Source organism: Soonwooa buanensis (assembly GCF_900167905.1).
Taxonomy (GTDB): Bacteria; Bacteroidota; Bacteroidia; order Flavobacteriales; family Weeksellaceae; genus Soonwooa; species Soonwooa buanensis.
On the sequence record NZ_FUYZ01000014.1, the window covers coordinates 1 to 49,369 of the forward strand.

40 protein-coding genes and 1 riboswitch are annotated in these 49,369 nt (G+C 35.7%); of the genes, 18 read left to right on the forward strand and 22 right to left on the reverse strand.

Translation table 11 applies throughout. The features are described from left to right. Positions 1-157 precede the first annotated feature (157 nt). Positions 158-844: a T9SS type A sorting domain-containing protein gene (locus B5X62_RS14525; RefSeq protein ID WP_079668209.1), complete on the reverse strand. Its 687-nt coding sequence runs from the start codon at positions 842-844 to the stop codon at positions 158-160. A 141-nt stretch (positions 845-985) separates the two neighbouring features. Here B5X62_RS14525 and B5X62_RS14530 point away from each other — a divergent pair, with 141 nt between their 5' ends. Beyond that, the gene (locus tag B5X62_RS14530) at positions 986-2,971 is read left to right on the forward strand and encodes a urocanate hydratase (protein WP_079668244.1); all 1,986 of its coding nucleotides are present in this window, start codon (positions 986-988) and stop codon (positions 2,969-2,971) included. Between the two features lie 146 nt (positions 2,972-3,117). Here the strand turns inward: B5X62_RS14530 and B5X62_RS14535 are convergent, their stop codons facing one another. Then, positions 3,118-3,894 carry a LuxR C-terminal-related transcriptional regulator gene (locus tag B5X62_RS14535; RefSeq protein ID WP_245797208.1) on the reverse strand — a complete coding sequence of 259 codons (777 nt, stop codon included), beginning with the start codon at positions 3,892-3,894 and terminating at the stop codon, positions 3,118-3,120. 148 nt (positions 3,895-4,042) lie between these two features. Here B5X62_RS14535 and B5X62_RS14540 point away from each other — a divergent pair, with 148 nt between their 5' ends. Beyond that, positions 4,043-4,669: a hypothetical protein gene (locus B5X62_RS14540; RefSeq protein ID WP_144038400.1), complete on the forward strand. Its 627-nt coding sequence runs from the start codon at positions 4,043-4,045 to the stop codon at positions 4,667-4,669. A gap of 86 nt (positions 4,670-4,755) precedes the next feature. Here the strand turns inward: B5X62_RS14540 and B5X62_RS14545 are convergent, their stop codons facing one another. The 5 genes from B5X62_RS14545 to cls all read right to left on the reverse strand — a co-directional run bounded on the left by B5X62_RS14545 (position 4,756) and on the right by cls (position 11,972). Then, a complete protein-coding gene (locus tag B5X62_RS14545) occupies positions 4,756-5,412 on the reverse strand; it encodes a rhomboid family intramembrane serine protease (RefSeq protein WP_079668211.1) in 657 nt (218 codons plus the stop codon). After that, complete coding sequence (locus tag B5X62_RS14550; protein ID WP_079668212.1) at positions 5,412-8,027, reverse strand: DNA gyrase/topoisomerase IV subunit A; 2,616 nt, start codon at positions 8,025-8,027, stop codon at positions 5,412-5,414. The genes B5X62_RS14545 and B5X62_RS14550 overlap by 1 nt, the downstream gene beginning before the upstream one ends. After that, entirely contained in the window at positions 8,027-8,521 is a 495-nt protein-coding gene (locus B5X62_RS14555; RefSeq protein WP_079668213.1) for a hypothetical protein, read from the reverse strand. Before B5X62_RS14555 ends, B5X62_RS14550 begins: the two co-directional genes overlap by 1 nt. Positions 8,522-8,544: 23 nt before the next feature. Next, complete coding sequence (locus B5X62_RS14560) at positions 8,545-10,404, reverse strand: DNA topoisomerase IV subunit B (RefSeq protein WP_079668214.1); 1,860 nt, start codon at positions 10,402-10,404, stop codon at positions 8,545-8,547. Positions 10,405-10,508: 104 nt separating this feature from the next. Further along, positions 10,509-11,972, reverse strand: a complete 1,464-nt coding sequence (gene cls, locus B5X62_RS14565) for a cardiolipin synthase (protein WP_079668215.1) — start codon at positions 11,970-11,972, stop codon at positions 10,509-10,511. 233 nt (positions 11,973-12,205) lie between these two features. On the opposite strand from cls, the gene B5X62_RS14570 reads away from it, so the two are divergent. From B5X62_RS14570 to B5X62_RS14605, 8 genes are all read left to right on the forward strand, one after another. Then, entirely contained in the window at positions 12,206-12,583 is a 378-nt protein-coding gene (locus B5X62_RS14570; protein WP_144038401.1) for a hypothetical protein, read from the forward strand. 128 nt (positions 12,584-12,711) lie between these two features. Continuing rightward, complete coding sequence (locus tag B5X62_RS14575) at positions 12,712-13,794, forward strand: efflux RND transporter periplasmic adaptor subunit (RefSeq protein ID WP_079668217.1); 1,083 nt, start codon at positions 12,712-12,714, stop codon at positions 13,792-13,794. A 97-nt stretch (positions 13,795-13,891) separates the two neighbouring features. After that, the gene (locus B5X62_RS14580) at positions 13,892-17,095 is read left to right on the forward strand and encodes an efflux RND transporter permease subunit (RefSeq protein ID WP_079668218.1); all 3,204 of its coding nucleotides are present in this window, start codon (positions 13,892-13,894) and stop codon (positions 17,093-17,095) included. Further along, positions 17,073-18,524, forward strand: coding sequence for a TolC family protein (locus tag B5X62_RS14585; RefSeq protein ID WP_079668246.1), 1,452 nt, complete (start codon positions 17,073-17,075; stop codon positions 18,522-18,524). The genes B5X62_RS14580 and B5X62_RS14585 overlap by 23 nt, the downstream gene beginning before the upstream one ends. Before the next feature lie 219 nt (positions 18,525-18,743). After that, positions 18,744-19,844, forward strand: coding sequence for a hypothetical protein (locus B5X62_RS14590; RefSeq protein ID WP_079668219.1), 1,101 nt, complete (start codon positions 18,744-18,746; stop codon positions 19,842-19,844). A 23-nt stretch (positions 19,845-19,867) separates the two neighbouring features. After that, positions 19,868-22,537 (forward strand): T9SS type A sorting domain-containing protein, encoded by a 2,670-nt coding sequence (locus tag B5X62_RS14595; protein ID WP_079668220.1) that lies wholly within the window; start codon positions 19,868-19,870, stop codon positions 22,535-22,537. Between the two features lie 225 nt (positions 22,538-22,762). Further along, on the forward strand, positions 22,763-24,076 hold the full coding sequence (gene ahcY, locus B5X62_RS14600) for an adenosylhomocysteinase (RefSeq protein ID WP_079668221.1): 1,314 nt from the start codon (positions 22,763-22,765) through the stop codon (positions 24,074-24,076). Between the two features lie 139 nt (positions 24,077-24,215). Continuing rightward, positions 24,216-24,785 (forward strand): TMEM175 family protein, encoded by a 570-nt coding sequence (locus tag B5X62_RS14605; RefSeq protein WP_079668222.1) that lies wholly within the window; start codon positions 24,216-24,218, stop codon positions 24,783-24,785. Between the two features lie 47 nt (positions 24,786-24,832). On the opposite strand, the gene B5X62_RS14610 is transcribed toward B5X62_RS14605, so the two are convergent. Further along, entirely contained in the window at positions 24,833-25,609 is a 777-nt protein-coding gene (locus B5X62_RS14610) for a T9SS-dependent choice-of-anchor J family protein (protein ID WP_159447658.1), read from the reverse strand. 186 nt (positions 25,610-25,795) lie between these two features. On the opposite strand from B5X62_RS14610, the gene B5X62_RS14615 reads away from it, so the two are divergent. Next, the gene (locus B5X62_RS14615) at positions 25,796-27,238 is read left to right on the forward strand and encodes an aminoacyl-histidine dipeptidase (RefSeq protein ID WP_079668224.1); all 1,443 of its coding nucleotides are present in this window, start codon (positions 25,796-25,798) and stop codon (positions 27,236-27,238) included. Between the two features lie 62 nt (positions 27,239-27,300). On the opposite strand, the gene B5X62_RS14620 is transcribed toward B5X62_RS14615, so the two are convergent. Beyond that, positions 27,301-27,732 carry a DUF3060 domain-containing protein gene (locus B5X62_RS14620; RefSeq protein WP_245797209.1) on the reverse strand — a complete coding sequence of 144 codons (432 nt, stop codon included), beginning with the start codon at positions 27,730-27,732 and terminating at the stop codon, positions 27,301-27,303. Positions 27,733-28,027: 295 nt separating this feature from the next. Here B5X62_RS14620 and B5X62_RS14625 point away from each other — a divergent pair, with 295 nt between their 5' ends. Continuing rightward, positions 28,028-30,784, forward strand: coding sequence for a M4 family metallopeptidase (locus B5X62_RS14625; RefSeq protein ID WP_079668225.1), 2,757 nt, complete (start codon positions 28,028-28,030; stop codon positions 30,782-30,784). A gap of 305 nt (positions 30,785-31,089) precedes the next feature. Further along, complete coding sequence (gene radA / locus B5X62_RS14635; protein ID WP_079668227.1) at positions 31,090-32,439, forward strand: DNA repair protein RadA; 1,350 nt, start codon at positions 31,090-31,092, stop codon at positions 32,437-32,439. Positions 32,440-32,515: 76 nt separating this feature from the next. On the opposite strand, the gene B5X62_RS14640 is transcribed toward radA, so the two are convergent. From B5X62_RS14640 to B5X62_RS14655, 4 genes are read right to left on the reverse strand one after another with little or no spacing between them, the layout of a single operon-like run. Next, positions 32,516-34,783, reverse strand: a complete 2,268-nt coding sequence (locus B5X62_RS14640; RefSeq protein WP_079668228.1) for a T9SS type A sorting domain-containing protein — start codon at positions 34,781-34,783, stop codon at positions 32,516-32,518. Positions 34,784-34,814: 31 nt separating this feature from the next. Continuing rightward, on the reverse strand, positions 34,815-36,068 hold the full coding sequence (locus tag B5X62_RS14645) for a cell surface protein (protein ID WP_144038402.1): 1,254 nt from the start codon (positions 36,066-36,068) through the stop codon (positions 34,815-34,817). A 13-nt stretch (positions 36,069-36,081) separates the two neighbouring features. After that, the gene (locus B5X62_RS14650; RefSeq protein ID WP_079668229.1) at positions 36,082-37,218 is read right to left on the reverse strand and encodes a YncE family protein; all 1,137 of its coding nucleotides are present in this window, start codon (positions 37,216-37,218) and stop codon (positions 36,082-36,084) included. Then, positions 37,215-39,239 carry a TonB-dependent receptor plug domain-containing protein gene (locus B5X62_RS14655; RefSeq protein ID WP_079668230.1) on the reverse strand — a complete coding sequence of 675 codons (2,025 nt, stop codon included), beginning with the start codon at positions 39,237-39,239 and terminating at the stop codon, positions 37,215-37,217. The genes B5X62_RS14650 and B5X62_RS14655 overlap by 4 nt, the downstream gene beginning before the upstream one ends. Before the next feature lie 109 nt (positions 39,240-39,348). Then, a riboswitch (cobalamin riboswitch) is annotated at positions 39,349-39,532 on the reverse strand. 192 nt (positions 39,533-39,724) lie between these two features. On the opposite strand from B5X62_RS14655, the gene B5X62_RS14660 reads away from it, so the two are divergent. Then, positions 39,725-40,291, forward strand: coding sequence for an acyl carrier protein phosphodiesterase (locus B5X62_RS14660; RefSeq protein ID WP_079668231.1), 567 nt, complete (start codon positions 39,725-39,727; stop codon positions 40,289-40,291). Between the two features lie 71 nt (positions 40,292-40,362). Here B5X62_RS14660 and B5X62_RS14665 read toward each other — a convergent pair whose 3' ends face one another. The 8 genes from B5X62_RS14665 to B5X62_RS14700 form a co-directional block, all read right to left on the reverse strand. Further along, the gene (locus tag B5X62_RS14665; RefSeq protein ID WP_079668232.1) at positions 40,363-40,695 is read right to left on the reverse strand and encodes a hypothetical protein; all 333 of its coding nucleotides are present in this window, start codon (positions 40,693-40,695) and stop codon (positions 40,363-40,365) included. Between the two features lie 189 nt (positions 40,696-40,884). Further along, entirely contained in the window at positions 40,885-41,394 is a 510-nt protein-coding gene (locus tag B5X62_RS14670) for a DinB family protein (RefSeq protein WP_079668233.1), read from the reverse strand. Positions 41,395-41,429: 35 nt separating this feature from the next. Next, positions 41,430-41,870, reverse strand: a complete 441-nt coding sequence (locus B5X62_RS14675; RefSeq protein ID WP_079668234.1) for a GNAT family N-acetyltransferase — start codon at positions 41,868-41,870, stop codon at positions 41,430-41,432. A 1-nt stretch (position 41,871) separates the two neighbouring features. Beyond that, positions 41,872-42,192 carry a barstar family protein gene (locus tag B5X62_RS14680; protein WP_079668235.1) on the reverse strand — a complete coding sequence of 107 codons (321 nt, stop codon included), beginning with the start codon at positions 42,190-42,192 and terminating at the stop codon, positions 41,872-41,874. Between the two features lie 4 nt (positions 42,193-42,196). Further along, on the reverse strand, positions 42,197-42,787 hold the full coding sequence (locus B5X62_RS14685; RefSeq protein WP_079668236.1) for a matrixin family metalloprotease: 591 nt from the start codon (positions 42,785-42,787) through the stop codon (positions 42,197-42,199). Beyond that, positions 42,787-43,338 carry a ribonuclease domain-containing protein gene (locus B5X62_RS14690; protein ID WP_079668237.1) on the reverse strand — a complete coding sequence of 184 codons (552 nt, stop codon included), beginning with the start codon at positions 43,336-43,338 and terminating at the stop codon, positions 42,787-42,789. Before B5X62_RS14690 ends, B5X62_RS14685 begins: the two co-directional genes overlap by 1 nt. Positions 43,339-43,347: 9 nt before the next feature. Beyond that, complete coding sequence (nadE, locus tag B5X62_RS14695) at positions 43,348-44,139, reverse strand: NAD(+) synthase (protein ID WP_079668238.1); 792 nt, start codon at positions 44,137-44,139, stop codon at positions 43,348-43,350. Between the two features lie 21 nt (positions 44,140-44,160). Next, entirely contained in the window at positions 44,161-44,691 is a 531-nt protein-coding gene (locus B5X62_RS14700) for a GNAT family N-acetyltransferase (RefSeq protein WP_079668239.1), read from the reverse strand. 113 nt (positions 44,692-44,804) lie between these two features. On the opposite strand from B5X62_RS14700, the gene gldB reads away from it, so the two are divergent. Beyond that, positions 44,805-45,800: a gliding motility lipoprotein GldB gene (gene gldB, locus B5X62_RS14705; RefSeq protein WP_079668240.1), complete on the forward strand. Its 996-nt coding sequence runs from the start codon at positions 44,805-44,807 to the stop codon at positions 45,798-45,800. A 10-nt stretch (positions 45,801-45,810) separates the two neighbouring features. Then, the gene (gene gldC, locus B5X62_RS14710; protein ID WP_079668241.1) at positions 45,811-46,137 is read left to right on the forward strand and encodes a gliding motility protein GldC; all 327 of its coding nucleotides are present in this window, start codon (positions 45,811-45,813) and stop codon (positions 46,135-46,137) included. Between the two features lie 64 nt (positions 46,138-46,201). On the opposite strand, the gene B5X62_RS14715 is transcribed toward gldC, so the two are convergent. Next, the gene (locus tag B5X62_RS14715) at positions 46,202-47,668 is read right to left on the reverse strand and encodes a T9SS type A sorting domain-containing protein (RefSeq protein ID WP_079668242.1); all 1,467 of its coding nucleotides are present in this window, start codon (positions 47,666-47,668) and stop codon (positions 46,202-46,204) included. Positions 47,669-47,815: 147 nt separating this feature from the next. Between B5X62_RS14715 and B5X62_RS14720 the strand changes: the two genes are divergently transcribed. After that, entirely contained in the window at positions 47,816-48,958 is a 1,143-nt protein-coding gene (locus B5X62_RS14720) for a cystathionine gamma-synthase (protein WP_079668243.1), read from the forward strand. 202 nt (positions 48,959-49,160) lie between these two features. Then, positions 49,161-49,369 (forward strand): IS1/IS1595 family N-terminal zinc-binding domain-containing protein (locus B5X62_RS15790; protein ID WP_449441362.1); only part of this gene is annotated, 209 nt, incomplete at its 3' end.

Genomic DNA, 49,369 nt, shown 5'->3' on the forward strand with positions numbered 1-49,369 from the left:
TTCTTGTTACAAATCTAAAGGAGTAAAAATCTGAAAGATTTTGTATCGAGAAGTTTTAATGATAAGAAAATTAACTTGTTTTCGATACAGTTTTCTGCGAAAACCACTCAAACTGACGTTAATCTTCTTATCCCGAACTCAGGTTATTTTAATAAAACTAGTCTTTAATAATTTTAAATGACTTATTATCATTGATCTTAACAAGGTAAGTTCCAGACTTATATTTAGACATATCAATGTTTAAACTTTTGGAGTTTTGATTATTAAGTTCAAAGATTAATTTCCCAGACAAATCAAAAATCTGAATCGTTGATATATTCGTTTGATTTTGAATATTTAAAACATTTTTCACAGGATTTGGACCAAAAGAATACTTCGATAGATCTTTATCGTTTGTCGACAATTTAGCTTCTTTAAAATGAATTTCTTCAAATGTTGGCGAGCCAATTGTTAGTGTTTTCTCAGTTCCATTATTTTGGACATAATAGTTGTAATTAGTACCAGCTTTAAAAAAACTACATAACAAATTAAAAAATTGGTCGACTTGTCCATTATCATATGGGTAACTCATAAGCGTACAACTTTTGTTATTTGTCGTAAAAACATTCTGTCCACTAAAGGTTACATCAACATAAACAGAATTAAAAAAAGTTATCACAAAGTTTTGTGAATTTTCATCAAAATGAGAGCTATTTTGACCAGTCATTGGTGGCGAGAGTAACTGTGGAAAGAATTCACTTTTGTATTCTGTAATTTCCCAGTTGGTATTTAATAAATCTTGATTTTGTGCTAAAGAAAAAGCACCAATCATTAGCGCTAACGGAAAAAATAGTTTTGTTTTCATAATATTTCGTTTTATTTTTTATTGTTAAAATTAATGATAAAAAACTAACATATTACAGATTATTGTTTTACTTGCTTTGTATTTTCAATTTTGAATATCTTTAAAACTTTAAACATTGAACTTTATAACGATAAAACTTTGATGACATTTCAAGAACAAATAAAACAAGGGATTCCATCCGAACTTCCTCAACCAAAAGCTTACGAACCCAATATCAATCACGCTCCGAAGCGTAAAGAAATCTTGACCGACGAAGAAAAGAAATTGGCTTTACAAAATGCGTTGCGTTATTTCGAACCTCAGTTTCATGCTACTTTAATTCCTGAATTCAAGAAAGAATTAGAGGATTTTGGAAGAATTTATATGTATCGTTTTCGTCCCGATTACGAGATGAAAGCCCGTCCGATAACCGATTATCCAGCGAAATCTCAACAAGCTGCGGCGATTATGTTGATGATTCAAAATAATTTGGATTATGCCGTGGCGCAACATCCTCACGAATTGATTACATACGGTGGAAATGGTGCGGTCTTTTCAAATTGGGCGCAATATCTTTTGACAATGCAATATTTGTCGGAAATGACGGACGAGCAAACTTTGGTGATGTATTCTGGACATCCGATGGGACTTTTCCCTTCGCACAAAGATGCGCCGAGAGTTGTGGTAACCAACGGAATGATGATTCCAAATTATTCAAAACCTGATGATTGGGAGAAATTCAATGCGTTAGGTGTTACTCAATACGGCCAGATGACTGCGGGAAGTTATATGTACATTGGTCCGCAAGGAATTGTGCATGGAACGACGATTACGGTTCTGAATGCCTTTAGAAAAATTAATAAATCGCCAAAAGGAGGACTTTTTGTGACTTCTGGATTGGGTGGAATGTCGGGAGCACAGCCAAAAGCTGGAAATATTGCTGGTTGTGTAACCGTTTGTGCTGAGGTTAATCCTAAAATCACGAAAATTCGTCACGACCAAAAATGGGTCAACGAAATCCATGAAAATATGGGTGAATTGATTGAAAGAGTGAGAAAAGCTCAGGAAAATCAAGAAACCGTTTCTTTAGCTTACCTTGGAAATATCGTTGATGTTTGGGATAAATTTGCGGACGCTGGTTTGAAAATCGATATCGGTTCCGACCAAACATCGTTGCACAATCCTTGGGCAGGTGGTTATTATCCAGCTGGAATTTCTTTTGAAGAATCCAATGCGATGATGGCTGAAAATCCAGAATTGTTCAAAGAAAAAGTTCAGGAAACTTTGAGAAGACATGCTGCAGCGATTAACAAACATACTGAGAAAGGAACCTATTTCTTTGATTACGGAAATGCCTTTTTATTGGAAGCTTCGCGTGCAGGAGCGGATGTGATGTCTGCAACTCCAAGTTTGGGAAGAGAGTTTAAATATCCTTCGTATGTTCAAGATATTATGGGACCAATGTGTTTCGATTACGGTTTTGGACCGTTTCGTTGGGTTTGCACAAGCGGAAAACCAGAAGATTTACAGAAAACAGATGATATTGCATGTGCGGTTTTAGAGGAGATGATTCAGAATTCTCCTGCTGAAATTCAGCAACAGATGAAAGATAATATCCAATGGATAAAAGGTGCACAAGAAAATAAATTGGTGGTAGGTTCTCAAGCTCGAATTTTATATGCAGATGCAGAAGGAAGAATGAAAATTGCGGAAGCCTTCAACAAAGCCATCAAAAATGGTGAAATTGGAGCGGTAGTTTTGGGAAGAGACCATCACGATGTTTCGGGAACGGATTCTCCGTATCGTGAAACTTCTAATATTTATGACGGTTCGAGATTTACTGCAGATATGGCGATTCACAACGTGATTGGAGATAGTTTCCGAGGAGCCACTTGGGTTTCTATCCACAACGGCGGTGGCGTTGGCTGGGGCGAAGTGATTAATGGTGGTTTCGGAATGTTATTGGATGGAAGTGATGATGCCGATAGAAGGTTGAAATCTATGCTTTTCTGGGACGTTAACAACGGAATTTCCAGAAGAAGTTGGGCTAGAAACGAAGGCGCTATTTTCGCTATCAAACGTGCTATGGAAGCTGAACCAAATTTAAAAGTAACGCTACCGAATTTGGTGGATGAGAGTTTGCTTTAATTAAAATTTTAAAAATATTATTAAACCAAAAGAGTTCTAAACTTCAATAAAAAAGGCTATCGAATATTGATAGCCTTTTTAGATTTTAGATTTTATCCTATATCTTAAAAGTCATTTTTTATAAAAGTTTAAAAATTAAACTTTAGTCAAATCCAACCTAACTTAATCGATTTACTAACCAACTCTAACGCAGACTTAACCTCCGCTTTTTCCATAATGTTGCGCTTGTGGGCGTTAACCGTGTGGAAACTAATAAACAATTCATCGGCAAGCTTTTGCGTAGATTTCCCTTCAATAATTCCTTTGATAATGTCGCGCTCCCGTCGCGTGAACAAATCGTAAGATTTTTGCAAATTAAGCCCCTTAATATTATAAAAAGAAGGTCGTCCATCGATACCAATTATCGAAAAGCAAGGTTCGCCATCGCGCTTTATATGCGTAATATCCGTATGCAAATGGAAACTATGATAGATGTTTTCTTCATCATAATCTGCCATAATGTATTGCACCAAAATACGTTTGTAATTGTTATCTTTCGTTTTTAGTCGGACATCGTACTGAAATTTATAAAAAGGAAACTCAGAAGCCGTTATCGAATTAAGAAACTTCGTTATTTTGTCTTCGATCCCAAGAAAAATTCCTTTATCGTCAGGATGAATGATACTCAGTAGAAGTCCAGAATCCATTTCTGCAGGTGTGTAGCCCAAAACCGTCTGTACTTCGGCACTTACATTAGCGACATCACCATTTACAAGGTTAAAAATCAAGTAATAATAATCTCCAACCTGAAAAATATTTAACATTTTTTTGTACTGATCGATACGTTCTAGCAAAATTTCGGTACTGTCATTGGCGTGGTTATGGATAAGCGTTTTCCATAACTTCCTTGCAGAAAGCAATAGTTTTTCATCTTTATCGTTCATGGTTTTAGTTTTGTGTTTTGAATAAAATTAAATAAAATCAGTTAATCGGCAATGTATTTTTTACATTTTAATTAGTTTAATAAAAAAAAACAATTAACTGTATTTAACTTTAAAAAAGAATAAAACTCTAAGGTTTAAATATTAAATTATGAAAATCTCCATTCCAAAACCATGTCATGAGAACTGGGATCAAATGACACCCGCCGAAAAGGGAAAATTTTGTGGTATTTGTAGTAAACATGTGACGGATTTAACCACAATGTCTGATGATCAAATTATAACCGAATTACAATCTAACACCGACATCTGCGTTATTGCGAACCACTCTCAAATGAATAGAAATTTAGAATATTCTTTTATAAATTCATTATTTTCAAAATTTGCGCTTGGGGTTATTTTGACCTCTGCTGGAATTGTAAGTATTAATGCTCAACAAAAAGGAAATCAGCAAAATACAAAAGGAGAAGCAACACATATTAGCTCTAACAAAGACACTAACAATGTTCGTGTAATGGGCAAAATGGCTTATATTCCTCCTAAAAAAGATACGATTAGAAAGCCTTTCCGCCTTGGGAAAATTGCGGCTTATCCTGATAAAAACAAAGCTAACCCAATTTATGTTTTGGACGGAATTATCGTTGATGAGAAAAAAGTTAAAGATCTAAAACCTAGTAATATCGAAAAAGTGGAAGTTCTAAAAGGTGAAAAAGCGAAAAATAAATATGGCGAAAAAGCTAAAGATGGTGTCATTGTAATCACCTCGAAAAAGAAATAATTTAAAATAAAAAGGCTACTTCAGATTTGAAATAGCCTTTTTTTATTAATTATAATTCGAAAACTAGCTAGCTTGAATTATTAAAGTTAACCAATTTTTTTCTTTGCAAAAATTTGATAAGCTAAATAAACCAGCGGTAAAGACATTATTCCTAAATACATCGCATTTTCAATGACTAAATCTAAATGGAAAACAATCGCGTACAACAAGCCGAAACCTGCACCACCCAAATGCGCCGCATGACCAAGATTATCCCATTGTTTTGGATTTAACATCATATAAACAGAATAGGCAAAATACAAGGCTCCAAATATGTAACCAGGAATCGGCAACGGAATAAACATAATACCTATGCCAATATGTGGATACGCCGCAATTGCTGCAAACAAAATCCCCGAAACACCGCCACTAGCACCAATTGCCGAATAATAACTTTGATGTTTATAAATATACAAACTGAATAAATTTCCTAATAAAATTGATCCAAAATACACCACCAAAAATCCGATTTCTCCAAATGCTGACATCACAATCGGCGCAAAGAAATACAGCGTAAACATGTTGAAAAACAAGTGCATAAAGTCGCCATGCAAAAAGCCCGCTGACAACAATCGGATATACTCTTTTCGAGATTGGATCGCACCTACATTGAATTTATACTTTTCAAAAAAAGCTTGATTTTGAAATCCGTAAATACTGATTCCGCAAGTGATGACAATTAAAGCTAATAGTAATGGTGGCATTATTCTTCGTTATTTTCTGGTTCTGAGTCTTGATCTCCTTCTGGTTCATCAAAAAGGTCTCCAATGGTTCCACCTTCGTCAAACTCTGCCGAATTGACAGCATTTGCATCAAACTCCTCCTCCACTTCTGGTTCTTCAACCGGCTCAGGAATAATGATATTGATGTTTTTAACTTTATCTTTTATAAACTGATTCCCCATCGCTTTGATGCCTTTAACAGTGATAAATTCGTCAAGGTTGATGCTTTCTGCTTCTTTTTCTTTTCCAGTTTTATCTTTAGCAAAATTAATTTCCGCAATGCAGCCATCGTTAGTCCCAACAAATTCTATAAAAGATTTTGGATGTTCTGACGGCATAAAGGTCTGTACACTTGGCGTATTTTCGAACAAGAAACGTTTGATGAAATAAATTGCTTTTTCTCCATCAAAATAAATACACGTCACAGCTTGCTCAGGTTTCCATTTTTCTAAAATTAAATATTCATCATCAAAACGATTACTCAAATCAAATGACACCAATTTGGCTTCGCCTTGCGTATTAATCGTCAAGATTTTATCTTCACCCTTAAAACTTCCTAGTAAAGTTCCGCGTCCATCTGCATTAAGGCGGCGCACACTTTCATCAAACCAAATTTTTCGCGGTGCTAAAGTAGAAACGCCTTCCTCTTTTAAATCAACTTTTTTAACCGCATATTTTGTCACCAAATTTCCACGAGAATCACGACCTTTAATCGCTAACTCAGAAAAATCAACTTCAATTCTATTTTTACGGATACGTGCATTCGGTTTTAATAATACCGAAACAACTTCTGCTTCACCATTAGGATTTGCTGAAAAATAAAGCACTTCCGAACCTCTTTTATCAGAAGCTAATTTATAATCATTGGCTCTAATAACACCTGTCACCGCAAAACGCTTCATATAATATGGACCTTCTTTACCTTCACGATAAATCATGTTGTAAACGGTACGCTTATCATTCTTTTTCCAAATACCAACGTGCAAAATATTCTTACCAACAAAAGTTTTACTTTCAACTTTAGTGACTTGCATGCCGCCATCTTTTCGGAAAGTGATAATATCGTCAATATCCGAACAATCGAAAACATATTCGTCTTTTTTAAGCGAAGTTCCAATAAAGCCTTCTTCCCAATTGACATAAAATTTTTCGTTGGCTACAGCAACTTTCGTCGCATCTATTGTATCAAAAACTCTTAGTTCTGTACGACGTTCTTTGTTCTTCCCAAATTTCTTTTGGATGTTTAAAAAATAGTCAATCGCATAGGTCACCAAATTTGCAAGATGATGTTTAACTTGCTCGATTTTACCTTCTAAAGAAGCAATATTTTCTAAAGCTTTATCTTGGTCATAACGCGAAATCCTCATGAATGGCAATTCGGTCAATCGAATAATATCCTCGGTTGTTACCGCTCGCATCAAATGTTTAGTAAAAGGTTTTAAAGCTTTATCAATTGCTGCGTACACTTCTTCTTTGGAAGTTCGGTTTTTAATTTCTTGGTAAATTTCGTTTTCGATGAAGATCTTCTCAAGTGATGCGAAATGCCATTTCTCCTCCAATTCGCCAAGCTCAATCTCAAGTTCGAGTTTTAAAAGAGAAACTGTATGATCGGTATTTCGTCTCAAAATTTCTGAAACCGACAAAAACATCGGCTTATCGCCAACAATAACACAGGCATTCGGCGAAATCGCCACTTCACAATCCGTGAAAGCATACAACGCATCAATCATCTTATCTGGCGAAACATCATTCGTCAAATGAATGATAATCTCAACCTTATCCGATGTATTGTCTTCAATTTTTTTAATTTTGATCTTACCTCTTTCATTGGCTTTGATGATGCTATCAATAAGGTCGCCCGTATTTTTAGAAAAAGGAAGTTCTGTAATGCAAAGTGTATTTTTATCTTTTTGAATAATTCTGGCTCTAGCACGCAATTTTCCACCACGATGTCCATCATTATAATTGCTAACATCCAACATTCCACCTGTTAAAAAGTCTGGAAAAATATCGAACTTTTTACCTTTAAGATGTGCTATGGAAGCATTAATTAATTCATTAAAATTATGAGGCATAATCTTCGTCGAAAGACCAACACCAATACCTTCCGCACCTTGTGCCAACAACATCGGAAATTTAACAGGAAGATCAACTGGCTCGTTGTTACGACCGTCATAAGATTTTACCCAATCTGTTGTTTTCGGATTAAAAACAACTTCTAGCGCAAAAGGCGTCAAACGTGCTTCGATATAACGCGCAGCCGCCGCAGAATCTCCAGTAAAGATATTCCCCCAGTTACCTTGTGTATCGATCAATAACTCTTTTTGACCAATCTGCACCATTGCATCTGTAATCGACGCATCGCCGTGCGGGTGATATTTCATCGTATTACCAACGATATTTGCAACCTTATTGTAACGACCATCTTCCAACTCTCGCATCGAGTGTAGAATACGTCTTTGTACCGGTTTGAAACCATCAAAAACCGATGGAATCGCACGATCCAAAATTACATAAGATGCATAATCTAAAAACCAATCTTTATATAATCCCGAAACTTTTTTCAGGCTTTCTTCTTGATAATTATTCTCTTCCATTATACTGTTTCGGTAACCAATTGGTTTTCTTCTTTATTAGTCTTTAAAACCTTTCGTAATGATAGTTTTAAGTCTTTAACTTCTTTATTCCTTAGATAGGAAATGTCGTATTTTAAATGTAAATGATGGTTCTTTTTACTATGTATCGTTATAAGAAGTTTTTTAATAAAAATCAAATTCACAACTTCAAAATTCTGCAATTTATACTTAGGAAATTCATCTTTTTTTTGATCTTTAAAAAAAGGGACAATACTGTAATTGTTTATCGTTAAGGTTTCGCCATCGCTATCATATTCAAAAATATGCTTACCTCGACTCCAATACAAAATCCCTACAAAAACAGGAATTACAATAAGAAGGTAACTTTCCCAGCCTAAAAAATCAATCTTATAACGCTCGACAAAAAATGCTACTATCCCCAAAATAATCCCCACAAAAAGTATAGTTTGGATAAAACTATATATCGGAGTTTTCTTTTTATTACTTAATCTCATGAAAAACAAAGACTTTATTAAACCTATTTTTGATCAATATCATCATTTTCTACAACAAGATTATCCAAAATGAATAACTGTCTTTCGGGCGTGTTTTTTCCCATATAAAATTCTAAAAGTTGCTCAATTGTTTGGTCTTTACCCAAAACAACTGGCTCCAATCGAATGTCTTTTCCTATAAAATGTTTGAACTCGTCAGGTGAAATCTCTCCCAAACCTTTGAATCGTGTGATCTCAGGGTTTTTTCCAAGTTCGTTAAGCGCTCTAACACGCTCTTCTTCTGTATAACAATATCTCGTTTCTTTTTTATTTCTTACCCTAAACAAAGGCGTTTGCAAAATAAATAGATGTCCATTTTTAATAACATCTGGGAAAAATTGCAAGAAAAATGTAATCATCAACAATCTAATGTGCATACCATCGACATCGGCATCGGTTGCGATAATCACGTGATTATAACGCAAATCTTCCATACTTTCTTCGATATTAAGAGCCGCTTGTAACAAGTTGAACTCTTCATTTTCGTATACAATTTTCTTTGTTAAACCATAAGTATTTAGTGGCTTACCTTTTAATGAAAATACCGCTTGAGTTTCTACATCACGAGACTTTGTAATCGATCCCGAAGCCGAATCTCCCTCGGTAATAAAGATCATTGTTTCGGCCTTACGAGCTGCCTTTTGATCATTATAATGATGACGACAATCTCTCAGTTTTTTATTATGGAGTGACACTTTTTTTGCACGCTCTCTCGCTAATTTCTGGATACCAGAAAGCTCTTTTCTTTCACGTTCAGAAATTAAAATTTTTCTCTGGATAGCTTCCGCAAATTCTGGATTCTTATGTAAAAAATTATCTAATTTACTTTTTAAGAAATCAATTATAAAAGTACGAACCGTCGGTCCATTTGGTCCAACATCGTTAGAGCCAAGTTTAGTTTTAGTTTGAGATTCAAATACAGGTTCTTCAACATTAATGGAGATAGCTGCAATAATCGATTTTCTAATATCTGACGCATCAAAGTTTTTATTGAAAAACTCACGAATGGTTTTAACATAAGCTTCTCGAAAAGCATTAAGGTGCGTCCCTCCTTGCGTTGTATTTTGTCCGTTAACAAACGAAAAATAAGTCTCTGTTTGCGACTTGTCAGAATGCGTGATGGCAACTTCTATATCATTATCTTGCAAATGGATAATTGGATAAAGGATTTCGCCTTCTAACTCCTCATCCAAAAGGTCTTTCAATCCATTTTCGGAATAGAAAGTTTCACCATTGAAAAGAATTTTCAGTCCTGGATTAAGATATGCATAATTGCGAAGCATTCTTTCGATATACTCTTTTCTAAATTTAAAATTTAAGAAAATATCTGCATCAGGCACGAAGGAAATTTCGGTACCATTTCTGTCCGAAGTTTCTTTTTCTTCATGGTTTTCAGTAATTATACCACGCGAAAACTCGGCAACTTTCATCTTCCCATCACGGAAAGATCTCACTTTAAAATATCCAGAAAGTGCGTTAACCGCCTTTGTACCAACACCGTTAAGACCAACAGATTTTTTAAAAGCTTTGCTATCGTACTTACCTCCGGTATTCATTTTAGAAACAGCGTCAACCACCTTCCCCAACGGAATTCCACGTCCAAAATCTCGGATAGAAACCTTGCCTTCATCAACTTTGATTTCGATTCTTTTCCCAGATTTCATACGGAATTCATCGATAGAGTTATCGATAATCTCCTTCAGCAAAATATAAATACCATCATCCGCCGATGAGCCATCTCCCAACTTCCCGATGTACATCCCAGGACGCAGTCGAATGTGCTCTTGCCAATCGAGGGTTCTGATATTGTCTTCGGAATAATTAACTGTGTTATTTTCTACCATATTATAAGCTCTCGCGCCACTTTTAGTCTTAATTTCTAAAAAATTTTGACACTCTTTACAAAAATAAAGATTAAGTTTTAGAATTGAAAATTATTGTTAAAAAATCATAATAATGGTGAGAACAAACGCGCCAAATGTTCGAAGAAAGATTTTAGTTTTGGTCGCGCTTTCCAGTCTTTTAAAAATATCTCTTTAGACTGTTTTAAATCTTCAAAATAACTGGCAGCCAATTTTTCTGTAATAATCTTATCATACACCATGGTATTAACTTCAAAATTGAGTTCTTGACTTCTCACATCCATGTTTGCAGTCCCAACAATTGATAAATCATCGTCAACGACAATCGTTTTCGCATGTACAAAACCTTTTTCGTAAAAATATATTTTGACGCCAGACTCTAATAATTCTTCATAATAAGAATAGGCAGCCGCATTAACAATCATCGAATCTCCCTTTGCAGGCACCAGCAATCTGACATCAACACCAGAAAGAGAAACTTGCTTGATAGCCTGCAACACAGGCTCTACAGGAATAAAATATGGTGTGGTAATAAAAACCCTTTTGGTTGCAGAATAAATTGCGGAAACTGTAGACATCATAATTGCTGGTTTGGTGTCTGGTCCACTCGCTGCAACTTGGATAATTTGATCCCCGTCAAAATCTGAATAATTAAAATAAGAGGCATCAATTTCCGGAACTTTTTTAGTCGAAAACAGCCAGTTACTCAAGAATAAAAACTGATAATAAAACGTACCTGTTCCTTTAATATAAAGATGCGTATCGCGCCAAAACAACTTGTCAGGGTTATCATTAACATACTTTTGCGAAACATTGATGCCGCCTGAGAAAACCTCGCGTCCGTCAACAATAATTATCTTACGGTGATCGCGATAATTAACCCGATTAGCAAACAATCGGAACGTAATTTTGTTAACAGGATAAAGCTCAACACCTGCAGCTTTTAATTCATTTTTAAGAGATTTTGATAATTTACCACTACCAAGATCATCGTAAAGCATCCTTACAACGACATTATTTTTAGCTTTTTCGATTAAAATATTACTAAGTTCTCGTCCAATATAATCGTCTTCAAAAATGTAATATTCTAGATGAATATGATGTTTTGCAGATTTTAAAACTTCAAAAACTTTAGGGAATTTTTCTTCACCATTTATTAATAATTCGACAGTATTACTATCTGTAAGCGGAGATTGCGTCGCATTGAACAAAAATGAAAAAGTCGAAAAATACTTTTGCAATTCCTTCTGATGCGATTCCAAAACTTTATGATGAGAGCTTTTGATAAATTTTTTAATATCGTCATAAATCTTCTCATTTCGTTCCACTTTAAAATCATAAAACTTATTCTTGCGATAATTAACACCAAAGAAAAAATAAATTAAAATACCAATAATGGGTAAAAAAATGATTAATAAAAGATAAGCTAAGGTCTTACTCGTGGTTTTGGTATCGGTAATAATCTTTGCAGAAAGTAAGATTATACCTGCGAAATAAAGAGTTTCGAGAATTAATATTAAAATATGATGTTGTTCTAGAAATTCTTTCATAACCAAGATTTGAAATTAAAAGTAAGAAAATTAACTTTAGAAATATAAAAAGATGACTACAAAATTATTTATAAATACTTCAAAATAAGATATCAATATTTAAAAATATTAATATCTGTACCTTTTAATTCATTTAAAAAATTTTATCAAAAACTCTCAATCTTAAAATATCATTAAAATTTTATTATTAGCATTTTTTTAACACTTTGTGAAGTAATTTTGCAATGAGAGAAATGAAAACTTTTTTTGTGTACATATTAACAGCTTTGCTGCTACTTTTCTGTGTAGAAAGCAAATCTTACAAAGTTGATGCTGCCAATTTTGGGCAGACATCGCATACACACACGTCAAAAACTCAACATCTCAACAAAAGCTTAGACAAGTCCGCGAAACATAATCAATCTGAAGATAACTTCTCTATTGTTGATACCGAAACGGATTTCAATCTAGAATTAGATGTTGACAATTTGTTTGTTTTCGCTAATATTCTTGGGATTTCAAGTCTTCTTGCTTTATTTTTCAAATCGATTCGTAAGAAAGAAATCTTTTCACAAGATTTCCATTTTCATCATGTTAAAACATTTATTCTTATTCAGTCTTTAAGAATATAGAATTTCATTTTATGATTATTGATTTTTAAATAAATCTTCAATATCATTATTAAATTATTACTCGACAAATAATAATTTAATAATTCGATTAGACCAAACTTTTTTACCCACAATTTTAATATCAAGTTATGAAGAGAGTCGCATCATGCGTTGCTCTAAGCGCTATCTTGTTGTTAGCAAGTTGCAACAACAAAAAAGAAGAGAAAGAAGAAACTGCAATCTACCCAACAACTACGGCTGTTAAGATGGATACAGTGATTACTAAAGAATTTGTTTCTCAAATCCGCTCCGAAAAAAATATCGAAATACGAGCGCAAGAGAAAGGTTTTTTACAAAATATTTACGTCGACGAAGGTCAATATGTGCATGCTGGACAGACCTTGTTCCGTATCATGCCTCAAATCTACGAAGCTGACGTTATGAAAGCAAAAGCCGAAGTTGCACAAGCCCAAATCGAGCTACAAAACTCCAGCACACTTGCTAATAACAATGTCGTGTCGCCTAACGAAAAAAGAATGGCAAAAGCAAAGCTAGATGCTGCAAACGCAGAACTTAGATTAGCGCAAACGCATCTATCATTCACTACGATTAAAGCGCCTTTTTCTGGAATCATTAATAGACTTCCTCTTAAATTGGGAAGCTTGGTAGACGAAGGCGATTTGCTGACAAGTCTTTCTGATAATGGTGGAATCTACGCCTATTTTAATGTGTCAGAACCTGAATATCTTAATTATCAGATGCATTCTGGCGAGCGTGGTAACGACATCGTATCGCTAACGATGGCGAATGGTGAAACCTATCCTGACAAAGGAATTATCCAAACTATTGTGGGAGAATTTGACAGCGAAACAGGAAATATAGCTTTCCGTGCAAAATTTCCTAACACAAAAAGTATTTTGAGAAACGGACAGACAGGAAAAGTGCAAATGACGCTTCCTTTACACGATGCCTTAATTATTCCGCAAAAAGCAACCTACGAAATCCAAGATCAAATCTACGTTTTCGTGGTGGACAAAAACGGAACGGTAAAATCTAGAAATATAAAAGTTGCCTACGAGCTTCCTGATATCTACGTTGTGGCTTCAGGATTGACAACTAGCGACAAAATCCTTCTAGAAGGTGTACAAAAAGTGAAAGATGACCAAAAAGTAAAAGTGAAATTCGAAGATCCTAAAAAAGTGCTGAGTTCATTAAAACTTCAGGCTAACTAAAAAAGAGTTCCGAAGGAACGATTTAACAAAAAATAGGATGAAGTCCTATTAAAGTGAAAAGTTCAATCGAATTTCAAATCTAAATTTCTATTTAAAAATGTTTAAGAAATTCATACGCAGACCAGTTCTGTCGATAGTCATCTCCTTGATTATCGTTTTTATGGGGATTTTATCACTAATGTCATTACCGGTGACACAATTCCCTTCGATCTCGCCACCCAAAGTTAACATCACGGCCGAGTATCCTGGAGCTAATAACGAATTGTTGATCAAATCTGTAATTATTCCTTTAGAGCGTTCCATTAATGGTGTTCCTGGGATGAAGTACATGGCGTCCGATGCAGGTAACGATGGTGAAGCCTCTATACAAGTAGTCTTTGACCTTGGGACAGATCCTAACGTTGCGGCAGTTAACGTACAAAACCATATTTCTTCCGCTATTAACAAATTACCACCTCTAGTTGTAAGAGAAGGTGTAAAAATCACACGTGAAGAACCCAATATGTTAATGTACATCAACTTGTACAGTGACGATCCGAAGTCCAATCAAAAATTCCTATTCAACTATGCTGATATTAATATTTTATCAGAATTAAAAAGGATAAAAGGTGTTGGCGACGTCGACATCCTTGGGACAAGAGAATACGCCATGCGCGTTTGGTTAAAACCTGACAGGATGACGGCTTACAACATCTCAGCAGATGAAGTAATGCAAGCTTTAGATGAGCAAAGTATCGAAGCTTCGCCTGGTAAAACGGGAGAAAGTTCCGGTAAACGATCTCAATCTTTTGAATATATCCTAAAATATCCAGGTCGTTATAGCAACGAAAAAGATTATGGTAACATCATTCTTAAATCATCATCAAACGGCGAATTTGTAAGATTAAAAGACATCGCAGACATCGAGTTCGGAAGTTCGATGTACGACATCTACTCTACTCTTAATGGGAAACCGTCAGCTGCAATTACTGTTAAACAATCTTATGGATCCAACGCTTCGGAAGTTATCAAAAATGTAAAAACCTTAATGGAAGATTTACAAAAGCACAACTTCCCAAAAGGTATGCATTATGAGTTAAGTTACGATGTGTCGAGATTCTTAGATGCTTCGATCGAAAAAGTAGTACATACACTTTTTGAAGCCTTCATTTTGGTGGCGATTGTCGTGTTTTTATTCTTGGGAGATTGGCGTTCAACTTTAATTCCAACTATTGCCGTACCAGTTTCATTGGTTGGGACATTTGCAGTGATGTCAGCTTTCGGGATTACGTTAAATATGATTTCGCTCTTTGCCCTCGTTATGGCAATTGGGGTCGTCGTCGATGATGCGATTGTCGTCATAGAAGCCGTCCACGCCAAGATGGAAGAAAAAGGACTTTCTCCTCTTAAAGCCACCGAAGAAGCGATGCACGAGATTAGCGGTGCTATTATCGCAATTACTTTAGTTATGGCATCGGTGTTTATTCCAGTTGCTTTTATGAGTGGACCTGTTGGGATTTTTTATCGTCAGTTTTCGATTACGATGGTATCCGCAATTATCCTTTCTGGTACAGTTGCCTTGACTTTAACACCAGCTTTATGTGCTTTAATTCTTAAAAATAATCACGGATACGCAAGAAAGAAAACACCTATTAATAGATTCCTAGACAAGTTTAACAGCCTATTCAACAAAGGTCAAAACAAATACGAAGGCTTATTAAATAAAACAGTTACAAGAAAATTCTTTACACTACCAGTTTTATTATTATTCTGTTTAGGAACTTATTTTTTAAGTAATAGTTTGCCGTCAGGATTTGTACCAACGGAAGACCAAGGGATGATTTATGCGATTGTACAGACGCCTCCTGGATCAACTCTAGAACGTACCAACCAAATTGCATTACAACTGCAAAAAGCATCTGAAGGTATCGACGGCGTACAGTCGGTTTCATCTTTGGCGGGTTACGAAATTTTAACGGAAGGTACTGGTGCTAACTCGGGAACTTGTTTAATTAATTTAAAACCTTGGGACGAACGTAAAGAATCTGCTGCCGAAATTATCGAAAAACTCGAACAAAAAGCTAAAGAAATTCCTGGTGCTAACATCGAATTCTTCCAACCACCTTCAATTCCGGGTTATGGTGCAGCTGGTGGTTTCGAGTTAAGACTTTTGGATAAAGCTGGAAGTGGCGATTATCAAAAGATGGAACAAGTGAGTAAAGATTTTGTGAAAGAATTACAAAAACGTCCAGAGCTTGGTTCGGCTTTCACCTTCTATTCGGCGAGTTTCCCACAATATATGTTAAAAATCGATAATGATTTAGCAGAGCAAAAAGGCGTTTCTATTGAGAAGGCAATGGACAATCTTTCAACCTTAATTGGTTCGAATTACGAAACGAGTTTTATCCGATTTGATAGACCTTACAAAGTTATTGTACAAGCTGGACCGCAATACCGTGCGTTACCATCTGACATTTTGAAACTCTATGTTAAAAATGATAAAGACCAAATGGTACCTTATTCTGACTTTATGCATTTAGAAAAAGTATACGGTTTGTCCGAGATTACACGTCACAACATGTACAACGCCGCGGAAGTAAGTGGAACGCCTGCACCAGGATACAGTTCTGGACAAGCGATTGCAGCCATCCAAGAAGTGGCGGACAAAACACTTCCTCGTGGTTTCGGTATCGACTGGGCGGGGATTTCTAAAGATGAAGTATCGAGAGGAAACGAAGCGATATACATTTTCTTAATTTGTCTTGGATTCGTATATCTCATTTTATCAGCACAATACGAAAGTTTCATCTTGCCATTGCCTGTTATTTTATCCTTACCAACAGGGATTTTTGGAGCCTTTTTATGTTTAAAACTTTTAGGTTTAGAAAACAATATTTATGCGCAGGTGGCGATGGTTATGCTCATCGGTCTTCTCGGTAAAAATGCCGTTTTGATTGTAGAATTTGCAGTCCAGAAGAAAGCTGAAGAAAATATTCCTGTTGCCAAAGCCGCTATTGAAGGTGCAACAATACGTTTTAGACCAATTTTGATGACGTCTTTCGCTTTTATTGCAGGTCTTATCCCGTTGGTAATGGCGACTGGTCCAGGTGCTGTTGGTAACCGAACTATTGGTACTGCTGCTGCAGGTGGTATGTTAATCGGGACAGTTTTCGGTTTAATAATAATTCCTGGATTATATTACATTTTTGGTTTAATATCTGAGAAAACGAAATTGTCTTACTACGAAGAAGAAAATCCGTTGACCGAACAGACCGAACCTTACAAACATGATGAAAAATATGAAGAACATAATAAAAAATAAAATAGTCCTAAGCCTTGGCGCAGCGCTACTTCTTGCAAGTTGTAAAGCGCCAATGGCGACCAAAGTTCAGGATCGTGTTAAAGACACTTTGCCCACGACTTTTGGTGGTGATCAAAATAATGCTAGCGCCGAAAACAATTCGGGAATAACGCCTTGGAAGCAGTTTTTCACAGATCCAAATTTGGTAAGTTTAATAGAAGAAGCTTTAAAAAATAATCAAGAATTAATGATTACGCTTCAACAAATTGAAATTGCAAAATCTGATGTTCTCTACAAAAATGGACGATTGAAACCTACAGTTTCTGCTGGCGTTGGCGCAGGTGTTGAGAAAGTTGGTCGTTACACCTCAACAGGTGCTGGCGACGCTTCTACCGACATTACTGAAGGAAAAGAAGTTCCAGAAAACCTAATGAATTTTGAAGCTGGACTAAGAGCTGATTGGGAAATCGATATTTGGCATAAACTCAGAACCGAAAAAAAAGCAGCTATTGCGCATTATCTATCAACGGTTGAAGGTAAAAATTTTGTGTTATCAAGTTTGATATCTGAAGTTGCGGAAAGCTATTACGAATTATTGTCTTTGGACAACCAACTGGACATGATTCATCAATATATGGAAATTCAGAAAAAAGCTTTAGAAATTTCGAAAATCCAAAAACAAGCGATGGCAGCAACTGAATTAGCGGTGAAGAAATTCGAAGCTGAATTGGCAAAATCTAGCGCGACAGAATATGATTTAAAACAACAAATAACCGAAAAGGAAAACCAAATCAATGCGCTTTTGGGACGTTATCCGCAACCGATTCTTAGAAATAAGGAAAGCTTTATGAACATCGTTCCGCAGAGTATTTACATTGGCGTTCCGTCGCAATTGTTGGCGAATCGTCCCGACATCAAACAAGCTGAACTCGAGCTAGAAGCGGCAAAACTTGACGTTGAAGCGGCTCGTAAAGAGTTCTATCCAAGTTTAAGCATTTCTGCGACTTTGGGTTTAGAAGCTTTTAAACCTTCATATTTGGTGAAACTTCCAGAATCTATTGCTTACAGTCTTGCTGGCGAATTGGCTGGTCCACTCATCAACAAATCAGCAATACAAGCTAACTTTAAAACAGCTGATGCTAAACAAATTCAGGCTTTGTACGAATATGATAAAACAATTTTGAGCGCTTATCTGGATGTTGCTAACCAAATGTCAAAAATTAAAAACATTGACCAATATTATATTTTGAAAAAGCAACAAGCGCAAGCCTTAGATCAATCTAATGATATTGCGAATCAGCTTTTCAAAAATATGAGAGCGGATTATTTGGAAGTTTTAATGAATCAAAGAGATGCACTCGATGCCAAAATGGAATTGATCGAAGCCAAAGAAAAACAACTGAACACTGTCATCGACATCTACAAAAGTCTAGGTGGCGGCTGGAAGTAAACGATACACATTTCTCTCACCTCATCCTTCGGGATGAATTAGCGCGAAACGTCGACTAGCAAAGAAAAACTTCTGAACTAGAAAGCGTTTCCGCTTTTTTTATTTATTATCTAAATTTTAATAAAAAATACCTAGAAATAGGTACATTAAATTAAAAAAACAAATATAGATTTGACATGTCATAAAATATTTTTATTAACAAAAAAAAAACATTTAATCATGAAAAATCTATCCATTTTCAAACAGTTAGCAATAACATCTGCTTTCGTGAGCAGTATTGCTACTAGTGCACAATCTGTTATTATTGTAGATAACAATAGTACCCAACCTGGAGTGCAGAATAATCTACAGACCGCCATTACGAATGCAGCTGCAGGAAGTACGATCTACGTACAGCCATCGTCAACCAGTTATGGTACTGTCGAGATTTCAAAAAAAATAATACTCGTAGGTGCAAAACACAGCGGTGATGATCTTAGCTCTATGATAGATTATATTAATCTAGTTGAAGGCTCTAAAGATACTACAATCAAAGGTTTAAAAATAAACACATTACAAAATGCATCGCCACAACTATTAGAAAACATTAGCGTCAGAGAATGCAAAGTCAGTTCTTTAAATGTCTCAGCATATTCATCATTAAATAACCCCAAAAACTGGACAATTGAAGGTAATTACATTAATGCCATTAATGCTTACTATAATGTTGAAGATTTAGTGATCAAAAATAATATTATCCAGTCATTAAATATTTACAAATCGGCGACAGTACTTATCACTCAGAATATTTTCAATGGAAGTGGTGGCATTAGTTATTACGATCAAGACACTGGTAACAAGCTTGTAATTTCTAATTCGATTTTTATTACTAACTCTGGCTGCTTTGGTAATTATGGCATAAATATCTACGGGCGTATCGATATACAAAATAGCCTTACTTATAATTACGGATCATCTGGTGTCTATAATTTTGAAGAAAACAACAATGATAACTATGCGACACAATATACAGGCATGAAGCTAAACCAAGATCCTAAGTTTGTTAATGTTAATAAGTCGCAATCAATATCAACACAAGCAGATTATTCTATAGCCAATTATTTTGAGCTTAATTTCTTAACGGATAATCTGAGATTGCAGTCTGGCTCACCAGCAAAAGCAGCTGGTATTGCCGGTGAAGATTTAGGCATATATCAAAACTACGATTATCGTAATGTTGGTAATCCGTTCGGTATCCCAACAATAAAGATTGGTTCTTATAGCTCTAGCGTTCCTGCAGGCTCTAACCTAAGCGTTAGCATAACTGCAAAAGCACAGTAATGACTTAAAAAAAAGGAAATATCATGAAAAAATATATGTCAATGGTATTCCTGCTTTTGTACTTTGCTTTCGGAAGATCGCAAAACATTACGGCTGCAGAATACTTTTTTAACACAGACCCTGGCGTAGGAAATGCTACATCGATAGCACTTTCGGGGACAGATGTGACGCAAACTTACAGTATTCCAGTACCAAATGGAATGACTGGTTTTAACAATATGTTTGTTCGTGCAAAAAATGCTAACAACACATGGAGTTTTTATAATCGCGCTTCTTTTTATATTTATCAAGCAACAACACAAAGTAGTATCGCACCAATATCGGCAGCAGAATATTTCTTTGATAATGATCCTGGCCTCGGTAATGGAAATGCTTTGACAGCTAGCGGCACTGATGTTAACCAAACCTATACTGCCGTTATTCCGTCTAATATGCTAGGTTTTCATAACTTATATATTCGTGTGAAAAACTCGAATAATGTTTGGGCTTTTTATCATCGGGCTACATTTTATATTGGTAAACTTGCTGACTTGACAATACCTGCCCTAGATGGTGGAGAATTTTTTGTAGATACTGATCCTGGCGTTGGACAAGGCAAACAAGTCACCTTAACCTCAGCAGGAACGGATACTTACACAGTTGATCTTAGTACTGTAAATATCCCTTGCGGTCTCCATAATTTTTATTTAAGAATAAAAAATAAAAATAACACCTACTCTATTTATCAATTAGCTAAGGATGTTAATGTATATGACAATGCACCACCAACTATTCTTGCAAAAGACATATCAATAGAATTGGATGCAAATGCTAAAGCAAGCTTCAAATTTGCTGATGTTGATTTAGGAACTAAGGACGATTGTCAATTAGCAAGTGTAACACTTAGTAAAACGGATTTTAACTGTTCTAACCTTGGTGCTAATACCGTTAAAATTACTGCTACAGATGCTCTAGGAAAAGTAAGTACTAAAGATATTATTATTACAGTTTTGGATAAAATAAAACCTGTAGCCAAGGCAAAAAATATTTCTGTTTACTTAGACGCAAATGGTAGTGTTTCTATAACTGGCGCGATGCTAAATAATGCTTCGACAGACAATTGCAGCGTTGTTGAAACAACAGTTAGCAAAGCTCAGTTCTCTTGTGCAGACCTAGGAGCCAATCAAGTAACATTAACGGTAAAAGATTCATCTGGCAATTCTGATTCAACGACAGCAACGGTTACAGTTCTAGATAATATTGCACCAACAGCAATTGCTAAAAACTATACTGCAGAATTGGGAAGCAATGGAAGTGTTAGCATTACAGCGCAAAATATCAACAATAACTCTACTGACAATTGTGGTATTTCGGAAATGACTTTAAGCAGAACACAATTCTCATGTGGAGATATCGGAAACCAAAACGTTACGCTAACAGTTAAAGATGCTTCTGGTAATACGAGTACTGCAACGGCTGTTGTAAGCGTTGTTGATCATCAAAAACCAAATGTTTTAACAAAAAACATTACTGTAAAATTAGATGCAAATGCTTCTGCAACCATCACTGCAAATATGATTGATAACGGATCAACTGATAATTGCGGCATTGCAGAAATCAGTGTTAACAAAACGCAATTCTCTTGTGCTAATCTAGGCTCTAATCAAGTGATATTAAGCGTAAAAGACTCTTCTGGCAACATTGCAACAGCAACTGCTACAGTTAGCGTCATAGACGATATTGCCCCAATTGCAATTGCTAAGAATTATACCGCAGAATTGGGAAGCAATGGAAGTGTTAGCATTACAGCGCAAAATATCAACAATAACTCTACTGACAATTGTGGTATTTCGGAAATGACTTTAAGCAGAACACAATTCTCATGTGGAGATATCGGAAACCAAAACGTTACGCTAACAGTTAAAGATGCTTCTGGTAATACGAGTACTGCAACGGCTGTTGTAAGCGTTGTTGACAATCAAAAACCAAATGTTTTAACAAAAAACATTACTATAAAATTAGATGCAAATGCTTCTGCAACCATCACTGCAAATATGATTGATAACGGATCAACTGACAATTGTAGCATTGTAGAAATCAGTGTTAACAAAACGCAATTCTCATGTGCTAATCTAGGCTCTAATCAAGTGACATTAAGCGTAAAAGACTCTTCTGGCAACATTGCAACAGCAACTGCTACAGTTAGCGTCATAGACGATATTGCACCTGTTGCAATAGGAAAAGACGTAAGCGTGGAAATTGCAAACAACGAAACAAGCGTCACCATTGATCCGCAAACAGTTAATAATGGATCATCTGATAATTGTGGAATTGCTAGTTACTCCTTAAGTCAGACGACCTTTACCGAAGCTGGCGTTTACAACGTGGTGTTTACCGTCAAAGACTCTTCTGGTAACCAATCTAGTATCACTGTACAAGTAACTGTAACTAAAGGTAATCTCGCATCATCCGATTTTGGTAATTCAAAAGATGAAATATTATTATATCCAAACCCAACTATGGATATTCTTAACATCGTTTCTCAAAAAGAAATAAAATATCTTACAATTATCGATGCGTCGGGAAAATTAGTTCATGGCTATAAATCTGTTAATAAAGTTGACGTTAAAAAACTACCAAGTGGCACATACTTGCTAATAATTGATACGATTGACGGTATTAGAAGAACTAAAAAATTCATTAAAAAAGATTAATAACATCTATTAAAAAGAGGCTGTCTCAAAATGACAGTCTCTTTTTTTGTTATGATTTTAAAGAATAATTTACAAATTTACCAAGCTGAAGAAAGCAATTTAAAAGGATATTCTATTCCAATAAAACAATTTTTGGCCTAAACTATATTTTAACTTTTCATTAAACCTTAACTTTTTAATATCTAAATTTTTAATCGTATTTTTGCACCAAATTTCATTAAGAATATGAGTACAACAACACAATATGTTCCTTACAAGGTTAAGGATATTTCTCTAGCAGAATGGGGAAGAAAAGAAATTACGTTAGCAGAAGCTGAAATGCCCGGTTTGATGGCGATTCGTGAAGAATACGGACCATCTCAACCATTGAAAGGTGCTAGAATTGCAGGATGTCTTCACATGACAATTCAAACTGCTGTTCTTATCGAAACTTTGGTGGCTCTTGGTGCAGAAGTTACTTGGTCTTCTTGTAATATTTTCTCAACTCAGGATCACGCTGCTGCGGCGATTGCTGCTGCTGGAATTCCAGTTTATGCTTGGAAAGGTCTTAACGAAGAGGAATTCGATTGGTGTATTGAGCAAACTTTGTTCTTCGGCGAAGATAGAAAACCATTAAACATGATTTTGGATGATGGTGGAGATTTAACAAACATGGTTTTTGATAGATATCCAGAATTCACAAAAGATATCAAAGGACTTTCTGAAGAAACAACAACAGGTGTTCACAGATTGTACGAAAGAATGAAAAACGGAACTTTAGTAATGCCTGCAATCAACGTAAACGATTCGGTTACTAAGTCTAAATTTGATAACAAATACGGTTGTAAAGAATCTGCTGTTGATGCGGTAAGAAGAGCAACTGACGTAATGCTTGCTGGTAAAAGAGTGGTTGTTTGTGGCTACGGAGACGTTGGTAAAGGTACTGCAGCATCTTTCAGAGGAGCTGGTTCTATTGTTACAGTTACGGAAATCGACCCAATTTGTGCGCTTCAAGCTGCAATGGACGGTTACGAAGTAAAAAGATTAGATACAGTTGTTGATAACGCAGATATCGTAATTACGACGACTGGTAACTTCAACATCGTAAGACCTGAGCATTTCAAGAAAATGAAAGATAAAACGATCGTTTGTAATATCGGACACTTCGATAACGAAATCGATATGGCTTGGTTAAACGAAAACTACGGTTCAACAAAAACTGAAGTTAAGCCTCAAGTAGACATCTACACTATCGATGGTAAAGAAATCATCATCTTGGCTGAAGGTCGTTTAGTAAACTTAGGTTGTGCAACTGGTCATCCATCTTTTGTAATGTCGAACTCGTTCTCGAACCAAACTTTGGCTCAGATCGAATTATGGACAAATTCTGCAGCTTACGGAAACGAAGTTTACATGTTGCCTAAACATTTAGATGAAAAAGTAGCCGCTTTACACCTTAAGAAATTAAGCGTTGAGCTAGAAACTCTTTCTCCTGCACAAGCTGATTATATCGGTGTTCCAGTTGAAGGACCTTTCAAACCTGAATATTACAGATACTAAGACTTCTTAGTTTTTAAAATATCTAAATCCCGTTTCAAAATTTGGAGCGGGATTTTTGTTTAATATAAAATACCACACTTTAAGAAAAATATTTAAAAACAAAAGTCTCTAATTTTTATATTTGCAAAAAATACAACTGATGACAACGGGACGATTAGAAGCCTTCAGCGATGGTGTTATAGCCATTATTATTACAATCATGGTTTTATCATTGCAAATTCCGACCACTCCCGATTGGTCTGGCATTAGAGCATTGGCTCCAAAATTTGTAAGTTATATCCTGAGTTTTATATACGTTGGAATATATTGGAACAACCATCACCACCTTATTTTTAACACCAACAAAGTAAACGGAAATATCATGTGGAGTAATCTCGCATTTTTGTTTACCCTTTCATTAATGCCGTTTTCTACCGCTTGGATGGGAGAACATCAATTCAAGATGAATACGACCATACTCTATGGTATTGTGTTAATGTCAAACGCTGTAACTTACGGGATATTATCATACTTTATCGCCAAAAATGAAGGTAAAAATTCGGAGTTTGTGAAAGCAATCGGTGGCGGAACCAAAGAAAAACTATCAATTGCAATTTATCTTTTAGGCATTACGGTTTCGTTTTTCGAGCCTTACATTGCTTTAGTTTTCTATTATATTGTAGCACTAATGTGGATTATCCCTGACAAACGATTAACCGAAAAAGAATAACATAGCAAAAGCCTTTTCAGATGAAGAGGCTTTATATTTATTCTTTATTAATCTTTAATAAATTTATGCATTTTAGCACCTTTATCATCTCCGATTCTTAACATATAAGTTCCTTTTGGTAATTTTGAAACATCCAATGATAACTTCTTAGAATCATAAAACTGTTTTTGAATTAATTTTCCAGAAATATCAAATATGCCAATAGATGTTATTTTGATTTCACTATCAATATGTAAAAAATCTTTTGTAGGATTAGGATACATAGATAATTTTGTTTGGTCTATATCCTGTGTAGCTGCAAATGGAATATTAAACCGAACATTGTCTAAACTTAGATAAAACTGATCTGGATCCGAAAAGGCACGAAAAGAAACATAATAAACACCATCTGCAGGCACATTGAAATTAACATATGCAGTTTCATACGGATAATTTGTAATATCTTCATTAACCCACAAACGCGTAGTTTGCGCTTCAACAGTCGGAGCTGTACCTATCAAAACTTCCATTTTTTCTGGAAACCATGCATCGGTACCCATATAATCAAAACTCAATAGTACTGGCTGACCAGCTTTCATATTAATACCTCGAGTAAATAAATAAGAATTGGCTGCGTTTTCATGAAAATAATACATCATGTAATTACTTCCTTCCGATGGAGCCGGCGTTTGTGAAGACGCTTGTGTCACTGCCCAGTTGTTACCTGTCCCTGCATTTATAATCGTCCATCCATCAAGGTCTGCTGTTTCAAAACCATAAGAATATGGTAACTCCGCAGTGTTCTGCCCATATAAAGAAGTAAGTCCAAAACATGAAATACCCAATAGTAATTTTTTTATCATAATTTTTTATTTTTAAGTGTATTACAATATACAATTTATTTTTTTTGAACTTAACATTAAGAACATTCAATTGTTTCCAAATCTTAGATCACGAAAATTGAAAGCCATTTGCATCAAAAAACAATTTTAGATTCCGTAAATTCGCTTATTAATTTTTAAATCTTCATAATGGAATATTCACAATTAGAACCTAAAAATATTTGGAAGAATTTTGCATTGCTAAATGCGGTGCCACGTCCTTCGAAAAAAGAAGAGCGTGTTATTGCTTTCATCAAAAAATTTGGTGAAGACTTAGGCTTAGACACATTGGTTGACGAAGTTGGCAACGTTATCATTCGTAAACCTGCAACTTCTGGTATGGAAAATCGTCAGCCAATCGTTATGCAATCGCACCTTGACATGGTTTGTCAAAAAAACAGCGATGTCGATTTTGACTTTGATACGCAAGGTATCCAAATGTATGTTGATGGCGATTGGGTAAAAGCAAAAGGTACAACTTTAGGTGCAGACAATGGACTAGGCGTCGCGACTATTATGACTATTTTGGAAAGTAATGACATCCCACATCCTGCACTGGAAGCACTTTTCACGATAGACGAAGAAACTGGTATGACGGGGGCTTTAGGCCTTAAAGGCGGACTTTTGCACGGCGATATTTTATTAAATCTTGACACCGAAGAAGATGACGAGATCGATATCGGTTGTGCTGGTGGTGTCGATGTTACAGCGACGGCGACCTTCGGGACTGTTGATGCAAAAGCTGATGTATATACAATCCAGATTAAAGGTTTACAAGGTGGACATTCTGGGATGGACATCCACAAAGGTTTTGGAAACGCTAACAAAATCCTTGGCAGATTTTTATTTGAAGGTTTAAATAATGACATTCAAATTATTAATATCGATGGCGGTGGACTTAGAAATGCAATCCCGAGAGAAGCAAAAGCTATCGTTTCTGTTGCTAATGCTGCGGATTTTGAAAAAGTAACTTCCGATCTCAAAGCAAGTATTCTTGAAGAATTTGCTAGCATAGAAAAAGATATAGTTATCACGATTGAAAAATCATCTTCGAGCGACAAAGCTCTAAGTTTTGAAGATTCAAAAAAAGTGATTTATTCGATAAATGCAGCTCACAATGGTGTTTTCCGTATGAGTCCTGATGTTGAAGGTCTAGTAGAAGCATCTAATAATGTGGCGCGCGTTGAGGTTAAAGATGGCGCTGTTAAGATTTTAAACTTAACAAGATCTTCTGTTGATTCTACTAAAACTGAAGTTGCGCAACAGCTGATTTCTTCGTTTGAAAGCAATGGCATCAAAACCGAATTGACAGGAAGTTACCCAGGTTGGAAGCCAAATCCAGGTGCAGAAATTATCCAGATAATGACTGATCTTTACGAAAAGGATTTCGGTGCAAAACCAATGGTTGTTGCTTGTCACGCGGGATTAGAATGTGGCATTATCGGTACCAATTATCCTAAGATGGAAATGGTAAGTTTTGGGCCAACCATCAAAGGTGCACACTCTCCAGACGAAAGAGCGAGCATTTCTTCGGTTCAGAAATTCTGGAAATATCTACAAGAGATTTTACAAAATATCCCTGAAAAGAAATAATCTCTTTTAATCATAAAAAAACGCCTTTCAAATGTTTGAAAGGCGTTTTTTTAGCATTTTCTTTATCGTTTGATAACACCTGCGCCAGGTCCAGAGACCTTTACATTAGGACGTTTTGACTTATTATCAGTCGTTTTATAATAGACCTTAGAACTCGAACCACCAATGGATACGTTATTCACTTTGTCAACATAAACAGTGTTACCAGCGCCTTCCACAACAATTTTGGATGCAAAACCATTAACGGTAATCACATTGCTTGTGCCTTCAATCAAAAGTGTCCCACCTGTCAGAGAAAAAGTCTTTTTGTGTCCTACACCTTCTACATGTACATTTCCGTTTTCTTCGGTAATATCGCCCGCTGTCCCTGCTTTTCCTCCAGCTTTACTCGCCATATCGACTGCATCATTTAGGATACCGCCAAGACTTTGACTATAAACATTGCTAAAAGCGAAGCCTAAAACTAACATTAATACAAATTTTAATTTTTTCATTTGGTTTTTATTTAGATTATCTATACATATTTAACGATTAAATCAAAATAAAATTCCTTAATAAATATTAAATAATTAATAATTTATTGTGAAAGAAATTATTTTTCAACATAAAATAAAACAAATTAAAAATATTAATCAAACAAAGATTAAAGCAACCAATTATTAAATATTTTATTTAAATAATTTAAAAAATGAAAAAAATATTTAGAAAAAAAGGATTAAACAATGACATTAATCATAATTTTTTATTAATTTGGCGCAACATTAAATCGCATATAATTAAAATTTAGTAATGAGAAAAAATCTACTTAGCTTAGGCTTTATAGGAATCTTGTTTTTGTCAAATAGTTTGACAGCACAAGCGCAGGTAAGTAAAAGAATATTACATGACAATGGCACACCTAGCTTAATAAGCTTTGCGTCTGGCAACAATCTATCGTCTTTAACTGCTCAAAATATCTTTGAACAGTATCTTAACATCTCCTCTAATACGACAATGAAGCTTGCTTCAACAAAAGTTGACAATGTAGGAAAATTCAAAACTGAAAAATATCAAATGTATTTTGATGGTATACCAGTAGAATATGCCATATACAATCTTCATTACAAAAACGGTGCTTTAACTGCAATGAATGGTGAGATTTTCAAAACTGATGCAGTGCAATCTCAGACAACAATCTCAGCAGAACAAGCATTTATAAAAGCTAAAAAATATGTAAACGCTTCTTCCTATATGTGGGAAGACGCTTCTTATACAGAGATCTCTGGCTACAAAAAACCTGTTGGAGAAAAAGTGCTACTTCCGATCTTAGTAAGCGAAGGAAATTACAAACTTATCTCTGCTTACAAATTTGACATTTATGCAGCAGCACCTATCAGTAGAGGTTGGGTATATATTGATGCTAATGACGGGAAAGTTTTGGCTTATGATGCTATTATGAAGCATGCTAAGATGAACAATTTCCCAACAAAAGATGTTACAACTCCAGAACCAATCAGTCTTAAAGAAAGTTTTAAACCAGATGCTTTATTCGTAGCAGGAACTGCAGCAACACGATACAGTGGAGAACGCAGTATTGACACATCTTTGTTGACGTCTGGTACCAATAGTGGCAAATATGCATTAATAGATTCTTCACGTGGAGGAGGTGTTATTACAAAGAATGCTAAAAAATCACAAACTGTATCTGCAACATTGGATTTTATTGATAATGACAATAACTGGACGGCTGCAGAATTTGATAATTCTACATTCGATAATGCAGCTTTAGATGCACATTGGGGTGTTGCAAAAACTTATGATTACTTTAAAGATACATTTAATCGTAACAGTTATGATGATAATGGTACAGCTTTACGTAGTTATATTCATTATGGAAGTAACTACGAAAATGCGGGCTGGACTGGTGCTGAAATGGTGTATGGCGATGGTGCATCTACCTTCAAACCTCTTACGGCATTTGATGTAACTGCCCATGAGCTTGGTCACGGTGTTTGTCAGGAGACCGCAAATTTAGCATATCAAAGAGAATCGGGCGCACTTAACGAAGGTTTCTCCGATATATGGGGAGCAATTATCGAACATAAATATGCGCCAGAAAAACAAGCTTTCTTAATTGGTGAAGATATTGTAAAAGTATCGCCAAACTATTTAAGATCGATGATTACCCCAAAAACAGGACTTAATAAACAACCTGACACTTACCGAGGTACGCATTGGTATCCTGCAACGGTTGAAGAAGGCTGTGCTTCTCCTAATCCACAAACTAATGATAACTGTGGTGTGCATTATAACAGTGGCGTTCTTAACCATTGGTTCTACATCCTTGTTATGGGTAAAGTTGGCACTAACGATTTAGGGAATTCTTACGATGTTACTGGTATCGGCTGGGAAAAAGCTGAAAAACTTGTTTATAAATTAGAAAGTGAATATGTAACAGCAAACTCAAACTATAAAAATACTCGTGACTTCGCCATTGAAGTAGCAAAAGTACTTTATGGTGAAAATTCACAAGAGATGATTGCGGTTCAAAATGCATTTTTTGCTGTAGGTGTAGGTGCTAAATATCTTTCGACGCCAGATACTACGCCTCCAACAGTTCCTACTAACTTAACAGCAAGTAATATCAAAGGTACATCGGCTAAGTTGACTTGGGGCGCATCTACGGACGATAACGCTATGGAAGGCTACATCATATATAAAGACGGCACAGAGATTGGCAGAACAACTAGTGCAGTAACTTATGATGTTAAGAACTTAACAAGACTTACGACTTACGACTTTACAGTTAAAGCACTAGATGCATACGGAAACATTTCTGATGCTAGTAATATTGCTAAAGTAACAACAACTGACGCTCCAGATTATTGCGCATCACAAGGGAATACGACAACTGACGAAAAAATCAACCGTGTACAATTTAATACGATTGACAAAACAAGTACAGGAACTGCTGGTTACGAAGATTTCACAGACGTTTCTACAACTTTGGAAGTTGGAAAAACTTACGAAATCAAAATCACACCGAAATGGGGATCAACACCATATAACGAAGGTTATGCCGTATTTATTGACTGGAACAACGATGGAGACTTTAATGATCCTAACGAAAAAGCTTTCACAAGTGCACCTTCTAGTACAACACCTATTGTTGGCAACATAACAGTTCCTAGCACCGCTGTCCTTGACAAGCCTACAAGAATGAGAGTATCTTTAAAATGGAATGGGATACCTACAGCTTGCGAAACATTCTCTTACGGACAAGTTGAAGATTACACAGTAACAGTTGTACCAAACTTAGCAGTGTCGGATATCAATAAAAATAGTGCTTTCAGCATCTTCCCTAACCCTGTTAAAGATGTGCTTAACATCCAAACAACAAGATCAGGAGAGATCAGCTATCAAGTAATTAACACAGCTGGACAAGCAGTATTATCTGGCAAGACCAAAGGACAAAACATCCAAGTACAGTCTTTACCAGTTGGTAACTACATCATCCAGATGACAAATGGTGAAGAAACTTCTACTCAAAAATTCATCAAAAAGTAGAGACTTTCCATAACCAAAATAATAAACCGCTGCTTCTTGCAGCGGTTTTTTTATTTGGAGCTAATCCCGCTGTCCGCTATATCTTTAGTGCGAGGCTCGGATGGCTCCGCTACGCTCCGCCCCCTCACCTCGCCCCAAAGGATGCCGCTACCATCGGGGCTAGAAGTAAGAAATAATAATTTCATTTTACAAGTAATAGAAAAATTCTCAGTCAAAAACCAAAAAAGTTTAAAATCATCAAACCCCAACATTTATCAGTTTTCAAAAGCTATGGCTTTTTCAAAAAAAATCAAGAAATTAGCAGAATGGCAAAACTAAAAACCGTCTACTTCTGTCAAAACTGTGGCACGCAATTCCCAAAATGGTTAGGACAATGCACCAACTGTGGCGAATGGAATACACTCGTAGAAGAAGTTGTCGAAAAATCATCGACTTCCAAAAACTATTCTGGCGACAAGAAGCAACATATCATCAACATTATCGAAGTTAATGCACAAGAAGAACCGCGCATTGCAACGCCCAGCGAAGAGCTCAACAGAGTTTTGGGCGGCGGAATTGTCTTAGGATCTGTAACACTTATCGGTGGCGAACCAGGCATCGGGAAGTCAACTTTGCTGTTACAATTAGCCTTGAAGATGCGCAAAAAAGTTTTCTATGTTTCTGGAGAAGAAAGTGCGTCGCAAATCAAAATGCGTGCGGACAGATTAACCGATTTACAAAACCCAGAATGTTATCTTTTTACAGAAACTTCAGTTGACAAAATCTTGCACGAAGCCAAAAAATTAAAACCCGATTTCATCATTATCGACTCTATCCAGACTTTGCATTCTAGTTTGATAGAGAGTTCACCAGGGACCGTTTCTCAGATTAGAGAATGCTCCGGCGAGATTATAAAATTCGCGAAAGAGACGAGCACACCGGTATTTTTGGTTGGTCACATTACGAAAGATGGTCAAATTGCAGGACCTAAAGTGCTAGAACACATGGTCGATGTTGTTCTTAATTTTGATGGCGATAGGAATCATCTTTTCCGATTGTTACGCGCCAACAAAAACCGTTTTGGATCCACCGCCGAAATCGGAATCTACGAAATGATTTCTCAAGGTTTAAAAGAAATTAAAAACCCGTCCGAAATTTTAATCACCAAAAAATTCGAAGAACTTTCTGGCAACGCTGTAGCTGTTACTTTAGAAGGCAATCGCCCGATGTTATTAGAAATTCAGGCTTTGGTGAGCACCGCAGTCTATGGTACGCCACAGAGAAGTTCAACAGGATTCGATTCCAAAAGGTTGAATATGCTTCTAGCAGTTTTAGAAAAAAGAGCAGGTTTTCAATTGGGTGCGAAAGACGTTTTCCTCAACATCACAGGCGGAATAAAAACCGACGATCCAGCTTTGGATTTGGCGGTCATCGCTTCTATCCTTTCGTCTAATGAAGATTTTGCGATTTCGGAGAAGTATTGTTTTGCGGGAGAAATTGGATTGAGCGGCGAAATTCGTCCGATTCCACAAGCTGAACAACGTATTTCGGAAGCCGAAAAATTAGGTTACGAAAAGATATTTGTGTCCAATCTTAATAAAATTCCGAAGCGAAAATTCGGTATCAAAATAGAAGAAGTCGGGAAAATAGAAGATTTCCACGAACGATTGTTTTAGGTTTTATTTTAAATTTAAACTAAAAAAGCTGCCCAAATATTGAGCAGCTTTCATTATTTAAAAGAAAAATATCAAATTAGTTTTTAACTAATTTTTTCTGATAGGATGCTTTGTCTGTTGTAATTTTAAGAACATAAACACCTTTTGCAAGACTTCTTACATCCAATTGATTATTCAACAATGGCAATTCTATACGTTTTCCTGATAAGTCATATACTTCAACATTTGTTACTTTATCCGTAGATTTTAAACTAACAAAATCCGTCGCTGGATTTGGATAAATTTGAAGGTCAACTTTAGAAACGTGATCAGTCGCTAAGGTCGAAGAAGAAATCGTCATTGTATGATCTAGAACTTTTCCGTTCGAGTTAAAGCTAAGTGTCAACGTCGCAGTTCCTGATGTAATCGGCGTAATAACCAACTCATCATTTTCATTTATTTCCGCCGAAATAATTGCGTTTTTACTAATAGATTTAACACTTACAACGACGTTTGCTCCGATATTATCCTGATCTGTCACTTTATTTTTAAGATCAACTGTCGTAACAGAATTCACCGTCAAACTACTTGGTAAATTGCTATCTAAAATTGGGTCAAAAACGTCTGGGAATACCGTCACTGCTGGGAACCAATAGTAATCGTTAAGCGTTTGTGTTTTGATTAATGCGCCCGTTGTGTCATAGGTATGAATCCAGTTTTTTTGATAATGCGCACCGTAACCACTTTCTGTAGTATTCAAAATTAATTTATCAGAAACTGGGTCAACTCGTAATGCCGCACCGTAAGGAATTTGTTTGTAAGTCCCCGTCTGTCCTGGGATTGCTGCAAAGTTTTCATTAAAAGTTTTCGTTGTTACATCAAATTTTACAATCTGAGTTCCAGACAACCATTCACTTTTAGAATTAATCCAATACAAAGCATTTTGTTGTGTACTCGCTGTGAAACTTCCTGCATTCCAAGCGCCCCAAGATCCAATATATTTAGTTGTTGGAATCGCGTATTCTGTCGTTGCAAAAGTTGTTGGATTAATATTAACCAACTTTTCATTCTGAATCGCCCAAACACTTCCATCTTTAGCCTGAACAATAGAATGGAAAGACCCTGGAATTGTTGTTTTTAAAGTATGCGTTTTAGGATCGATCACAAAAATTCCTGTAGTTTGTTTAACTGCAAAAACATATTGTGAAGTTCTAATCATATTACCAATTTGTCCAGAATAAGTGGCTCCACCACCAGTTCCTGTAATTACAGCACCCACTTGCATATTTGCAATATCGAAAAGGTAAACACCATTAGAAGCTGCAATATATCCCGTATTTTGGTCAACACCAACGAAAGAACGACCATCGCCACCGCCGATGTTATCGAAACCTGCAATCTTCTCCATAGTTTTTGCATTAGCAACAACTAATCTTCCACCAGGTGTGTATTGGGTATCTCCTCCGTCCGACTCTTGTTTAGAAATAAAATAAAATTTATCACCATAGATAGTACCATATTGTGTTGTAGCACCGAAAGCTTGGTTATTATTTTTTTCGCTGTAGACACGATAATAAACTTGATCATTTTCGCCAACAAAGTTAACCGAACCATTAGTATGCCCAAACCATTCTTCGTTCACCATAAAGAATCCTTTGGTAAAATCTGCTTGTGAAGAATATACAGAAACTGGCGTGAAAGTGCTTGAAATGTCTTGAGGATTCATATCGACATTGTAATTCCATAAATCCCAAGAACCATTTACCAACTGACGACTCGTCGCTCCAAGACCAGAATATCCAAAATCATCCGTCGCCGAATCTTTAACCCAATATGACCAATAACCTTGGTACCAACCAGACTGCCAATGATCATTAGCATCAACAGCTTTGTAGTCGTCAAAATCATAAGCTGTTGTATTAATAATACCATCTAAAGGATAAAGCGGATAAGTTGTATTGTTGTTTTTGTACAAACCTACTGTTCCTTTACCATCTAGGTCAAAGCCAATACCACCAATTGCGGATCCAAATTGAGTCCCCTGATAAAGCAATGTATAAAAACGTTTGTCAACTTTTGCAATGGCTTTTATCATGTCTTCACCAGTTGCGTTACCATCCCAACGGAATCCCCAAACGAGAGCATCAGGATTTTTTTGATCGTTCCACTGGATGGCTAACACCGCTTTGTTCGATCCAGTCCCAACCCAATAGACAACGTCGTCCATTGTAAAATTGCTATTTTTAGCTTGTTTTTTCGACGTTATGTTTTTGACCTCCGATCGAGGAACGCCTTGCACTGTTACTTGAGCATTAGTTGAGAATGCAAAAAGAAACAGCAAAAAGAAAAGATACATCTTTCTCATAAGTACTGATTTTTATTGTTTGTTTTTAATTTTATTTAAAATGTAAGTTATAGGCTCCAGCTACTTCTGTCGAAACTTCGCCTAGCCAACCTGCTTCTTGATTGATACCTGTATAAACTTTCACGAAATCGATACCCGGAAGTTTAACATAGTTTCCGTATTTATCAATCGCCCAAGAAATATCAATGTTTGAGGCATCATCATTGTTTGGTGCGTTGTCAGCATAACCATACGCATAAGATTTGCCTACCCAATAGGTGCCCGTGCCACTTTGATCATAGAAGTTATCCTTGAGACGAGTTCCTTTTAAAGAATAAGACATTTCTGAAAACCACAAAGGATAATAGCTTTGCGCATGGAACGTATTTCGAGTTTTAAAACCAGAAACACCTTGGTTATCTTGCCATTTGATATACTGTGTGTCGGTCTGCCAGAACTCAGCGCCAGGAACTGGTTCTTTATTCTCATCCGGTTTGAAGTAAGTAATTTCGTAGTTTCTAATAGTAGTATCTTTAAAATACTCGCTACCTGCAATCTCGTACCACTCGTCTTCATCGGGTTTTCCATTTTTGTTTCGGTCGTAGGCCACCATGATAATGCCAGGTTCGCAAGAGCCAGCTCTTTCTTCAATAGCTTCATTTCCCCAGAACGCATTTCCTAGAATTTTGAAATCGCGACCATCATAATTCGGGATGGTATGATCAAAACCAAAAACCACATATCCTCCAAAGCCACCCAAAGTCACCATGGTCGAATTACCACCAACCAAAGATTCTTTCGCTTTTTTAATCATTTTATCTTGAGTATCTCCAGTGGCGTACTCAGGAATTTCATTTATAAATTGACCAACCGCAGGACGATAATCAAAAACATCAGCAATATATTTACTATAGGCTTTCACTTCCTTGTTGACGATAATTTGGGAAGTATATTTTTTAGAAACACCATTCGTTTCGGCAGTTAAAGTCAATGCATAATTCTTGGCATATCGAGAAATAAACTCGAGTTTGGGTACATCTTTAGCAATGATGGAATCATAAACGACTTCCTTGTTATCAACTATTTTCTTGGCACTAATGCTCCAAGTAAGTTTTGAATCCAAACCTAATTTTGAATCGATATCCAAAACGCGATAACGACTAACCGAATATTGATCGTCCAAAGTTTTTCCTGGAAGACTTCCTCCACTATCAACTTCTTCACGATCAGACTTACAAGCGACAAGCCCAATTAGCAAGCTGCTTGCAAAACCTAAAGTCAAAATTTTTATAGAATTTTTTTTCATAATACATTAGATTTTATTTATACAGAAAAACAAAATGCGCTGGGATATTTCCGGCTTCTGTTTTCCATTTGAATCTTCCATTTTTATCAAAACAATACACAAAACCCATCGATACATAATTGCGGGCATCCGTCATATAGATATCTTCCGTAATAGGATTTACAGCAATGCCATAAGGCGTTTTTATAGCGTCGGCATAAGTAGGTTCGATGATGTTTTTAGAAATAATTTGTTCGGTTTTAACATCGATAATTCCGAAGGATTTGGTGTAGGTGTGCGTGTTGTAATTAAACTCATTACCATAATAATAGAGTTTGTCATTAACAATCGTCATCTCGCTGACAGCCACGCCAAAATCTTTTTTAACCTGTCCAGAAACGGGATCAAGCAAATACAAACTCGATGGAATTGTGTAATAATCGCCACGAGAACTCACATACAAATCGCCATAATTATCTTTTTCGATATGGTGAAGATTAATCGCAACATCTATTTTTCTTAATTCTTTAAATGTTGTTAAATCCACTTCTGATACAGTTTTATCATAATTCGGAAAACGATAACCACCCGAATTGGCGACATAAAGTTTATTACCGATAATTTGCATTTCTTCTGGTTGATAACCAACAGTCACCTCTCTCGTAATCGCCAAAGAAAGCGTATCTATTTCGGCAACTTTACCGATTGGTGCGTTAGGATCCAAAACCACTGGACCTGCATAACTGCTTGCGTAAGCTTTCCCATCTTTGAAAGCCATATAACGGCAGTTCTGAAGCTTAATCGTTTTGATACGTTTGGCTTTCTTCGCATCGAGAACTTCAATTTTGTTGGAAACATTGACCACGACGTACATTTTGCTGCCATAGATTTTAATATCGTTACCAACATCACCCAATTCCTTAACCACTTCGGGATTAATATCAGCGTAGATATTTCGGTGATACGTTCCGGTTGCATAATCGAAGTAATCCAAAGTCGATTTGTTACTTCCCATATTACCTTCATTTAAAAGATAAAAACCTTTAATAGCGGTATTTTGCGGAGGTTCTAGACCGGATTCTACTTCGGGACGAACAATAATATCATCCGTTCGACACGAGAAAATCAACAATAAAAGTGAAAATGAAAAATAGAGTTTTAGATGTTTCATAAAGTGTAATTTAGGATGAGACGGAAACTTCTGCCAGGCATCGGAAAATTGATAACCACATCATAATACTGATTGAAAATATTGTTCATCTCCAAACTTGCTTTAAACTGATGCTGCTTCCATCGGAAGATCTTTTGCACCGACAAATCGTGTGTATACCAAGGTTGCACATAGTTGTACTGAATATTATCTTGGTTAACATCGTAACGCTCGCCAACATAGATGGCACTGTAGTTAAAACTCCAATCTTTATAATCAGCCATCAATGTAAAAGTCCCACTGTGCCACGGCGTATACGGAATTTGGTTTTTGTAAAATGTATCATCAGGATCGCTAACATCCTGCGCTTTCTGGTAAGTATAGGAAAGTAATGGTCTTAGTTTTACATTTCCAATTTTAAAAGTGGACTGTAGGTTAACGTCAACACCTCGGATCTCTACACGACCAAGATTCATCATCAACCAACGGAACATACTGCCATTGGGCGCAGCCACAATTTTATCCTGAACTTCATTGTAATAGCCATCAACTTTTAAATAAAATTCTTGAAAAACATCATTTTTAAAACTTTTATGATAGGTAAAACCAAGGTCGTATTGCGTGGTATATTCAGGCTTCAGATAGGTATTCCCGATGTTGGTGTAATACAAATCATTAAACGTTGGCATTCTAAAAATCCGTTTATAGAAAGCTCTTAGCGTTAAATCCTTAGTATTGAAGGGCTGATAAGCAGCATAGAAAGCGGGCGTCCATTCGCGTCGATCTGGCGATTTCGCATTTTTTTCAACGTTTTCGTGCACGAAAGTTCCTAGAAGACTTCCCATAAAACGCAGTCGATTCCATTGATAAGTCGACGCTAAAGCCACCAAATTGGTATAACGTGTCGGATATGAAAAGTTGATTAAATTGGCATCTAAATTATTAAATTGGAAATCACCATTTAAGCTGACATCCCAACTCGGTGTAATCGTATAGATGTTAGAAGAACTAACGTAAACTTCGCGCTGGATATAAGAATTCTCGGATCTTATCACATATTCTGTACGCACCGTGTCCGCATAATACGTATAATCGTAAGCGAACTTGGCTTTAAGTTGGGTTTCGAATTTTGGAAAAAGTTTCTTTCTAAAAGTACCTTGCACAAAGTAATTGTCATCCGTCATCCTAGAACCACGAGCACCAAATCTACCGTTAACAATGGCCGCAGGAATACCACGGTTAGAGTTGTAGGCGTAACCACGAATATTCCAACTTCCGTTACGGATTGTACCATTGAGTGTGGTTTCAAAACGTTTGGCTTTAATATCCGAATCTTGTCTTTTTGCAATCGTGTCATACGCAATCGCTCCATCCGGATATCTTTTGAAATAGCGAAACTTGTATACGCCATCACTTTCCAAATATTCAGAGCTAAAACTCATCGCAATTTTGTCTGACAATTTTTGCTCTAGTCTAAAAGAGGGATTAAATAATTGTATCGTACTATTTTTTAGACGAATAGAAAGATTCGTTTTTTTGTCACCAGTAAAAGAAGGTGTTTTGGGTTGAAGATAAATGGCACTTGCCGAGGCAAAATCTTTTGCCGGTTGGAAGATTTCACTTTTTTGACCATTATATAAAGAAATACCTTCGAGATCGTCTAAAGAATAACGTCCCAAATCAACCAAACCATTTTGCGCATTTCCGAGCTGGATACCATCGTAAAAAACACCAACATGTTGACTTCCCAAACTTCGTACATTAATGGTTTTGAGACCGCCAACGCCGCCATAATCTTTGATCTGCACTCCCGAAAAATACCGTAAAGCATCAGCAACCGATTGACTGCTCAAGCGTTGCAAGTCTTCACCGCTCAAAGTCTGCGCAGGAATTACATCCTTCAAATCACGTTTGAAAAGAATAACTTCTGTTATTTCTTTTTTGGAAATACTGTCTTTACGCTGTCCAAAAACGAAAGACATCGCAAAAAAAGCCACAAGAAATGCCGCTCGAAAAACCGATAAAAAAAGTCGTGTCACCATTAGCTCATTTAGATTAATGATGACGCTAATGGAAAATAAGAATACAAAGTAACAGTGCAAAAAACTGCACAGTAACTCCGTTGTTCTAGGCTTTATTCCACGAAAGCGCCAAACGTTAAACTTACTGGCAGGTCTTCTGACTTACTTCATTTTCGGAATCCTTCCCATTCTAAGAACAGTGGATCTAACTTCCGAAAACCTTGTGTGAAGCTTACAGCAGCGGGTCTGTCTGGGATTTTCACCCAGTTCCCTTTTAAAGCTTTTTATGGCTCACCAGTTTTGCAAAAATATTAAATTTTTATTAAACAAGAAAGCCTTTTTCGTTAAAGTCCAAAATCGCAAATTATTTTCCTTATTTTAAAAATATTTTAGAAAATTTTATCTATAATAATAACATTCGCTTTGTACAAAAACAGAATTTAAAAGAAATAAATTACTTAAATTGTATTTAGTTTTACAACTTTAAAAATCGAACAAACATTACAATGAATTATCTTGCACATTCCTATTTATCCTTTACTGATGGACAACTTGTCGGGAATATGATTGCAGATTTCATCAAAAATAATGAGCGTGAAAATTTCCCTTTAGAAATCCAAGAAGGTATCAAATTACATCGTGCAATCGACAGTTTCACCGATACACATCCTGCAGTATCGCAAGCAAAAAAAATATTTAGTCCTTTGGTAAGGCTTTATGCTGGGGCTTTTGTTGATGTTGCGTTCGATTATTTTGTGGCGCATTCTATGTCGGATGAAGCACTTTTTGAACATTCTCAAAAAGTCTACAAAACGCTTTGGGAATATGAAAAATGGCTTCCAGAAAATTTTAAAATGATGCTAAAGAAAATGGAAGAAGACAATTGGTTGTACAATTATTGCGAAGATTGGGGCATAAAATTTAGCATGAAAAACGTGCTTAACAAAGCCAAGTATTTGGAAAAAGACATTCCCGTTTTTGAAGCATTTTTAAGTCATAAAAAAGAAATCGGAAAAGAATTTGACATTTTCTTTCCCGATATTAAACTTTATCTTGAGACTTTGGATTTATGATTTATTCTTCCTTAAACTGAAGCAAAAATATAATAAGCGACATAATATAAATAAATATTACAATGATAGCTCTAGCTGTAATTTTTGATACTTTTTGTAATAATGATATATTCAATAATTCCAATTATCCACCAGATAGGAATTTTAAAAATTGTATACCATAAATTAAATCCATCAACAACCGCATAAGTTTTGTATACGTTATTAATTTCGATTTTGATTGAAATATATGGAATAACAATTAAAAATGATATTATAAAAAGTATTCTTAAGAGAGTATTTAATTTAAATCTCCCAATTTTTATAAATAAAAATATGACTAAATTAATAAATATTAAAATTGCAAAATCTGCATAACTAAAAAAAGTAAATGGTTCTGCAGCTTCAGTAAAAATACTATTCATATTCTTGTTCTTCAGATATTTCTGTTTTATTAAAATAGCGTTTTTTATCCAGCATCTTGGAGACAATTCCAGCCAATATCAGTCTCTGCGTATTTTTAGGGAGCTAGCAAAGCATTATCTTGACATTTTATTTGAATTGAAAATAATATTACGAAAAGTCCAAATGCAAATTTAATTTTCTGTTTCATTTTAGCTTTTAAGCTTCGACAAATATCGCTCTTCGATAATATTAAGATGATGAATATTGTGACCAACAATCAGTTTTCCGATGGTTTCAACACTTAAAGCATTGCCGTTGGCAGCACCTTTTAACTGTAAAACTTCACCTGACAAATCATCAAAAAATAAGATACTTCCCTTTCTGACAAAAGAAAATTCGTCGATGAGGTTTTCGAGACTTCTATCATTTGCATGAGAATTTTTAGCCCAAAGTTCTTCATCAAAACCTGGCAATTCTGTTTGATCTTGCCTTGCAAAAGTCATGGCACGATACGCAAATACTTTCTCGGTATCTATTAAATGTTGTAATAATTCTTTGAGCGTCCACTTGCCATTGTCATAAGCAAAAAGACCTTGTTCCTCCGTCAAATCACTGAAAATACCGAAAGTTCTTCCTCCAGCAATATCTAAAGCATCAATCCATTCCTCATCTGGAACCAAATCCAAATAACGTTGGATGTATTTTTCGAAATCTGTCATAGTTATAGTTTTTGAATATTATTTAAAGATAACAATTATTCGTTAACCCATTCGTAAAAATTAACTTCATCATATTTTTTGAAGCCACAGGCTGGATATAGTTGGTTACCAATTTCGTTTTGTTTACCTGTTTCCAGCAACATCCCACATGCATTTGTATCGCGACAAAGCTCTTTGGCAGCTTCTAACAAGGCTTTAGAATAAGCTTTTCCTCTGTAATTCTCATCGACAAATAAATCGTTTAGCAACCAATAACGCTGCATTCTTGTGGACGAAAAAATAGGAAATAATTGTACAAATCCTACCAAATTATTTTCGAATTCCGCAACAAAAATTTCGGATTCTTTATTTTTGATTCGTTCTGCTAAAAAAACTTTTGCCGCTTCGATATCCGAGTTTTTATGATAAAATATTCGATAGCTGTCAAACAATTTTGACAGAGCATCCAAGTCTTTTATATCAACTTTTCTAATCATCTTAATCTGTTAAATCGTCCTCTGAATCGGCATCTTCATCATCTTCGAATTGCTCCAAATAATATGAAAACGTAAAGCCTTCAACCTCTTCTTCAGCATCTTCCAACGTTGTCAAAAGATCTTCAAAAGTCTCCAATTGATCAACTGTCATGTTGACAAATTCGATATGAAGAGGCATTTCTAAATCGCCCGAAATAACGTCGTACAAAGCATCTAGATTATCTCCAAAATAATCTGGAAGCGTTAATTTAGTTTTTAATTGAGTATAAAAATCTTCGTAGTCGCCCAAATCTACAAAGTCGATATATATTGTTTTTTCCATAGTATTAAAATTTCCAATGTTTCGTTTTTAAAAATGATTTACAGTTTTCACAAAAATCTACAACTTCTTTTCCAAAACTTTTTCCTTCCGCATTTTTCATTAAGCAGTTGAGATTTTTACAATGTTTCAGTCCTTGTGTATGACCAAGTTCATGAATTGCAACTTTAAAAAACTCTTCTTTTTTAGTTTCTTTTTTAGCTCTAAAACTAGAAGCTATCGCAGATTTTCCTGGTCGATAAGCTAATCCAAAAATCCCGAAATCCTTAATTTTCCCTTTTGTAGCACTAATATCTTTGTTAGTCAATCCCAATGTTACAAAATTATCATCTGTTCTTTCATTTAAAAATTTAAGTAAAGAATCCGCACGATAACGATTCCTTTCTTTATAATAAGCTTCTTTTGGAAGTTCAATTCTATCCAAAATTTTAACATTTGGATAATAATTTTTAATTTTTTCGGCAACAAAAACGACGTCCGAATTTGGAATTTCTCCCAATGATTGAATTAGAATAGTAACTTCTTTCTTATCAAGTTTTGAAACTTCTTTTTCTTTTTGACAAGAAAATAAAACTAATAAAACAAGCAACCATCGCATTATTGTTCTTGAAAAGTTTTGTAATGATCGGTTGTTACGAAGATTAAACCATCGTTGCTAAAAACAACTCTGTCCGCATTTCGGCGTCCGCAATTGTAGTTAAGATCTGCTTCGTAATAGTTACGTCCTTTTTGTGTTGGCAGATTTTTTTCACGGTTTGTAAATTTGTCTCCGCCGATAGCTTTTCCTGGCAAAACATCACAAAGATTTCCTTTGCTAGCCTCCCAACCAGAAGATTTTGCTGCATTTTTTGTGATATAATAATCAGGAAGTTTTTGATGCGTTTTAAGATAAGCTATAACAACCGATTGTTTTGTCAGCTCATCAATTGATTGTCCGCTATAATTATTAGAAGACTTTTTGTGATCGTTTTTAGTTTCTTTTTTTGAATTTTTTTCTTGATTAAAATCAGAATTTCGACGATTAGTATTTGTCGTAATTTCAGTGTCTACAGCTTTGTCAGATTTTGGTGGATTAATGACATACATCACCGCAATACCCGCCAAGGCGCCAAAAAAGAAGAATAAAAAGGTTTTAAGTTTTGGATTCATTAAAAAAAATTAAGATTTATACTCCTCTGGAATATCACAAATTGGGATTGGATTAATCTTGTGTAACGTCGCACGATGCATCTTTTGATACTTTTCGAAAACTTCACGTTGTCTTCCTTCAAAATGATCAGGTGTTAAACTTTGATCTTGCTCCATCGCCCACTCCAGTTCTGGATAAGTTGCACCAATCTGCTGCTCATCGGTTCTTTCCACATCCCAAAGACCGTCCGTTGGTATCGCTTTTTGGATACTTTCGATAATGTCAAGATGTCTCGCTAACTCATAGATTTGTGTTTTGTACAAGTCAGCAATCGGCGAAATATCAACGCCGCCATCGCCATATTTTGTGAAAAATCCGACACCAAAATCTTCAACTTTGTTCCCAGTTCCTGTTACCAAAAGTCCATGAATTTGTCCATAATAATACAAAGTCAACATCCTAAGTCGCGAGCGAGAATTGGCTAAAGCCAATTGCTCTGCTGGGAAATCTTGATCTTTAACATCGACCGTTTTTTGGAACGTGTCAAATGTCGGCGTCAAATCCACACGAAAACCTTCAACATTAGAAAACTTTGATTTTAAATCTTCGATGTGATCTTGCGCACGATTGACTTGATCTTCTTTTTGACGAATTGGCATTTCTAACAACAAAACTTTAAGACCAGTTTTTGCAGCCAACATCGACACAACGGCAGAATCTATTCCGCCAGAAACGCCGATTACAAAGCCTTTCATTCCTGAATTTTGTGCGTAATCTTTCAGCCAGTTAACAATATGATTAATTATTTTTTCGGATTGCATTTTATTTAATTTATTTTAATTTTAATTCGGTTTAGAGGTCATTTCATACCAAAAACAATCGCCATCAGGTTCTGTAAAAGTTCCAGTTTTAGTAAAACCTAATTTGGTAAGAACATGATTGGAAGCACCATTTTCGGAATGTGCGTACGCGTAAAGATTTTTAAGTTTCATCTCATCAAAAAACTTATCAACAAAGGCTTTTCCTGTTTCGGAAGCGTAACCTTTACCCCAAGTTTCGGGAAGAAAACGATAACCTAATTCATAAAAATCTTTGAAACCGTTGATTTCGGAATCATTGAATTTTAAGCCACTCCAGCCCACTAACAAACCCGACTCTTTTTCAACAACAGCAAATCTCCCAATGCCAAAACGCTCATATTGATCACGAATCATCTCTATAACTTTCACAGATTCTTCTTGCGCGGTTAAAGCTGGCATCCCGATGTACTTCATAACTTCTGGATTACTGTCCAAAAGATACAGTCTATCAGCATCTTGCAATTCTAAAGGTCTTAAAATTAATCTTTCGGTTTCGAAGGTGTTGAGCAACATTAAAATTCTTATTTTTGTGGTTTCAAATTCTTGAGTAAAATTAAAGATTATTTTCTAGCCTACTTTAGAGAAAATTTGATTTTTAAAAGAAAGTTTACAAAAGTATCTAAAAAATGAAAAAACTTATAGTAAGTCTATCGATAATCGCTTGTTTGTTTGGTCTTAACTCTTGTAAAAAAGAGGCTGAAAAACCGCAATGGGAACAGGAAGTTAAAAACCCGATACAGAAAATTGATTTGGTGGACATTTCGGAAAAGTTATACGATCCGAATGTGAGTATGGAAGATTTTAAGAAAGATTTTCCGTGGTTCCAAGGGACGGTTCCTGACAATGTTTTTGTGGAACGCAGAAAGGATCCTGAGGAAATAAAAATCTATAAAGACGCCATTTCGAAAATTGATAAGGCTAAACTTAATAAAGATTTAGCTGCACTTTTTTCACATATTAAAACGTATTTCCCGAGCTTCAAAACACCAAAAGTTTTCTTGTATTCAACCGCAGTTTATTACGAAAGTATGCTGGCTCCTATTTTTTATAAACCTGAAGAAAACTATCTATTCATAGATGTTTCGGCTTTTATGGGAATGGATAACAAAGCTTACAGCGGTATCGATAAGTATATTCAGAAATCGATGAATCCTAGTAATATCGTCCCAAAAGTGTCAATGTCTTTTGCTGAACAAATGGTGCCGAGAAAACCTACGGAATCAAAATTTATTGATGAGTTGGTATACAATGGGAAAATCCAGATTTTGCAAGATATTTTCTTACCTGAAACGCCTGATTTTTTAAAAATAAATTATACTAAAGAACAGGAAGAATGGAACATTGCAAACGAATTTAACATTTGGAATTACTTTGTAGAAAACGATTATCTCTTCAAATCTGATCCCGAATTGGCTGGACGATTTATCCAACCAGGACCATTTTCTAAATTCTATACCGAAATCGATAACGAAAGTTCGCCACAAGTTGGTGTGTGGACGGGATGGCAAATCTGTAGAGAATATTTAGCTAAAAATCCAAATGTCAAAATCCCTGAATTTTTAAACAAAAACGCCACCGATATCTTTAACGGATCTGGCTACAAACCGAAAGAAATTAAATAAATTATATATAATGAGAAAGACCCAAATAACTATAAATGTGGAACTTGACGAAAACCATGTTCCCGAAAAAATGACTTGGAATGCTGAAGATGGCGGCGTTAATGCGCAAGAAACTAAAGCAACGATGATTTCGGTTTGGGATGACAATGCAAAGGAAGCACTTCGTATCGATCTTTGGACGAAGGATATGCAAGTGGACCACATGAAGCAGTTTTTTCACCAGATTTTGGTGTCGTTAGGTCACACTTATCAACGTGCAACTGGTGAAGATGATGTAGCAGAATGGCTAGGTGAAGTTGCGGAAGAATTTGCAGTGAAGTCAGCAATTAAGATGTAAACAAAATGACGGTCTCTTTCGAGTCCGTCATTTTTCTTTCATTTACTTTTATTTTTAGCGCTTTTTATTTTTTAATAAACTTAAGAGATTTTGAACCTTTTTCAGTTTTAATATTAATGATAAAAATACCTTTTCCTAGTTGTGATACATCCACCGAATTTTGATTTTCTTTGGCAAGCATTTGCTTCACAGATTTGCCAGACATATCGATAATATTATAAGACAACACTTTGTCACTCGATACAATTGTCAGTTGATTATCAACTATTGTTGGATAAATCTTAACATCCGAAATACTAGTAACCGCGTCATTAACTGCTAATGTCGTAATCGTATTAAGATATGGATATCCGTCATTAACACTTGGATCGATTGACCAAACTTCAGTAGCCGCACCAGCATTTAAAACAGTTTTAAAAGCTTCAGATTTCATTTCCGAACTTGTTTTAGCCGTAATATCGTAAGTTGTAGGATCGCCATAATCGAATTTACCAATAGCATCATAAGGCGCCAAAGTGTGATCGAAATGTGCATTCTGAATCGTTGTACTACCAACAGCACCCATAAAAGCACCACTATCCTGCACATTGGTCACTGTTCCTGCAGAATATACATTTTTAAGAATAGCGTTCTGTTGCGTGTAACCAAAGAATCCACCAGCCATAAAAGATGTAGCTTCTACATTGGATCTTGTGTAACAATTGATCATTTCGTTGTCGCGATTCGGCGCAAATGCAAATGTGCTAAAACCGTTAAATCCGCCAATAATATACTCTCCTTTTACGCTACCTTCGCTAAAGCAGTTGGTGATTTTTGTTTTATCCCAAGACGATCCAACAAAACCTCCGATCTGATTAACACCCTCAACGCTTGCACTTGCAGAACAGTTGATAACTTCACTGTTTGTCAAAATACCACCGCTAAAACCGCCGCCATTGTAACCTGTGATCGTAATTTCTGCATTTTTAACGTGGCAATTTTCGACATAACTGTTAGTCGACACGTTACCAATCATACCTCCTACTGTATCTTTTGCAAAAATCTTAACACCGTCAACCGTTAAGTTTTTAAGAGTTGCTTTAAAAAATTGTCCAAAAAAGCCTACGAAATCGCCGTTAGTTTCTCTATTAATTAAAACATTTTTTACGGTTTTATGATTTCCTTCAAATGTTCCTGAGAAAGGCTTTTGATAGCCATAACCAATTGGCGCCCAAAGATGACCAGCCAAATCGACGTCTTGCATTAATGTAATCGTCTTTCCACTAAAGTCGTTGCCATTAAATACCAACTTTGTCAAACCTGCCAATTCTGCAGCTGTTGAAATTTGAAAACTAGTACTTGTAGAATTGTACCAACTTGTATCAGCGTTGTCGATCCAATCGGTAGTTGGAAAGTTTTTTAAGAAAGCTGGTGCTTCGATTTTCGTTGTCTGATAATTTTCAGGAAGTTGGTTAGAGATCTTTCCTAAATCGCTTTGGGAAAATGCAAAAGTAGCACAAAGAAATGCTAGAGACAGTAAAGTCTTTTTCATAATAATTTTTATTTTGTTTTATTAGCTCGCCAAAAATATCCTTTATTTATTATTAAATCTATTTTAAATAAAAAAAAGTCTTTCGAATTTCAGAAAATCAAAAATTAACAATTATAACTATCTTTGCATTAACAATTTAGAAAAGTCATGAAATTCAATACAAAAGTGATCCACGGTGGACAACAACACGAGCCACACACAGGATCTGTTAACGTACCCGTATTTTTAACATCAACATTTGCACAAAAAAGTCCAGGTCAACTAAAAGCTGGCTACGAATATTCTAGAGGTGCTAACCCAACACGTCAAGCTTTAGAAGATGCTTTGGCTTCTATCGAAAATGGTGCGAGAGGTTTGGCTTTCGGATCAGGATTGGCTGCGATCGATTGTGTTCTGAAATTATTAAGTCCTGGTGACGAAGTGATTGCAGTTGACGACCTTTATGGTGGAACTTACAGAATGTTCACAAGATTATTTGATAAATATCAGATTAAATTCAGTTTTGTAAACTTCGACGAAGTTGACACGATTAAAGATGTTATCACCGACAAAACAAAATTGATTTGGTTAGAAACACCAACCAATCCTTTGATGAAATTGGTGGATATAAAAGCGGTAACTGATTTAGTAAAAGGAAAAAATATTTTGGTTGCTGTTGACAATACGTTTGCGACGCCTTACATCCAAAGACCAATTGACCTTGGCGCTGACATCGTGATGCATTCTGCGACTAAATATCTAGGCGGACACTCTGACGTTGTTGCTGGTGCTTTGGTTGCAAAAACACCTGAGTTGGGCGAACAGCTTCATTTTATCCAATTTGCAAGTGGCGGAATTTTGGGTCCGCATGACTCTTATTTGGTTTTAAGAGGTATTAAAACTTTATCTCTTAGAATGCAACGTCACAGCGAAAACGGTGTTAAAGTCGCTGAGTTTTTAGAAAATCATCCTGCAATTGATAAAGTATTCTATCCAGGATCAAAAAATCACCCACAATACGAATTGGCTAAAAAACAAATGGCAGAATTCGGAGGAATGGTGTCTTTCACTTTTAAATCAGGGAAAAAAGAAGACGCTATTAAGTTTTTAGAAAAGCTAAAAGTTTTCACATTGGCAGAATCTCTTGGCGGTGTAGAATCTCTTGCAAATCATCCTGCGTTAATGACACATGCATCTATCCCAGCTGACAAACGTGCAGAACTTGGGATTACAGATGATTTGGTAAGATTGAGTGCTGGTATCGAAGATATCGAAGATCTTATCGCTGATCTTGAACAAGCTTTGAAGTAGGTTTTGGTTGATGGTTGATGGTTGATGGTTGATGGTTGATGGTTGATGGTCAAAATTAATCTTTTAATCTTTTAATCTTTTAATTAAAAAAAGGTTTAATAGTCAAAAATAGTTGGTAGAATTCTTTCTATCGCCTATTATTATTGATGATACGAGAAGTTTATTGAACTTTGTTTCAATAAACTTTTTTTATGCCTGAAAAATCAAAAAAAATCGTTGTTGGAGCTGTAAAAGTCTGAATGTAATTTCGTGGGGAAAACAAAATAATAAGAGACGTTTTAAATGTAAAAATTGTGGTATTTATTTTACCTCCGAGAACAAGTCTGTTGGCTTAAAAAATAAGGAAGTTTGGTTCAAAAAATGGATTGTTGGAAAACAGACTTATGAAGAAATTTCACGAGACTCAGGATA

Bases quoted from the DNA above. Each gene is read 5' to 3' on its own strand.
- B5X62_RS14690 (WP_079668237.1), bottom strand. From the start codon at position 43,338: ATGAATCCAAAACTTAAAACCTTTTTATTCTTCTTTTTTGGCGCCTTG.
- B5X62_RS14670 (WP_079668233.1), bottom strand. From the start codon at position 41,394: ATGACAGATTTCGAAAAATACATCCAACGTTATTTGGATTTGGTTCCA.
- B5X62_RS14540 (WP_144038400.1), top strand. From the start codon at position 4,043: ATGAAAATCTCCATTCCAAAACCATGTCATGAGAACTGGGATCAAATG.
- B5X62_RS14545 (WP_079668211.1), bottom strand. From the start codon at position 5,412: ATGCCACCATTACTATTAGCTTTAATTGTCATCACTTGCGGAATCAGT.
- B5X62_RS14700 (WP_079668239.1), bottom strand. From the start codon at position 44,691: ATGTTGCTCAACACCTTCGAAACCGAAAGATTAATTTTAAGACCTTTA.
- B5X62_RS14525 (WP_079668209.1), bottom strand. From the start codon at position 844: ATGAAAACAAAACTATTTTTTCCGTTAGCGCTAATGATTGGTGCTTTT.
- B5X62_RS14535 (WP_245797208.1), bottom strand. From the start codon at position 3,894: ATGAACGATAAAGATGAAAAACTATTGCTTTCTGCAAGGAAGTTATGG.
- B5X62_RS14625 (WP_079668225.1), top strand. From the start codon at position 28,028: ATGAGAAAAAATCTACTTAGCTTAGGCTTTATAGGAATCTTGTTTTTG.
- B5X62_RS14715 (WP_079668242.1), bottom strand. From the start codon at position 47,668: ATGAAAAAGACTTTACTGTCTCTAGCATTTCTTTGTGCTACTTTTGCA.
- B5X62_RS14530 (WP_079668244.1), top strand. From the start codon at position 986: ATGACATTTCAAGAACAAATAAAACAAGGGATTCCATCCGAACTTCCT.
- B5X62_RS14655 (WP_079668230.1), bottom strand. From the start codon at position 39,239: ATGGTGACACGACTTTTTTTATCGGTTTTTCGAGCGGCATTTCTTGTG.
- B5X62_RS14665 (WP_079668232.1), bottom strand. From the start codon at position 40,695: ATGAATAGTATTTTTACTGAAGCTGCAGAACCATTTACTTTTTTTAGT.
- nadE (WP_079668238.1), bottom strand. From the start codon at position 44,139: ATGCAATCCGAAAAAATAATTAATCATATTGTTAACTGGCTGAAAGAT.
- ahcY (WP_079668221.1), top strand. From the start codon at position 22,763: ATGAGTACAACAACACAATATGTTCCTTACAAGGTTAAGGATATTTCT.
- B5X62_RS14675 (WP_079668234.1), bottom strand. From the start codon at position 41,870: ATGATTAGAAAAGTTGATATAAAAGACTTGGATGCTCTGTCAAAATTG.
- B5X62_RS14685 (WP_079668236.1), bottom strand. From the start codon at position 42,787: ATGCGATGGTTGCTTGTTTTATTAGTTTTATTTTCTTGTCAAAAAGAA.
- B5X62_RS14555 (WP_079668213.1), bottom strand. From the start codon at position 8,521: ATGAGATTAAGTAATAAAAAGAAAACTCCGATATATAGTTTTATCCAA.
- B5X62_RS14660 (WP_079668231.1), top strand. From the start codon at position 39,725: ATGAATTATCTTGCACATTCCTATTTATCCTTTACTGATGGACAACTT.
- B5X62_RS14680 (WP_079668235.1), bottom strand. From the start codon at position 42,192: ATGGAAAAAACAATATATATCGACTTTGTAGATTTGGGCGACTACGAA.
- cls (WP_079668215.1), bottom strand. From the start codon at position 11,972: ATGAAAGAATTTCTAGAACAACATCATATTTTAATATTAATTCTCGAA.
- B5X62_RS14550 (WP_079668212.1), bottom strand. From the start codon at position 8,027: ATGGAAGAGAATAATTATCAAGAAGAAAGCCTGAAAAAAGTTTCGGGA.
- B5X62_RS14650 (WP_079668229.1), bottom strand. From the start codon at position 37,218: ATGAAACATCTAAAACTCTATTTTTCATTTTCACTTTTATTGTTGATT.
- B5X62_RS14570 (WP_144038401.1), top strand. From the start codon at position 12,206: ATGAAAACTTTTTTTGTGTACATATTAACAGCTTTGCTGCTACTTTTC.
- B5X62_RS14645 (WP_144038402.1), bottom strand. From the start codon at position 36,068: ATGAAAAAAAATTCTATAAAAATTTTGACTTTAGGTTTTGCAAGCAGC.
- B5X62_RS14580 (WP_079668218.1), top strand. From the start codon at position 13,892: ATGTTTAAGAAATTCATACGCAGACCAGTTCTGTCGATAGTCATCTCC.
- B5X62_RS14720 (WP_079668243.1), top strand. From the start codon at position 47,816: ATGAAATTCAATACAAAAGTGATCCACGGTGGACAACAACACGAGCCA.
- B5X62_RS14595 (WP_079668220.1), top strand. From the start codon at position 19,868: ATGAAAAAATATATGTCAATGGTATTCCTGCTTTTGTACTTTGCTTTC.
- B5X62_RS14585 (WP_079668246.1), top strand. From the start codon at position 17,073: ATGAAGAACATAATAAAAAATAAAATAGTCCTAAGCCTTGGCGCAGCG.
- B5X62_RS14575 (WP_079668217.1), top strand. From the start codon at position 12,712: ATGAAGAGAGTCGCATCATGCGTTGCTCTAAGCGCTATCTTGTTGTTA.
- B5X62_RS14615 (WP_079668224.1), top strand. From the start codon at position 25,796: ATGGAATATTCACAATTAGAACCTAAAAATATTTGGAAGAATTTTGCA.
- B5X62_RS14620 (WP_245797209.1), bottom strand. From the start codon at position 27,732: ATGAAAAAATTAAAATTTGTATTAATGTTAGTTTTAGGCTTCGCTTTT.
- B5X62_RS14605 (WP_079668222.1), top strand. From the start codon at position 24,216: ATGACAACGGGACGATTAGAAGCCTTCAGCGATGGTGTTATAGCCATT.
- gldB (WP_079668240.1), top strand. From the start codon at position 44,805: ATGAAAAAACTTATAGTAAGTCTATCGATAATCGCTTGTTTGTTTGGT.
- B5X62_RS14590 (WP_079668219.1), top strand. From the start codon at position 18,744: ATGAAAAATCTATCCATTTTCAAACAGTTAGCAATAACATCTGCTTTC.
- B5X62_RS14560 (WP_079668214.1), bottom strand. From the start codon at position 10,404: ATGGTAGAAAATAACACAGTTAATTATTCCGAAGACAATATCAGAACC.
- gldC (WP_079668241.1), top strand. From the start codon at position 45,811: ATGAGAAAGACCCAAATAACTATAAATGTGGAACTTGACGAAAACCAT.
- B5X62_RS14640 (WP_079668228.1), bottom strand. From the start codon at position 34,783: ATGAGAAAGATGTATCTTTTCTTTTTGCTGTTTCTTTTTGCATTCTCA.
- radA (WP_079668227.1), top strand. From the start codon at position 31,090: ATGGCAAAACTAAAAACCGTCTACTTCTGTCAAAACTGTGGCACGCAA.